General features: G+C 65.5%; 45 protein-coding genes (2 of these 45 cut by a window edge). 27 read left to right on the forward strand and 18 right to left on the reverse strand.

All coding sequences use genetic code 11. From position 1 onward, the window contains the following. From B9A11_RS08245 to B9A11_RS08270, 6 genes are all read left to right on the forward strand, one after another. Positions 1-94: the final stretch of an FAD-binding protein gene (locus B9A11_RS08245; RefSeq protein ID WP_058248209.1), read on the forward strand. Its footprint begins 995 nt before the window's first position; the window shows 94 of its 1,089 coding nt (coding positions 996-1,089); the start codon falls outside the window, past its left edge; its stop codon occupies positions 92-94. Further along, entirely contained in the window at positions 94-435 is a 342-nt protein-coding gene (locus tag B9A11_RS21110; RefSeq protein WP_058247926.1) for a hypothetical protein, read from the forward strand. The genes B9A11_RS08245 and B9A11_RS21110 overlap by 1 nt, the downstream gene beginning before the upstream one ends. A gap of 45 nt (positions 436-480) precedes the next feature. Continuing rightward, a complete protein-coding gene (gene glcF, locus B9A11_RS08255; RefSeq protein WP_058247927.1) occupies positions 481-1,770 on the forward strand; it encodes a glycolate oxidase subunit GlcF in 1,290 nt (429 codons plus the stop codon). Between the two features lie 81 nt (positions 1,771-1,851). Continuing rightward, positions 1,852-2,646 carry a trypsin-like serine peptidase gene (locus tag B9A11_RS08260; RefSeq protein WP_058247928.1) on the forward strand — a complete coding sequence of 265 codons (795 nt, stop codon included), beginning with the start codon at positions 1,852-1,854 and terminating at the stop codon, positions 2,644-2,646. Positions 2,647-2,780: 134 nt separating this feature from the next. Next, the gene (locus B9A11_RS08265; RefSeq protein ID WP_058247929.1) at positions 2,781-3,254 is read left to right on the forward strand and encodes an Hsp20 family protein; all 474 of its coding nucleotides are present in this window, start codon (positions 2,781-2,783) and stop codon (positions 3,252-3,254) included. A gap of 81 nt (positions 3,255-3,335) precedes the next feature. Next, positions 3,336-4,244, forward strand: coding sequence for a LysR family transcriptional regulator (locus B9A11_RS08270; RefSeq protein WP_058247930.1), 909 nt, complete (start codon positions 3,336-3,338; stop codon positions 4,242-4,244). Here the strand turns inward: B9A11_RS08270 and B9A11_RS08275 are convergent. From B9A11_RS08275 to B9A11_RS08290, 4 genes are all read right to left on the reverse strand, one after another. Further along, entirely contained in the window at positions 4,241-4,783 is a 543-nt protein-coding gene (locus tag B9A11_RS08275; protein ID WP_058247931.1) for a hypothetical protein, read from the reverse strand. The genes B9A11_RS08270 and B9A11_RS08275 overlap by 4 nt on opposite strands. A gap of 163 nt (positions 4,784-4,946) precedes the next feature. Further along, positions 4,947-6,809, reverse strand: coding sequence for a vWA domain-containing protein (locus B9A11_RS08280; protein WP_058247932.1), 1,863 nt, complete (start codon positions 6,807-6,809; stop codon positions 4,947-4,949). Beyond that, on the reverse strand, positions 6,806-7,339 hold the full coding sequence (locus B9A11_RS08285; protein ID WP_058247933.1) for an RNA polymerase sigma factor: 534 nt from the start codon (positions 7,337-7,339) through the stop codon (positions 6,806-6,808). Before B9A11_RS08285 ends, B9A11_RS08280 begins: the two co-directional genes overlap by 4 nt. Before the next feature lie 60 nt (positions 7,340-7,399). Further along, the gene (locus B9A11_RS08290; protein ID WP_058247934.1) at positions 7,400-8,194 is read right to left on the reverse strand and encodes an alpha/beta hydrolase; all 795 of its coding nucleotides are present in this window, start codon (positions 8,192-8,194) and stop codon (positions 7,400-7,402) included. 66 nt (positions 8,195-8,260) lie between these two features. On the opposite strand from B9A11_RS08290, the gene B9A11_RS08295 reads away from it, so the two are divergent. The 7 genes from B9A11_RS08295 (at position 8,261) to B9A11_RS08325 (ending at position 13,730) form a co-directional block, all read left to right on the forward strand. Continuing rightward, the gene (locus tag B9A11_RS08295) at positions 8,261-9,751 is read left to right on the forward strand and encodes an NAD-dependent succinate-semialdehyde dehydrogenase (protein ID WP_370736536.1); all 1,491 of its coding nucleotides are present in this window, start codon (positions 8,261-8,263) and stop codon (positions 9,749-9,751) included. Between the two features lie 4 nt (positions 9,752-9,755). Then, positions 9,756-10,121 (forward strand): hypothetical protein, encoded by a 366-nt coding sequence (locus tag B9A11_RS08300; protein ID WP_058247935.1) that lies wholly within the window; start codon positions 9,756-9,758, stop codon positions 10,119-10,121. Continuing rightward, the gene (locus B9A11_RS08305; RefSeq protein WP_058247936.1) at positions 10,118-11,011 is read left to right on the forward strand and encodes a hypothetical protein; all 894 of its coding nucleotides are present in this window, start codon (positions 10,118-10,120) and stop codon (positions 11,009-11,011) included. Before B9A11_RS08300 ends, B9A11_RS08305 begins: the two co-directional genes overlap by 4 nt. A 173-nt stretch (positions 11,012-11,184) precedes the next feature. Beyond that, entirely contained in the window at positions 11,185-12,387 is a 1,203-nt protein-coding gene (locus tag B9A11_RS08310; RefSeq protein WP_058247937.1) for an aminopeptidase P family protein, read from the forward strand. A 51-nt stretch (positions 12,388-12,438) separates the two neighbouring features. Beyond that, complete coding sequence (locus B9A11_RS08315) at positions 12,439-12,771, forward strand: hypothetical protein (RefSeq protein ID WP_058247938.1); 333 nt, start codon at positions 12,439-12,441, stop codon at positions 12,769-12,771. A gap of 69 nt (positions 12,772-12,840) precedes the next feature. Further along, positions 12,841-13,107 (forward strand): hypothetical protein, encoded by a 267-nt coding sequence (locus tag B9A11_RS08320; RefSeq protein WP_058247939.1) that lies wholly within the window; start codon positions 12,841-12,843, stop codon positions 13,105-13,107. A 14-nt stretch (positions 13,108-13,121) separates the two neighbouring features. Next, a complete protein-coding gene (locus B9A11_RS08325) occupies positions 13,122-13,730 on the forward strand; it encodes a DUF1523 family protein (protein WP_058247940.1) in 609 nt (202 codons plus the stop codon). A gap of 3 nt (positions 13,731-13,733) precedes the next feature. On the opposite strand, the gene B9A11_RS08330 is transcribed toward B9A11_RS08325, so the two are convergent. The 4 genes from B9A11_RS08330 to B9A11_RS08345 are packed head-to-tail and all read right to left on the reverse strand — an operon-like array spanning position 13,734 to position 19,299. Further along, complete coding sequence (locus B9A11_RS08330) at positions 13,734-14,603, reverse strand: dimethyl sulfoxide reductase anchor subunit family protein (protein WP_058247941.1); 870 nt, start codon at positions 14,601-14,603, stop codon at positions 13,734-13,736. Positions 14,604-14,615: 12 nt separating this feature from the next. Further along, on the reverse strand, positions 14,616-15,365 hold the full coding sequence (locus tag B9A11_RS08335) for a 4Fe-4S dicluster domain-containing protein (protein WP_058247942.1): 750 nt from the start codon (positions 15,363-15,365) through the stop codon (positions 14,616-14,618). Further along, entirely contained in the window at positions 15,362-18,157 is a 2,796-nt protein-coding gene (locus B9A11_RS08340; RefSeq protein WP_058247943.1) for a molybdopterin oxidoreductase family protein, read from the reverse strand. The genes B9A11_RS08335 and B9A11_RS08340 overlap by 4 nt, the downstream gene beginning before the upstream one ends. Then, positions 18,154-19,299: a citrate/2-methylcitrate synthase gene (locus tag B9A11_RS08345; protein ID WP_058247944.1), complete on the reverse strand. Its 1,146-nt coding sequence runs from the start codon at positions 19,297-19,299 to the stop codon at positions 18,154-18,156. The genes B9A11_RS08340 and B9A11_RS08345 overlap by 4 nt, the downstream gene beginning before the upstream one ends. Positions 19,300-19,329: 30 nt before the next feature. On the opposite strand from B9A11_RS08345, the gene B9A11_RS08350 reads away from it, so the two are divergent. Then, complete coding sequence (locus B9A11_RS08350; protein WP_058247945.1) at positions 19,330-20,202, forward strand: phosphate acyltransferase; 873 nt, start codon at positions 19,330-19,332, stop codon at positions 20,200-20,202. Positions 20,203-20,241: 39 nt separating this feature from the next. Here the strand turns inward: B9A11_RS08350 and xsc are convergent, their stop codons facing one another. Both xsc and B9A11_RS08360 read right to left on the reverse strand, forming a co-directional pair. Then, positions 20,242-22,017 carry a sulfoacetaldehyde acetyltransferase gene (gene xsc, locus B9A11_RS08355; protein ID WP_058247946.1) on the reverse strand — a complete coding sequence of 592 codons (1,776 nt, stop codon included), beginning with the start codon at positions 22,015-22,017 and terminating at the stop codon, positions 20,242-20,244. A gap of 128 nt (positions 22,018-22,145) precedes the next feature. After that, positions 22,146-23,261: a histidine kinase dimerization/phosphoacceptor domain -containing protein gene (locus B9A11_RS08360; RefSeq protein ID WP_058247947.1), complete on the reverse strand. Its 1,116-nt coding sequence runs from the start codon at positions 23,259-23,261 to the stop codon at positions 22,146-22,148. 181 nt (positions 23,262-23,442) lie between these two features. On the opposite strand from B9A11_RS08360, the gene B9A11_RS08365 reads away from it, so the two are divergent. Next, on the forward strand, positions 23,443-23,838 hold the full coding sequence (locus tag B9A11_RS08365; protein WP_143595837.1) for a hypothetical protein: 396 nt from the start codon (positions 23,443-23,445) through the stop codon (positions 23,836-23,838). 39 nt (positions 23,839-23,877) lie between these two features. Further along, positions 23,878-24,555 (forward strand): HTTM domain-containing protein, encoded by a 678-nt coding sequence (locus B9A11_RS08370; protein ID WP_058247949.1) that lies wholly within the window; start codon positions 23,878-23,880, stop codon positions 24,553-24,555. Here B9A11_RS08370 and B9A11_RS08375 read toward each other — a convergent pair. Continuing rightward, entirely contained in the window at positions 24,509-25,702 is a 1,194-nt protein-coding gene (locus B9A11_RS08375) for a glycosyltransferase family 4 protein (RefSeq protein WP_058247950.1), read from the reverse strand. The genes B9A11_RS08370 and B9A11_RS08375 overlap by 47 nt on opposite strands. A 210-nt stretch (positions 25,703-25,912) precedes the next feature. Between B9A11_RS08375 and B9A11_RS08380 the strand changes: the two genes are divergently transcribed. Both B9A11_RS08380 and B9A11_RS08385 read left to right on the forward strand, forming a co-directional pair. After that, positions 25,913-27,310, forward strand: coding sequence for a hypothetical protein (locus tag B9A11_RS08380; RefSeq protein WP_058247951.1), 1,398 nt, complete (start codon positions 25,913-25,915; stop codon positions 27,308-27,310). Between the two features lie 18 nt (positions 27,311-27,328). Beyond that, the gene (locus B9A11_RS08385; protein WP_058247952.1) at positions 27,329-28,603 is read left to right on the forward strand and encodes a glycosyltransferase family 4 protein; all 1,275 of its coding nucleotides are present in this window, start codon (positions 27,329-27,331) and stop codon (positions 28,601-28,603) included. Here the strand turns inward: B9A11_RS08385 and B9A11_RS08390 are convergent. Then, on the reverse strand, positions 28,600-29,091 hold the full coding sequence (locus B9A11_RS08390; RefSeq protein ID WP_143595838.1) for a serine O-acetyltransferase: 492 nt from the start codon (positions 29,089-29,091) through the stop codon (positions 28,600-28,602). The two genes, B9A11_RS08385 and B9A11_RS08390, sit on opposite strands and share 4 nt — an antisense overlap. Positions 29,092-29,307: 216 nt before the next feature. Between B9A11_RS08390 and B9A11_RS08395 the strand changes: the two genes are divergently transcribed. Genes B9A11_RS08395 through B9A11_RS08405 form a run of 3 tightly spaced genes read left to right on the forward strand, consistent with a single transcriptional unit; the run spans position 29,308 to position 33,649 of the window. Beyond that, positions 29,308-31,350, forward strand: a complete 2,043-nt coding sequence (locus B9A11_RS08395; RefSeq protein ID WP_058247953.1) for an acyltransferase family protein — start codon at positions 29,308-29,310, stop codon at positions 31,348-31,350. Beyond that, complete coding sequence (locus tag B9A11_RS08400) at positions 31,347-32,900, forward strand: GMC oxidoreductase (protein WP_058247954.1); 1,554 nt, start codon at positions 31,347-31,349, stop codon at positions 32,898-32,900. The genes B9A11_RS08395 and B9A11_RS08400 overlap by 4 nt, the downstream gene beginning before the upstream one ends. Next, the gene (locus tag B9A11_RS08405) at positions 32,897-33,649 is read left to right on the forward strand and encodes an SDR family oxidoreductase (protein ID WP_058247955.1); all 753 of its coding nucleotides are present in this window, start codon (positions 32,897-32,899) and stop codon (positions 33,647-33,649) included. The genes B9A11_RS08400 and B9A11_RS08405 overlap by 4 nt, the downstream gene beginning before the upstream one ends. On the opposite strand, the gene B9A11_RS08410 is transcribed toward B9A11_RS08405, so the two are convergent. Next, on the reverse strand, positions 33,646-34,401 hold the full coding sequence (locus tag B9A11_RS08410) for a WecB/TagA/CpsF family glycosyltransferase (protein ID WP_058247956.1): 756 nt from the start codon (positions 34,399-34,401) through the stop codon (positions 33,646-33,648). The two genes, B9A11_RS08405 and B9A11_RS08410, sit on opposite strands and share 4 nt — an antisense overlap. A gap of 244 nt (positions 34,402-34,645) precedes the next feature. Here B9A11_RS08410 and B9A11_RS08415 point away from each other — a divergent pair, with 244 nt between their 5' ends. From B9A11_RS08415 to B9A11_RS22085, 6 genes are all read left to right on the forward strand, one after another. Next, positions 34,646-35,770, forward strand: a complete 1,125-nt coding sequence (locus B9A11_RS08415) for a Gfo/Idh/MocA family protein (RefSeq protein WP_058247957.1) — start codon at positions 34,646-34,648, stop codon at positions 35,768-35,770. Next, a complete protein-coding gene (locus tag B9A11_RS08420; protein ID WP_234988773.1) occupies positions 35,767-36,744 on the forward strand; it encodes an NAD-dependent epimerase/dehydratase family protein in 978 nt (325 codons plus the stop codon). The genes B9A11_RS08415 and B9A11_RS08420 overlap by 4 nt, the downstream gene beginning before the upstream one ends. After that, positions 36,741-37,955, forward strand: coding sequence for a glycosyltransferase family 4 protein (locus tag B9A11_RS08425; protein WP_058247959.1), 1,215 nt, complete (start codon positions 36,741-36,743; stop codon positions 37,953-37,955). The genes B9A11_RS08420 and B9A11_RS08425 overlap by 4 nt, the downstream gene beginning before the upstream one ends. Continuing rightward, positions 37,952-38,908: a glycosyltransferase family 2 protein gene (locus tag B9A11_RS08430; protein ID WP_058247960.1), complete on the forward strand. Its 957-nt coding sequence runs from the start codon at positions 37,952-37,954 to the stop codon at positions 38,906-38,908. Before B9A11_RS08425 ends, B9A11_RS08430 begins: the two co-directional genes overlap by 4 nt. Positions 38,909-38,915: 7 nt before the next feature. After that, entirely contained in the window at positions 38,916-41,039 is a 2,124-nt protein-coding gene (locus B9A11_RS08435; RefSeq protein WP_234988775.1) for an NAD-dependent epimerase/dehydratase family protein, read from the forward strand. 224 nt (positions 41,040-41,263) lie between these two features. Further along, a complete protein-coding gene (locus tag B9A11_RS22085) occupies positions 41,264-43,096 on the forward strand; it encodes a CpsD/CapB family tyrosine-protein kinase (protein ID WP_234988790.1) in 1,833 nt (610 codons plus the stop codon). 79 nt (positions 43,097-43,175) lie between these two features. Here the strand turns inward: B9A11_RS22085 and B9A11_RS08445 are convergent, their stop codons facing one another. The 5 genes from B9A11_RS08445 to B9A11_RS08465 form a co-directional block, all read right to left on the reverse strand. Continuing rightward, positions 43,176-44,504, reverse strand: a complete 1,329-nt coding sequence (locus B9A11_RS08445) for a GumC family protein (protein ID WP_058247961.1) — start codon at positions 44,502-44,504, stop codon at positions 43,176-43,178. A 419-nt stretch (positions 44,505-44,923) separates the two neighbouring features. After that, positions 44,924-49,405, reverse strand: a complete 4,482-nt coding sequence (locus tag B9A11_RS08450) for a MupA/Atu3671 family FMN-dependent luciferase-like monooxygenase (protein WP_058247962.1) — start codon at positions 49,403-49,405, stop codon at positions 44,924-44,926. A gap of 5 nt (positions 49,406-49,410) precedes the next feature. Further along, positions 49,411-50,418, reverse strand: coding sequence for a glycosyltransferase family 2 protein (locus B9A11_RS08455; RefSeq protein WP_058247963.1), 1,008 nt, complete (start codon positions 50,416-50,418; stop codon positions 49,411-49,413). A 3-nt stretch (positions 50,419-50,421) separates the two neighbouring features. After that, positions 50,422-56,844: a type I polyketide synthase gene (locus B9A11_RS08460; protein ID WP_058247964.1), complete on the reverse strand. Its 6,423-nt coding sequence runs from the start codon at positions 56,842-56,844 to the stop codon at positions 50,422-50,424. Between the two features lie 180 nt (positions 56,845-57,024). After that, a protein-coding gene (locus B9A11_RS08465; RefSeq protein ID WP_058247965.1) for an oligosaccharide flippase family protein crosses the window boundary here: on the reverse strand, positions 57,025-57,671 show its 3' end. The gene runs 721 nt beyond the window's last position; 647 of the gene's 1,368 nt are visible here — the last part of the coding sequence; the start codon falls outside the window, past its right edge; it ends in the stop codon at positions 57,025-57,027.

Consider the following 57,671-nt stretch of genomic DNA (forward strand, 5'->3'; position numbering starts at 1 on the left):
CCAGCCGGAGCCCGCGCCCGTGGCAAGACTAACGCAAGGAATTCGTGCGAAATTTGACCCGAGAGGGATTCTCAACCTCGGGATCATGGGCTGATGAACACCACCGCGCTGATCGCTTTTGCCATCACCTTTGTCGCCGGACCGCTGGTCTGTGCGCTGGTGCTGCGGCTGCCGGCGCGCGTGCCTTTGCTGGCCGGGCTGGCGGCGAGCGTGGTGGTCGCCATGGGCGCGGCTGTGCGCCTGCAAACCAGCGATGTGACCATGTCACTGGCGGCCATGTGGCTGGCCTGGGTGCTGGCGGTGGCCATGGTGGCGCAGGCTTTGCGCCGCCGCGTGTATGGCCAGACCCGCCGCTGGGTGACCGTTCTGGCGCTGCTGGCGACGACTTTGCCGTGGTTCGGGCTGGCCACGGCGCGGATGATGACGGGCGCCTGACGCCCCCCGGAGGATGGGGCGACAAGACCCCTTGAGGACACCGATATGCAGACGAAATTTACCCCCGAGCAGCTGACCGATCCCGGCACGGCGCGCGCCAATGACATCCTGCGGGCCTGCGTGCATTGCGGCTTTTGCACCGCGACCTGCCCCACTTACCAGGTGCTGGGCGACGAGCTGGACAGCCCGCGCGGGCGCATCTACCTGATCAAGGACATGCTGGAAAATGAGCGAGTGCCCGACGCCAAGACGGTGCAGCACGTGGACCGCTGCCTGAGCTGTCTGGCCTGCATGACGACCTGTCCCTCTGGCGTGCACTACATGCACCTCGTCGACCACGCCCGCGCCTATATCGAGGACCGCTATCAGCGGCCTTGGACGGATCGCGCCTTGCGCTGGGTTCTGGCGCAGGTGCTGCCCTATCCGGGGCGCTTTCGGCTGGCCTTGCTGGCGGCCAAGATCGGGCGTCCGTTCAGTTTCCTGATGCCCGACGAACGCCTGCGCGCGATGTTGGAGATGGCCCCCAAGACCATCCCCCCGGTGTCGCGCAACGACGATCCGCAGAGCTTTGCGCCCGCCGCGCCGAGCCGCAAGCGTGTCGCCCTGATGACCGGCTGCGCGCAAAAGGCGCTGAACACCGATATCAACGACGCCACGATTCGTCTGCTGACCCGTCTGGGCTGCGAGGTTGTGGTGGCCGAGGGGGCGGGCTGTTGCGGCGCGCTGACCCATCACATGGGCAAAGAGACCGAGGCGCATTCCGCCGCCGAACGCAACATTCGCGCCTGGGCGCGCGAGATGGACGGCGCGGGGCTGGATGCCATCGTGATCAACACTTCGGGCTGCGGCACCACGGTCAAGGACTATGGGCATATGTTCCGCACCACGGATCTGGCGCAAGACGCCGCGCGCGTCGCCGGGATCGCCTGCGACATCTCCGAACTGCTGACCCAGCTGGAGGTCCCGCAGGGCGCCGCCAAGGGGATCAAGGTCGCCTACCACGCCGCCTGTTCGCTGCAACACGGGCAAAAGGTGAAAACCGCGCCCAAGGAGCTGCTGAAAAAGGTCGGTTTCGAGGTGGTCGAGCCCGCCGACAGCCACCTGTGCTGCGGCTCTGCCGGGACGTACAACCTGATGCAACCCGAGATTTCCAAGCAGCTCAAGGCGCGTAAGGTCCAGACGCTCGAGGCGAAGAACCCCGATGTGATCGCCGCCGGGAACATCGGCTGCATGATGCAGATCGGCTCTGGCACCGGGGTGCCCGTGGTGCATTCGGTCGAGCTGATCGACTGGGCGACCGGCGGGCCGAAACCGCCTGCGCTGGCGGGGGACTAAGGCTTTTTCACGGCGGGAATCCCTTTTGCCCTAATCATGCCTTAATGCTGTCTTAGCTACGATGCGCTGAGGGGGAATTGGATCGTGCGCTATCTATTTGCAGTGCTGTTGGCCGTGCTCTGCGCGCCCGCGTGGGCGCAGGGGCTGTTGTCTTTGAACACGCTCGAGGACGGTCGCAAGTGGGAGGCCGTCGGGCGGCTGGAAATCTCTGGCACCGCCTTTTGCACCGGCGCGCTGATCGCGCCCGACACGGTGCTGACCGCGGCGCATTGCCTGTTTGACCCGGCCACCGGCGCGCGCGTTCCCGTGACCGAGATTCAGTTCCTTGCCGGGTGGCGCAACGGGCGCGCGGCGGCCTATCGGCGCGTGCGCAAAGCGGTCTCGCACCCCGATTACGACTTTCAGGGCGAGATTGGCCCGGCCCGCGTGCGCAACGATCTGGCCCTGATCCAGCTGCAACACCCAATCCGCAACGGCACGATCCAGCCTTTTGCCACCCACGCGCGCCCGGAAACCGGCGACGAGGTGGGCGTCGTATCCTATGCGCACAACCGCTCCGAAGCGCCATCCTTGCAGGAACTCTGCGAGGTGCTCTCGCGCCAAGAGGGCATGTTGGTCCTATCCTGCGAGGTCGATTTCGGCGCGTCCGGCTCGCCCGTGTTTACCTTTGACCGCGATGGCGTGCCCAGCATCGTCTCTGTCGTCTCGGCCAAGGCGCAGGCCGGCGGCACCCCTGTCTCGCTCGCCACCGATCTCGAAGGGCCGCTGTCCGTCTTGCGTATCCTTCTGGGGCAAAAGGAAAATCCCGGCGCGGGTCTGTCCACCATGCCCGCCGGGGAACGCCGCGACACCGGCGCAAAATTCATCAAACCCTAAGCCCCTTGAAACCCCGATTTTGCGATCCCAAGTAATCTGTACCGGAATGCCTAACACTGGGTTCCGGCCCAACTCAGACGCCTGTCCCGGATGGGAAGGCGCCGCTTCACAGGATCGCTTTACGGAGGATTCCCATGCGACAGTTTGATTTTGCCCCGCTGTACCGTTCGACCGTCGGCTTTGACCAGATCGCCCAGATGCTGGACCGCGTGCTGACCACGGAAAACGCAACGGCAGGCTATCCCCCTTATAACATTGAGAAAACCGAAGACGACGCCTATCGCATTTCGATTGCCGTCGCCGGGTTTTCCGACACCGATCTGTCGGTCGAGGTCAAGGACGGTGCGCTGGTCGTCTCGGCCCGCAAAGCCGACGAGGACGAGACCCGCACCTATCTGCATCGCGGCATCGCCACCCGCGCGTTTGAGCGCCGCTTTCAGCTGGCCGACCACGTGCGTGTGACCGGCGCTGTCCACGAAGACGGGATGCTGCACATCGACCTGATGCGCGAAATCCCCGAAGCGCTGAAACCGCGTCGGATCGAAATCGCCAAGCCGAACGTGCAGGCCATCGAAAAGGACGTGGTCGACGCCGAGGCCATTAACTAACCTCTCTCCTCTCCAGACGGGGCCCCGGGCGTTTGCCTGGGGCCTTTTTCGTTTGGATGTTGACTTTGGCGGGGTTCACCCATGCAATACCGCATGGATTGGCGATCGGTGAATTTTGACTGGAACCGCGCGCGGGCCTTCTTGGTGACCGCCGAAGAGGGGTCTTTGTCCGCCGCCGCGCGTGCCTTGAACATGACGCAGCCGACCTTGGGGCGGCAGGTCTCGGCCCTCGAAGAGGAATTGGGCGTCACCCTGTTCGAACGGGTCGGGCGCGGGCTGGTCCTGACCCAAGCGGGCACGCAGCTGTTGACCCATATGCGCGCCATGGGCGAAGCCGCCGCCGCCGTGTCGCTGGTCGCCAGCGGCCAGCAGCAGGACATTGCGGGCCATGTGGCGGTCACCGCCTCCGAGATTTATGCGGGGTGGCTCTTGCCCCCGATCGCCGCGCGCCTCGCCCAGATCGCGCCGAAGGTCTCGCTAGAGGTCGTCGCCTCCAACGCCGTGCGCGATCTCAAACGGCGCGAAGCCGACATCGCCATTCGCCACGCCCGCCCCGAGCAGCCCGACCTGATCGGCAAACTGATTGCGCAGGACGCCGCCGCGCTCTTTGCCAGCCCGGAGTACCTCGCCCAGCTTGGCCCTGTCGAGACGCCCGCAGATCTGCGCAATGCGCGCTTCATCGGGCTAGAGGACACCGGTAACCTGCTGGACGCCCTGACCGGTGCGGGCTTTCCCATCACCATGCAGAACTTTCCCGTGCTCACGGATTCGCACAGCGTACATTGGGATATGGCGCGCGCTGGCCTTGGCCTTTGCATCGGGCCGAAACGAAAGGGCGCAACAGACCCCGCCCTGCGCCGCGTCCTGCCGGAGTTTGAGCTGCCCTACCCCGTCTGGCTCGTCGCCCACCGAGAGCTGCGCACCGCCCCGCGCATCCGCCTGCTTTGGGATTTGCTCGCCGACACGTTGCCCGGTTTGATCACCGGCTAGCCATCATCCCGAGGCAGCCAAGACCCCACCCAGGCGGGCCGCCACAACAGACGCTCACGGGGCAAGGCCGCACCGTATTCCAGCACGACCAAGGTCACCGCAAGGCGATCCATCTGCTGCCACGCCGCCCAGAACATCAATGCAAAGAAGACGCCCCCCACCAGCCCCGGCAGCAGCACTGCCCCAACCAGCGCGGCCCCGGTCAGCAGAACGGTGGAAATGCACTGCGCCTCTGCCTTGAGACGTGTGGCAAGCAGGCTGGGCGAGACATCGGCAGGGTCGCGATCCGATGCCACCCCAAACAACCGCCACGCCCAAATCTGCCGCCGCCGCATGGTGTTGATATAGGCGGTCGGCAAACGCTCGGACTCCAGCAAGTCATTGACAATATTGTCGTCCAGCCATGCCAACCGGATCAAGGCAACCAGCGCAAGCATCGCCAACAGCCCCAGCGACATTTCCAGCACGACCAAGGCTGCGCCCAGCATCGGCAGGCTGGCAGCCACGAAACATAATGACAGGTTCCAAGGGCGGATCATCGGCGACCTCCTACGCACCCAACCAGCCTACCTGCGCAAAAGTTGCCAGAACGTCACCGCACCGCCTCGCTTTCCCGCAAATTGTAGCGAAACGCCCTGCGGGACGGTGGGTGGGGCGATGCTCGTCAGAGCGAGCGTCCGGCCGTCAGGCCGGCCCCCCCACCTACCGCTGCAAACTCTCGGCCAAACGCATCAGGGTGATCGCCTCTTGCCGATAACCAAACGCATCCTCGCCGCGCGCCCTCTGCGCGAGGGCAATCGCCTCGGCCAAACCCCACTCACCAATCAGCTCGGACCCCTGCAAAACCTGCCCGAACCCGGCAATCGCCGTGGCCCAATCGGCCTCTGGCAAAGGCGCGTCCCCCGCCACGATAGGGCGCTCAATCAGCTGGCTTTCACTCTCGCCCGGCGTCTTGTACCGCAGCCGCAGAAAGCCCAACTCCTCAGATTCACCAAAACTTTCAGACCCATAGCGCAGCGGATCGGTCAGACGCGCGCCCGACCCCACCGGCGTAATCTCGTAGATCGCCGTCACCTGATGGCCCGCGCCAATCTCGCCCGCGTCCACCCGGTCGTTATTGAAATCCTCGCGCCGCAGCGCCCGCGTCTCATACCCGATCAAGCGGTACTCGGCGACCTGCGCAGGGTTCCACTCGACCTGGATCTTGACGTCATTGGCGATGGGCACCAAGGCCCCGGTCAGCTGATCCACAAGCACCTTCTGCGCCTCGGCCAGCGTGTCGATATAGGCGGCCATGCCGTTGCCGGTCTGGGCCAAGGCCTGCATCACCGCGTCGTCTAAATTCCCGCGCCCAAAGCCCAGAACCGACAGATACGTGCCGCTGTCGCGCTGTCCCGCGATGAAATCCTCCAATGCCTCCGGATCGCTGATCCCGACGTTGAAATCCCCGTCGGTGGCAAGGATCACACGGCTCACGGCCTCCTCCCGCGCCATCTCGGTCGCAGTGGCATAGGCCTGTTCCAAACCCTCTTGCCCCGCCGTGCTTCCGCCCGCTTCCAAACGCTCCAAAGCGCTCAGGATCACGTCCCGCTCGGACGCAGGGGTAGGGTCCAGCACACGTCCCGCGCTGCCCGCATAGGTCACGATGGACACCTGATCCTCGGCCCCCAGCTGCCCCAACATCAGCCGGAAACTCTGCACCAGCAGCGGCAGCTTGTTCGGGTCCGACATCGACCCCGAGGTGTCGATCAGGAACACCAAGTTCAGCGGAGGCCGCGTCGCAGGCATAGCGCCCTGCAAGCCGATGTGCACAAGCTTGGTGCCCGCGCGCCACGGGCTGTCCGACACGCCGACCGAGGTGGAAAACGCCTCGCCGTCCTCGGGCGCGGGGTAGTCGTAGTGGAAATAGTTCACCATTTCCTCGATCCGCACGGCCTCTTTGGGTGGCAACTGCCCCCAGTTCAGCGAATTGCGGATCACCGACCAAGACGCCGTGTCCACGTCGATGGAAAAGGTCGAGACGGGCTCTTCGGCGGTCACCTTGATGGGGTTCGGATCGGCATTGGCAAAGGCTTCGCTGTCCGGTTCAGGCGCCACCGCCGCATCCAAGGCCATCTTGGCGCGCGGCGCGCTGGCGGGGGGGGCGAACCCCAGGCTAGGCTCGACCAGAACCATCGGCTCGGCTTCCTCGACCATCACCGGCTCCATGATCTCGTCCGGCTCTTCCAGAACCACCACGGGGCCGACCTCGATCACATCGCGCCCGCTGGGCGGCGTCTGATCGCGCAGCACCGGCACCAAAGCCACCAAGGCCACCGCCGCCAGCGCCGTGCTGGCCGTCAAAATTCCGCGCGTCGAAAGCTTTGCAAACATCTGCCGTACTCCTTTGAACAGGCCCTTTTCCGGGCTTTCAGGAGTAGGACGCAGCTCAGACGCCGTTTCTTGGGCGCGGTCGAAATTTTTCATCGCCATCGCCACCGCCTCGGCCTTGCGCGCGGGATCGGCCTTGGGCGTCGCCTCGTCGAACAGGGCGCGCAGCTCTTGCAAGTCGTCGTCTTGGCTCATGCCTCTGCCCCTTGTGTCATCGCCTTCAACTGCCGTTTCGCCTCGGACACGCGCCACGCGACGGTGCCGGGGGGAATGTCCAGGATGCTGGCGGCCTCGGCCTGCGTCACCCCGTCCAGTACAAGCGCCAAGACCTCGCGCAATTCCGCCCCAAGCCCTTGCATCGCACAGCGCAGCCAGTCGGCGCGCTCGGCCTGTTCGGCGTCCTCGGCGCGGCGGGCGATTTCAACCTCGCCCCAACCTGCGGCGGCCCTCGCATAGGTCGCGGACCGCCGAAACCGATCCCGCGCGGCGTTCACCGTGATGCGGTAAAGCCACGTCGACACCCGCGCCTCGCCGCGATAGCTGCGCAGTTTCACCGGCAGAGCGGCGCAAATGTCTTGCGCCAGATCCTCGGCCTCGGCCCGGTTGCCGGTCACCCGATACGCATAGGCAAAGACCTTGTCGTACACGCGCCCCACCAGCAGGGCAAAGGCCTGCCGGTCACCGTTCGCCGCCGCAAGGGTAAGGGTTTCGTCGCTTTGATCCATGGTCATCTTGTGCCTTGGACGCGCGCCGGGGCGCAATTCTTGGAAACCCTACCCCGAATTTCAGCCGCGCTGCAAAAGCCGCTGGACCATGGCGCTATTTGGGTCCGCCAAAGCGTCGATCACGTCGAAATGGTGCCGCCCCTTGTCGATCACCACGGGGCTGCCCCACGCAGTGCCAAGCGCCTCGGCCTGCTCGATAAAGGCGGGGCGCTCGTCGCCGCCGACCCAGACCGTGACGGGCACATCGGGGGCGTCGGCCAGAACGGGGCTCTCGCGCAGGGCCTCCTCCTCGGTGATCTTGAGATCCGCATTCATCGAGGTCCGCATCATGGGGCGCAAATCCGCCACCGGCGAGATCGGCATCACATGCGCCAGCCGCGCGTGCACGTCTTCGGCCAAGACCCCCGCCATCGCCAGACGCGCCACCAGATGACCGCCCGCCGAATGCCCGGCCAGATAGATCGGCCCGTCGATGTCATGGGCAATCACCGTCACCGCTTGGGCCACTTGGCGGGTGATGTCGCTGATCCGCACCTTGGGGCACAGATCATAGGACGGTAGCGCCACCGCATAGCCCGCCGCCCGCATCCCTTCGGCCAGATGGCTCCAGCTGGAGCGGTCGAATTTCAGCCAATAGCCGCCGTGAACAAACACGAACAGCCCGCGCGGCGTGCCTTCGGGCAGGAACAGATCCAGCGTCTCGCGCGTTGCGTGGCCATACATCACCCCCAGCCGCGCCTTGCCGCCTAGGGACATCCGCTGGCGATAGCCTTCGGCCTGTTTGGCCCAGCGCGGCGGATACTCTTCGGCCTGCGGGATATACGCGGCGTTCGCATAGGCGTCATCTAGTTCCATGGAAAACCTCAATCTGGCTCTATACTTCTATGTCACCAGATGATCTGCCTAGCCACAAGACACCCAATGACGGAGACCCCCATGTCCACCAAGGCGACCAACCTTTCAAGCCTCCTGCGGGACCCTTCGCTGCTCGAAGAGCGCGCCTACGTGAACGGCGCATGGCTGAGCGGCATGAAGACCTTTGACGTGACCAACCCGGCGCGCGGCGACGTGATCGCCAAGGTCACCGACCTGTCGCGGGGCGAGGTGGCCAACGCCATCGACGCCGCCTATGTGGCGCAAAAGGACTGGGCGCAGTGGACCGGCAAGGAACGCGCCGCCGTCTTGCGCAAGTGGTTCGATCTGATGATGGCCAATCAGGACGATCTGGCGACGATCATGACCGCCGAACAGGGCAAACCTCTGGCCGAATCCAAGGGCGAGATCGCCTATGGCGCAGGCTACGTGGAATTCTTTGGCGAAGAGGCCAAGCGCATCTACGGCGAGACGATCCCCGGCCACCAGCGCGACAAGCGCATCATGGTGATGAAGCAGCCCATCGGCGTCGCGGCGTCCATTACGCCGTGGAACTTCCCCAACGCGATGATTGCGCGCAAGGCCGCGCCGGCGCTGGCCGCTGGCTGTGCCTTTGTGGCGCGCCCGGCCAAGGAAACCCCGCTGTCCGCCACCGCCATGGCCGTGCTGGCCGAGCGCGCAGGCATCCCGGCGGGGGTGTTCAACGTGGTCACCTCCTCCAGCTCGTCCGAGGTGGGCAAAGAGTTCTGCGAGAACCCCAAGGTGCGCAAGCTGACCTTTACCGGCTCCACCGAGGTGGGGCGTATCCTGCTCAAGCAAGCCGCCGATCAGGTGATGAAATGCTCGATGGAGCTGGGCGGCAACGCGCCCTTTATTGTCTTTGATGACGCCGATATCGACGCCGCTGTCGAAGGCGCGATTATGTGCAAGTTCCGCAACAACGGCCAGACCTGCGTCTGCGCCAACCGTATCTACGTGCAGGCCGGGGTCTATGACACCTTTGCCGAGAAACTCACCGCCCGCGTCCGCGAGCTGCGGATTGGTGACGGGCTGGAGGACGGCACCGACCTTGGCCCGCTCATCAACACCGACGCCATCGAAAAGGTGCAGGAACACGTGGCCGACGCGACGTCCAAGGGCGCAACGGTCGTGCTGGGCGGCGGTGAGCCGATCCAGGGGCCGGGCAACTTCCTGCCTCCGACCATCGTCACCGGCGTCACGCAGGACATGGCCGTCGCCACCGAGGAAACCTTTGGCCCGCTCGCGCCGCTGTTCAAGTTCGACACCGTCGACGACGTGATTGAAATGGCGAACGACACGATCTTTGGTCTGGCAAGCTACTTCTACGCCAAGGACCTGTCCCGCGTGTACAAGGTCGCCGAGGCGCTGGAATACGGAATCGTTGGCGTCAACACCGGTATCATCTCGACCGAAGTCGCCCCCTTCGGCGGTGTCAAGCAGTCGGGCCTTGGCCGCGAAGGCAGCCGCCACGGCATCGAGGATTACCTCGAGATGAAGTACGTCTGCCTCGCCGTCTGACCTGATGATCGACCTGCTCGCCCCGGATGACGCGCCCACCCCGGCCATGCTGCGCGCATGGTTCGAGGCGGCGCATACCGGGGCGGGGACGCCCTTTTTACCGCCCGATCACGCCGACGCCCTCGCCCGCTATGCCCTGTTGCGCGGTGAAGGGGTCAGCATGATGGAGGCCGTCGCCCCCGCCTTTCGCGACCCCCCGCGCGATGTGTCCTGGGAAATCCTTGGCGATGATGCGCCGGGGCAGAACTGGCACGACCACCGCGACCCCCAGCGCGCCTATGCGCTGTTCCGGCAGAAACTGGACTGGGCGCGGCGGGATCGCGCGCGCTTGGACTACAAGCTGTGGCTGCGGCCTGCGGGGGACGCATGAAGGCGCATCTCTACCTCTACCCCGACCTGCAACGGCGGGTGGCCGAGGGCCGTCACGGGTTCCTCTGCGCCCTTGTCGACGTCCTGAAGGACAACGGTTTCGACGTGCAGATGCACGGTGACACCCCCGAGGAACTGGACGCAGGCCGCGCCCGCGGCGGCTATAGCGTGGTGCGGATGATCGACCCACTCGGCCCCCAAGGCGTCACCTTTCGCAAGACCTACTACGAGCCGTTCTACCACCTCGAGACTACATCCGCGCGCTGGACCTGGCCCGTGGCGCAGACCCCATTCGACCCGAATCAGCCCGCGCACAAGGCTGCGCGCTTTGTCGCGAACATGCGGGCGCGGATCTTTGGCGACCGGGCCATAAGCCGCGACGGGTTCATCTTTGTCCCGCTCCAAGGCCGCCTTCTGGAAAAGCGGTCCTTCCAGACCATGACCCCGATCGAGATGCTCGAAACCCTGCTGGAGCACGACACCCGCAAGATCGTCGCCACGCTCCACCCGCGCGAGACCTATACCGCCCCCGAGCTCACCGCGCTGGAAAAGCTCGAAGTGCTGAACCACCGGTTTTTCGTCACCCGCGAACCCGCCGAAGACCTTCTGGCCAGCTGTGACTACGTGGCGACCATGAACTCTTCGGTGGCTTTGGCGGGGTATTTCATCGAGAAACCCGCCCTGCTGTTCGGCCAGGTGGATTTCCACCACATCGCCGCGCGCTACGCGGACCACGGCCCAGATGCCATCGCCAAAGCCCCCACGCTGACGCCCGACTACGCCGCCTACCTGTGGTGGTTCTTCCGCGTCATGGCGATCCGCGCTCGTGGCGAGGACGCCCATCAGGGCGTACGAGCGGCGCTCAAACGGGCAGGCTGGCCGATCCGCTAACCTCGCCCCCTCTTTGCACTTGCCAAAACCCGCGCGCCGCCCCTAAATCGACCCCGAGGTCGGGCGATGGCGTCGCCTTTTTCAAAGACCTGTTTCACCCATCCTGAACGCCGGGATCTTACTCTGTCCATGCCGGGGCGGATGAGACCCCCGGCTTTAGAGGAGGGTTCTAAATGGAACGTCCCCAGTTTTACCGCTTTCACCGAGGCGAGCGCGTCTTGCCCTTTGCCCCTGCCGAATACGACCAGCGTCTGGCGGGTCTGCGCGCGCTGATGCGCGAGGCGGGCGTCGACGCCTGCGTCTTCACCTCGATGCACAACATCGCCTATTATTCGGGGTTCCTGTATTGCGCCTTTGGGCGGCCCTACGGCCTTGTCGTGACCGACACCGAAAGCGTCACCATCAGCGCCGGGATCGACGCGGCGCAGCCTTGGCGGCGCTGTCACGGCGACAACATCACCTACACCGACTGGGAACGGAACAACTACTGGCGTGCCATTGCCAGCGTGACCGGCACGGGCAAGCGTCTGGGCTATGAGGCCGACCACATGACCCTGATGCAAAAGGGCCTGATGGACGAGTTTCTCAGCCCCTCCGCCAGCATCGACATGGCCCCCGCCACCATGCGCCAGCGGATGCACAAGTCCGAGGCAGAAATCGCCCTGATCCGCCACGGCGCGCAGGTGGCCGACGTGGGCGGCTATGCCATCCGCGACGCGATCAAGGCCGGCGCCCGCGAGATCGACATCGCCATGGCAGGCCGCGACGCGATGGAGCTGGAGATCGCCAAACGCTTTCCCGACGCCGAGTATCGCGACACTTGGGTCTGGTTCCAGTCGGGCATCAACACCGACGGCGCGCACAACCCCGTCACCGCACGGGAATTGCAGCGCGGCGATATCCTGTCGCTCAACACCTTCCCGATGATCTCGGGCTATTACACAGCCTTGGAACGCACCTTGTTCGTCGAAGAGGTCGACGCCGCCAGCCTCAAGATCTGGCAGGCCAACGTCGATGCCCATGAATACGGCATGAGCCTGCTGAAACCCGGGGCCTCCTGCGCCGAGGTCACCCAGCAGATCAACGCCTTCTTCGCCGAGCGCGACCTGCTGCAATACCGCACCTTTGGCTATGGGCATTCCTTCGGGGTGCTCTCGCATTACTACGGGCGCGAGGCGGGGCTGGAGCTGCGCGAGGACATCGACACCGTTCTGGAACCCGGCATGGTCATCAGCATGGAGCCGATGTTGACCATTGCCGAAGGCCAGCCCGGCGCGGGGGGCTATCGCGAACACGACATCCTCGTCATCACCGAAGATGGCAATGAGAACATCACCGGCTTCCCCTATGGGCCCGAGCATAACGTGATCGGCTAAGACCTTGGGGCGCGGCTTGAACCGCTGCGCCCCTTGCGCCATCTTGAAAGGATGCTGGTCAACCTCGCCCTGCCTTTCCTGATCCTGATCGCTTTGGCGATCCTCGTGCCGCGCGGGATCGAACGGTATACCCCCGAAAGCCTGCCCGGACTGGTCTTGCTGGCGACCCTGTCGGCGCTGGCGCTGTGGCTGCTGTCGGCCTTGCTGTTCGCCGGTCTCTACCTGCTGCGCGGTCCCGAAGTGGCGGCGATGCTCGAACTCGCCCCCGGCGCAGGGGCTGCGCATTTGGCCCACGTCGGCTGGCAAGCGGTGCTGATCTGGGGGCCAGTGCTGGCGCTTGTGGTTATGACGTCGCCAAGACGCTGGAAAAGCGCGGTGTGGTGACGCCGTTCCCGCTTTCCCCGTTGCTTTTCACCGCCAGCCGTATCAGGTGAACCGGTAAGAGGTGAGATAATGCTGCCATTCCTGCGCTTTTTCCTGATCGGAGCCATCGTTCTGGCCGTGATCTATGGCGTGCTCTGGCTGGTCTTGCGCGAACGCCGCCGCGACATCCTGGAGGACGACTGGGAAACCCAAGGCAAAGGCAGCCCCCGCGACACATGGGTGAACCGCCGCCTTGCGGTGTTCAACCAAAGACGCAGCCGCCTGCTGCCGATCGTCGTTTTCGGCTTGCCTGTTTGCCTCGTGCTCTGGATCATCTATATGACCAACTTCCGGTAGAAGGTTCGAACCCCATGAAATACGTCAAGTGGACCCTCATCACGCTGTTCTGGCTGTTGGTCGCGACTTTCCTGCACTACACGCTGCCGCAGCATGACATTGCGCGGGTGACCGACACCTACGAAAAGGTCGTCGACCCCGGCGAGAACAGCCTGTTCTGGGCGCAGGCCGATGTGGGCAACGATGCCACGGTGTCCAGGCGCGATGTGTTCTTTATCCAGACGCGGCAGGCGAACGGCGACGTCATGGTTTACCGCAACGAGGACACCGGCTGGGGCTGGCCACCGTATTTCAAGTTCGACACATCGAACCTGCAAGCCGAAGCCTCGGACGCGAAATCCACCGCCGAAGCGCCGCGCTGGTACGCGATCAAGCACTACGGCTGGCGCAACGAGTTCATTTCGATCTTTCCCAACGCCATTTCCCTGCGCGAGGTCGAAGGCCCGGACGTACGGATCATCCCTTGGCTCAACATCATCATCCTTGTGGCGCTGTTCGCCTTTGTCTGGGCGATCTACGTGCGCTGGGTGCGGTTCTGGCGCGGGCGCGTTGATCCGGCGCTGGAGCGGGCCGAGGACAAGCTGCACGAAGGCAGCGACCGCGTGAAGGGCATGTTCCGCTAAGGTCTAACGCTTGCCATAGTACAGGCCGACGACATGCTCGGCCTGTGCAAAGAACAGCCAGCGCGCGGTGGCGACGCCCGCGATATGGCTCAGCACCGCCAGCGCTGCCCAGACATGCCCGAAGGGCAACAGCAGCAGCGCGGTGGGCAAGGCCGACATCAGCGTAATGGCGATGACGCGCAGCTTGGCCGCGTGCTTGCGGCCCACCACGTAAACCATCTCGCGCAGCAGATAGTTATCTCCGGTGTGCGGCGGCTCAAAGGCGCGGATATCGCCGCCCGTCAGCCCCGTCGCCGTGGCCATGGTCGTGCCAGAGCGGGCAAAGCGCCGGTCCCCGTCCCACCAGACCAGCCCCTGCACCAGCCCCGACAGCATCAGCAGCGGGATCGCGACACTCACCCGCCCCGACAGCAGCGCCCCGCCGGTCAGCGCCAGCAGCAAAAACAGCGCAGGCGTGCTCCAGTGATGCCAGCGCGGCACCGTCCGCAGCTGGGTGTAGATCATCGCGGTGGTGAAAACCGCCCCCCCGCAGGCCAGCGCCCCGAGCCAGCCGAGCAGGCGCAGATCGACCTGCCACAGCACCAAAGCCGCGCCATAGACGCCCATCAGGGTCATCGCGGCGGCCGCGGCCCATGCCTCGCGCGAGAGCCAGCTGCTGCGCCACTGCGTGAACGCCTTGAGCGCGCGTTCGGGCCGCCCCAGATGCGCCGCCGACGCCAGCAAGCCCGCCCCCGCCAGCCCAAGCCCCAACGCAAAGAACACCAGCGCGACCCAGCCGGTGGGCGGCGTGCCATCCACCCCCAGCCAGAACAGCAGCCCGAACCCAAGGCCGGACAGCGTGGTAAAGGCGATGATCGACGGGGCGGGATACATGTTCGGCCTCGCTCAGAGCTTCTCAAGGGTGCGGTCGAGCCAGCCCAGAAAGCCCTTTGGCTCTTGGGCGACGGGTTCCAGAAAGGGCGCAAGGACGCTGGCATCGTCCTGCCATCGGTCCTTGGGGCGGGGCGGCAGGTATCTGTTGGCGGGGGCAGTGCCCTGTTCCGGCATCAGCTCAAAGCCGCCTCGTTCAGCCACGAGCTGGCTGACCTCGGACGCAGGATCAGACAGATCGCCAAAGTGCCGCGCCCCCGCCGGGCAGGTGCGCACGCAGGCCGGGGTGCGATCCTGAGGCGGCAGATTGTCGTTATAGATGCGGTCCACGCACAGGGTGCATTTCTTCATCACCCCCGCCGCCAGGTCCAGCTCTCGCGCGCCATAGGGGCAGGCCCAGGCGCACAGCCCGCAGCCAATGCAATCGCTTTCGTTGACCAGAACGATGCCGTCCTCTGTGCGCTTGTAGCTGGCCCCGGTGGGGCAGACGGTGACGCAGGGCGCATCCACGCAATGCAGGCAGCTTTTGGGAAAGTGGACCAGCTGCGCGGGGGCGTCCTCGGGGCGCAGCTCATAGCTGTGAACCCGGTTGAGGAACGTCCCCGACGGGTCCGCGCCATAGGGGTCTTGGTCGGACAGCGGCGCGCCGTAATGCTCGGTGTTCCAGCCCTTGCAGGACACCACGCAGGCGTGACAGCCGACGCAGGTATCAAGGTCGATCACAAGGCCCAGCTGGCGGTCGGTCTTGTCTGGCAGGCAGGTCATGGGCGGGCCTTTGGTGCGGGCGGGACGGGGCTGGATTGCGCGGGGGTTGCGGGCTGCGATTGCGTCTGCGGAGGGGCCTTTTCCAACCGCACACGCAGGTCAAACCACGCCGCCTGCCCGGTGATCGGGTCAGAGTTGGACCAACGCAGGCCATCGCCCTTGGGCGGCAGCAGCTCGTGGATCAGGTTGTTCAGAAGGAACCCCTTGGTCGCCTCTGGCGCATCCTCGGACAGCGCCCACGCGCCCTTGCGCTTGCCGATGGCGTTCCAAGTCCAGACGGTGTTGTCGTTCAGCGCCGCCATTTCCACCACGGGCACGGTGATCCGCCCATGGGCCGAGGTGACATGCGCCCAATCCCCATCCTGCAACCCGTGCGCGCGCATCAGCCGCGTCGGCACATACAGCGGGTTTTGCCCGTGAATTTGCCGCAGCCACGCGTTCTGACTGCCCCACGAATGGTACATCGCCATGGGCCGCTGAGTCAGCGCGTGAACGGGGTATTCGTCGGCTTGCCCTGTATCGTGTTCAGTATCGTACCACAACGGCAGCGGGTCGAATCGCTCGGCCACTTGGGCGCGCAGATGCTCGGGCGGTTGATGTGGGCCGTGGCCCTGCCCCGCAAGGCGAAACCGCTGGAGCGGCTCGGCGTACAGCTGGAACAGGTAGGGCTGCGGCGCGTCATAGAACCCCATCCCCACGGCATAGTCCTGATACGCGCGGTTCCACGGCTTGTAGAACTGCGCCTCGGGCGGGATCGGAAAGGTGGCAAAGCCCCCGTTCGCGATGTAGCGGTCCAGCTGCTGGGCGTTCGGGGCACCTCGGCCCGTGTCCTCACCCGAACCACGCCACCCGGCCAATGGCCCGATCCCCGGCTTGCGCTGATGCCGCGTGATGTACTCGGCGTAATCGGCATAGAGCGGCACGCCCCCCTCGACAAAACCCGGCAGCCCCAGCCGGTTCGCCAGATCGACCAGGACCGACTGAAAGCCGCGCACGTCCCGGTCCGGCGCAACCACCGGCCAGCGGATCGCATCGGCGGCGGCGTGCGGCTCGGAGATCGGGCGATCCAGCAGCGAGATACAGTCGTGCCGTTCCAGATAGGTGGTATCGGGCAGGATCAGATCGGCATAGGTCACCATCTCCGAGCTATAGGCATCCGAGTAGATGATCCGCGGGATCTTATACGCACCGTCCGCGTCGGTGTCGGTCAGCATCTCCATCACGGCGCGCGTGTTCATCGACGAATTCCACGCCATGTTCGCCATGTACAGCATCAGGGTGTCGATCTTGTACGGATCGCCCGCGTGCGCGTTGGAAATCACCATGTGCATCAGCCCATGCACCGACAGCGGGTTTTCCCAGCTAAAGGCCTTGTCGATGCGCAAAGGCTGGCCGTCCGCATCCAGCGCGAGATCGTCTGGCCCTTGGGGATAGCCCAGATGCGGGCCGTCCAGCGGCTGATCCGGCGCGGCCTTGGCGTGTGGCTTGGGGTGGGCGTCGGCGGGCTTGGGATAGGGCGGTTTGAACCGCATCCCGCCGGGGGTTTCCACCGCCCCCAGCAGGATTTGCAACAGGTGCAGCGCGCGGCAGGTCTGGAACCCGTTGGCATGGGCGCTGATCCCGCGCATGGCGTGAAAGGCCACGGGCCGCCCGGTCATGGTCGCGTGCCGCTCGCCGCGAAAGTCGGTCCACGGCTGGTCGATCTCGATGGCGTCCTCAAAGGCGGTCTTGGCCAGCAGGGCGGCGATGGCGCGGATGCGCGCGGCGGGAATGCCGCACCGCTCGGCCACCGCTTCGGGGGTGTAGGCGTCGGTCAGGTAGGTCTGGGCGATCTGGTGCATGACGCTGCGGTGGGTCACGCCGTCTTGGACCAGCTCTCCGCGCAGGTCGGGCAGGATGCCGGGCGCGTCCCACGCCGCCAGCTTGCCCGTGTGGCGGTCGATCACCTGCGGCTTGCCGTCCGCGTCGCGCAGGAACAGGCCAAAGTCAGCCGCCCCCGCCTGCCCGTTCACCAAGACCGGCGCATTGGTGTAGCGCGCAAGATAGTCTAGGTCGATCCGCCCCGCGCTCAGCAGGCAATGCACCAGCGACAGGATAAACAGCCCGTCCGTCCCCGGCGTGATCCCCACCCATTCGTCCGCCACCGCATTATAGCCGGTGCGGATCGGGTTGACGCCAATCACCTTGGCCCCGCGCGCCTTGAGCTGCCCCAGCCCCATCTTGATCGGGTTGCTGTCGTGATCCTCGGCCACGCCGAACAGCATGAACAGCTTGGTGTTGTCCCAATCGGGCGCGCCAAACTCCCAGAACGCGCCGCCCATGGTGTAGATCCCCGCCGCCGCCATATTGACGCTGCAAAACCCGCCGTGCGCCGCGTAGTTGGGCGTGCCAAAGCCCTGCGCCCAAAAGCTGGTAAAGCTTTGCGACTGATCGCGCCCGGTAAAGAAGGCCAGCTTTTCCGGCGCGCTTTCCCGCAGGGGTTTGAGCCAAGACACCGCCGTTTCCAGCGCCTCGTCCCAGCTGATTTCCTCGAACTCGCCCGATCCGCGCGGCCCCACCCGGCGCAAGGGCGCACGCAGACGCGACGGCGCGGTGTGCTGCATGATCCCGGCGCTGCCCTTGGCGCAGAGCACCCCTTTGTTCACCGGGTGGTGGCGGTTGCCTTCGATGTAGGACACGGTGCCGCCGCGCAGGTGCACGTTGATGCCACAGCGGCAGGCGCACATGTAGCAGGTGGTCTGGCGTACCTCGTCCGAGACCGGCGGGCTCAGGGGCAGGTCCGGCTGGCTCATGGCGCGCTCTTGCGGTCGCTGATCGGCACATAGGCGCGCGGGTCCGGGCCGTTGTACAACGTCAAAGGCCGGATCAGGATGTTGCTGCGCCGCTGTTCAAGGCATTGCACCAGCCACCCCGGCATCCGCCCGATGGCAAAGATCGGCACGTAAAGGTCCATAGGGATGCCGTGCAGCTGGTAGATCACCCCCGAGTAGAAATCGACGTTCACGTTCAGACCGTGGCGGGCGTAGGGCTTCATCGCCTCGACGACGGCCTGAAGGATTTCGTACCACTGCGGCGCGCCCATTTCCTCGCCCAGCTTGCGGACACCATCGCGCATGTGGCGCGCGCGCGGGTCTTCGGCGCGGTAGACGCGGTGGCCAAAGCCGGTGACGGGTTCGCGCGCGGCGCGCTTGGCCTTGACGTAGGCGGCGGCATTGTCCGGCCTGCCGATTTCGGCGACCATCTTCATGACGTCCTCGGCGGCGCCACCATGGGCCGGCCCGGCAAGGGTCGACAGGGCGGTGACCATGGCGCCGTGCAGGTTTGCCTCTGTCCCCACCGTCACGCGGGCGGCAAAGCTAGAGGCATTGGCGCCATGTTCCGCGTGCAGGATGAAATCGACATCCGCCAGACGCGCCGCCTCAAGGCTGGGCTTTTCGCCTTTGAGCATCCACAGCCAGTTCGCCGCGTGGCTCAGGTCCGGGTCTGCGGGCACCGGGTCGCGGCCGTTGCGGATCGCCTCATGCGCCGCGATGATCATCGGCACCTGCGCGGTCAGGCGGAGACCGTTGCGCAGGAACCCCTCCTCCGAGGCATCCTGACTGTCCGGCTCCAACGCAGCCAGAGCGCTGACGGCGGTGCGCAAGACGTCCATTGGGTGGCCGCCTTGGCAGGCCCGTATGATATCATAGATCGCCAGAGGCAACTGCCGCGCCGCCCTAAGCTGGTCGTCAAAGGCGCTCAGTTGCGCGGCGGTGGGCAGGTCGCCATGGATCAACAGGTAACAGACCTCTTCAAAGGTCGCATGTTCCGCCAAGTCGTGGATCGTGTAGCCCCGGTACAGCAGTTCGCCCTTGGCCCCGTCGATGTGCGACACCCCAGAGCGTTCAAAGTAGATGCCCTTGAGGCCGCGGTTGATCTTGACGTCTTGGGTCATCATTCTCTCCTGCGGATGAATGGAGGCGATATGGCGGTTCTGGAACAGGCGATAGAGGCAGCACGGGCGCGGGGCGCGCGGGTGGTCTTTCCCGAAATGGAGGATGCGCGGGTCACGGAGGCTTGCGCGCGTCTGAGCGCCGAGGGGCTGTGCACCCCCGTGCCTTTGGGAGACGTCAGCGAGGCGCAAATCGCAGCGCTGGTCGAAGGGCGGGGCGTCAAGGAAGGCGTTGCGCGCCGGATGCTCGCCCGCCCCTTGTACCGCGCGGCGGCGATGGTGGCGGCAGGCGAGGCCGACTGCATGGTCGCGGGCGCCGACAGCCCCACAAAACGCGTGATCGAGGCCGCCAGCATCGGGATCGGACTGGCCGACGGCGTCACGGTGCCGTCCAGCTTTTTCCTGATGGTCTTCCCGGGTGGGCGCGAGATGATCTGGGCCGATTGCGCGGTGAACGTCGCGCCGGACGCGGCGGCTTTGGCCAGCATCGCGCGGGCGTCAGAGGCCAGCGCCAAGGCCTTGCTGCGATCGACCAAGGTGGCGCTGCTGTCGTTTTCGACCGGCAAAAGCGGCGCAGGAGACAGCGTTGACGTGGTGCGCGCGGCAGCCGAGGCCACGGGCTTTCTTGGCCCCATCCAAGCCGACGCCGCGCTGAACGCGCGGATCGCAGGCAAGAAAGGCATGGGGGACGGGAACGCCAACGTGCTGGTCTTTCCTTCTTTGGATGCGGGCAACATTGCCTACAAACTGGCGCAGGAATTGGCGGGCGCGCAGGCGCTGGGGCCAATCCTGCAAGGGTTCCGCCGCCCCGTCTGTGACTTGTCCCGCGGGGCAACGGTCGAAGATATCGTGGCGGCGACGGCGGTGACCGTCGCGCTGAGCCAGGTGGGCCAAATCTTTTCCTGAAAAGATTTGCAAATTCCTTAGAAAGGAATTTAGTCCCACCTAGACATTCTGCGGTCGCATATCCGCAGGGTCGATCCCGGCCACCACGTTGGGCTTTTTCATCGCATCGCGGCGGAATGGCTCGCCCAGTTCCTGGTTGATAAGCGCCTCGATCAGCGTGGTTTTACCCGCCTTCTGGTCGGCAATCGCCTGCGTCAGCGCCTCGCGCAGCTCGTCCATGGTGCGGGCCACCACGCCTTGCAGACCGCAGGCCTTGGCGATCCCGGCATAGCTCACGTCATCGTCCAGCTCGGTGCCGACAAAGTTATCATCATACCACAGGGTCGAGTTCCGTTTCTCGGCCCCCCACTGGTAGTTGCGGAACACCACCTGCGTTATCGCGGGCCATTCGCTGCGGCCAATGGCGGTCAGCTCGGTCACCGAGATGCCAAAGGCCCCATCCCCGGCAAAGCCAACCACCGGCACATCCGGGCAGCCGATCTTGGCGCCGATAATGGCGGGTAGGCCATAGCCGCAGGGCCCGAACAGCCCCGGCGCGAGATACTTGCGCCCCTCGTCGAACGACGGATAAGCATTCCCGATGGCGCAGTTGTTCCCGATATCGGACGAGATGATCGCTTCTCTCGGCAGGGCGCTTTGGATCGCGCGCCACGCCATGCGCGGGCTCATCCAGTCGGGCTTGTCGGCGCGGGCGCGTTCGTTCCAGCTGGTGCCGGGATCGTCGTCCTCGTGGGTCATCTCGGTCAGCTGCTGCGCCCAGCGCGACTTGGTCTCGGCGATTTTGGCCTTGCGGGCGTCGCGGCCTGCGTCCCCGGCGGTCGGAGCCAGTTGGCGCAGGATGCCGCACGCCACCTTGGCCGCGTCGCCCACGATCCCCACCGACACCTTTTTCGTCAGGCCGATGCGGTCGGGGTTGATGTCGACCTGAATGATCTTGGCCCCGGTCGGCCAGTATTCCATGCCGTAGCCCGGCAGGGTCGAGAACGGGTTCAGCCGCGTACCAAGGCACAGCACCACGTCCGCCTCCTTGATCAGCTCCATCCCCGCCTTGGACCCGTTATAGCCCAAAGGCCCGGCAAACAGCGGATGCCCACCGGGGAAAGCGTCGTTGTGCTGGTAGCCGACGCAGACCGGCGCGTCCAAACGCTCGGCCAGGTCCATCGACGCGGCGATCCCGCCCTTGGACAAGACCACGCCAGCCCCGTTCAGGATCACCGGGTTCTTTGCCTCGGACAACAAGGCCGCCGCCTCGGAGACCGAATTCTCGCCACCCGAGGACCTCTCAAAAACAATCGGCTCGGGGATGTCGATGTCGATCACCTGCGTCCAGAAATCGCGCGGCATGTTGATCTGCGCCGGCGCGCTGGCCTGATGCGCCTTGGAGATCACGCGGGTCAGCACCTCTGCCACGCGAGACGGGTCACGCACCTCTTCCTGGTAGGCGACCATGTCCTTGAACAGGGCCATCTGCTCGACCTCTTGAAAGCCGCCCTGCCCGATGGTCTTGTTCGCCGCCTGCGGCGTCACCAGCAGCAAGGGCGTGTGGTTCCAATAGGCCGTTTTCACCGCCGTCACAAAGTTCGTGATCCCCGGACCGTTCTGCGCGATCATCATCGACATTTTGCCCGACGCGCGGGTGTAGCCATCGGCCATCATCCCGCCCGAGCCTTCGTGCGCGCAGTCCCAGAACTGGATGCCCGCCTTGGGGAACAGGTCGGAAATCGGCATAAAGGCCGAGCCGATGATCCCAAAGGCGTGTTCAATGCCGTGGCGCTGCAAAACCTTCACAAAGGCTTCTTCGGTGGTCATTTTCATGAATGATGCTCCTGAACGATGGCCGAGCGCACAAGGCCCGGTTTGTCGCCACCGTAGAGCCAGCGCGCAAGCGCGGATAGGGCCAGTTCGGAAACTGGGCTATAGCCAGTTAAGGCCAATCGCCCCGATCACACCCCCGACACATCCGCCACAAAGCGCGCCCCGCCCAGATCGCTGCGGCTGTGGCTGAGCCCACCGGACAGTTGCGCCACGTAAATCTTGCAGATTTTCATGCCAAGGCCCGTGGCCTCGGTCAGGGTAAAGCCCTCGGGCAAGCCCCGCCCATTATCCTCGACCGCCAGCAGATAGCGATCCGCCTTGTCCGGCACCGTTTCCAGCGCCACCCGCACGCGCGTATCGTCGGACTGGCTGTGTTTAAAGGCGTTGCTGAGCAGTTCGGTCAGGATCAACCCATAGGAAATCGCCACGTCGCTGGGCACCGTCACGTCGTCAAAGACCATCTCGACCTGCCCTTCGGACCCACCAACCGAAGAGCACACCCCCCGGCACAGATCCTGCAAGAAGCTGCGCACCGGGATGTGCTGCACGGACTCGTCGCGGTACAGATGTTCGTGCACGCGGGCGACGGCGGAAATCCGGTTGGCGGCGTCGTTGATCGCCTCGCGCGCCGCCTCTTCCGAGACGTTGCGCATTTGCAGCCGCAGCAAGCCGATGATCAGGGCAAAGCTGTTCTTGACCCGGTGATCGACCTCGCGGACCAGCACCTCTTTGGCGGCGAGCAATTCCTTTTTCTCGGCCAACTCGCGGCGCAACATCTGGGCGTAATCGTCCAGCTGGCGCTCGTGCTCCTGCATCCGCTTTTCACGCTCGACCCGCGCGGTGATGTCGCGCGAGGTGGACAGCAGACGTTCGACCCGCCCCGTCTTGCCCAGCACGGGCGACACGGTGACCTCCCACCAGCGCGGCTTGCCCTTGGCGGTGGGGCAAAAGGCTTCGAACCGCGAGGTGCCTCCTTCCGTCGCGGTGTCCATGGCGTCCTGCAACAGCTGCTGCGCCGATTCGGGCCAGAGCGAAGGCCACGGCTGCGCCTCAACCATGCAGAAATCGTCGACTTCCATGGCGCACATGCCATTATGGTTCATGAACGACAAAGACCCGTCCAGCTCGATCAACTTGATGCAATCGGGCGAGGAATTCAGAATCGAGATCGCGAAAGAGGTAGACAGCCCGCCGAGAAGCTCGACGATGTGGCCATCGCGGTTTTCGCTGATGTAATCGGTCATCAGAGGGTTTGCCTTTCCGGCAAGAGTGTCAGGCTTGTCAGGTCGACAAGAGCGGCAGCTCTCTGAACGTTAACAGAACATGACCGTATGGCCTATGTTTAAATGGTCGCATCACGCAGACGGCATACCTTCGCTTAACTTGACGGCGCTACGCTGCGCCCACACCAAGCAGGAGAAGGCGGTGTTCAGGACCATCGGGCTATTGCTACCGGCGTTGATCCCCTCGTGGCGGTTCTTCAAGACTGTCGCGCCCTCGCCGCGCATCCATTATCGGCTGGATGGGGGCGACTGGCAGCCGGTGCGCCCACGGCCCCAGTCGGTATCGTTTGCGCGCATGATGCGGCGGATGCTGTGGAACCCCCGCCGCAACGAAGAGCTGTTTCTCGTGACCCTGTCGGAACGGCTGGTCGAGGCGCCCAACGCCTTTTGCGTCAATGAAATCAACGCCCGCGTGGCGCGGATCGTGGGGGCGCCGCGGGGCGCGTCGCTGCAATTCCGCCTGACCTTCATCACCCGCGAAGAGGGGCAGATCGTGAACTACGACCTCTTTCAAAGCGAACCTTGGGTGCTGCCGTGATCACCGGCTGTTAACCGCCCCTGTGGCATGGATTGCGGCATGAGCTTTGATCTTGCCCTTCGCGCGACCGAAGTGCTGCTGGCCCTGGCCATCTTGCAGCACAGCGCCGAGCATCTGGTCGCCCCCATGGCCGAGCGCCGCCTGTTCATCCCGCGCATGGCGCTGGCGGTGCTGGTGCTGGCGGGGGTGGGCGCATGGGCCGTCTGGGCCTTGTGGCTTTGGGGCTTGGTGATTCTGCGGCGCTTTGACGGGCCGTACAACGGCGGGTCCGACAAGATGACGCTGCTGGTGCTGACCTGCGTCGCGCTGGTCTATCTCGCGCCGACGCCGCGCTGGCAGGAAATGGCACTGGCCTATCTGGCGGTGCAACTGACGCTGTCCTATTTCGTGTCCGGCTGGATCAAGGTCATCAACCCCACCTGGCGCAGCGGCGAGGCACTGTGCGACGTGTTCCGCTATTCCGCCTACCCGGTCAGCCGCAACTTGCGCGGGTTCGCGAACTGGCCGGGGCTGCTGTTCGTGGCGTCTTGGGCCGTCATGGGGCTGGAACTGGTCTTTCCCCTGACCTTGCTGCACCCGAATGCGCTGATCGTGGGCTTGGCGCTGTGTGCGCTTTTCCACATCTCGAACGCCTGCTTTTTTGGGCTAAACCGGTTTGTCTGGGCGTGGATCAGCGCGTTTCCGTCGCTGATCTGGTTTCAGGACCGGATTTTGTAGCGACCTGCGCGCGCAGGATCTGCGCCACGCGCCGCCCCCAAGCGTCCCAGTTCAGGCGCTGTTCGTATTCGGCGCGGGCACTGGCGCGCAAAGCCGCGTAGCCGTCGGGGTTGGCCAGTTGGCTTTCAATCACTTGGGCGAAATCCTCTGTCGTCGCGCCCACCGGCAAGGCAAAGCCGTTCACCCCATCGCGCACCGGCACCCCGCCGACCCGCAGGCAAAGCGACGGCAACCCATGCGCCGAGGCTTCGCAAAAGGCAAAGCCATAGCTTTCAAAGGACGGCTGGATCAGGAAATGCGCCTCTGCCAGCGCGGCGTTGAACTGCGCCAGATCGCCGGGGATCGCCTTGTTCAGCTGGGGATGCACCGTGACGAAGTCGTTGACGTGGAACTCTGGCGGCACGCAGCCGATCACCGTCAGGCGCGCGTCCACCCCGCGGGCGCGCAGCGCCATCATCGTCTCGAACGCGGTCGGGCCGCCCTTGGCCCACCAGTCGCGGCCAATCACCAACAGGCGCAGGGGCTTGTCCCGCGAAATCGCTAAAGGCGCGGGGGGCGGCACCGTGTCGATATTCGCGCCCCACGGCACCACGTGGCCTTGGCGCACCCCGTACCGCTTTTGAGTCGCCTGATGTAGCCAGTCCGACGGCCACAGCAGCACGTCCATCTGGCGCAAAACCTCGGCCTCCCGTCGCTCGACCCAGCCATCCAAGGCCTTGCCCAGCGCAAATTGCCTTGCAAAGCGCTGGCCGATCTCGGACTCGCGGTAAACGGTCTGCACCGCGTCCGAGCAAAAGGCCGAGACCATGCCCTTTGGCACCTTTACCCCCGCCATGGAATGCAGCGAATAGGCGCCAAAGACCACGTCAAAGCCGCCCTGCGCCAACCTCGCCTCGACCTGCCGCGCGATCACGGCGCGCAAGGCGTAATGCGCCCGCCACCGAAGCCGCAAATTCGCACTGTCAGGAAGCGACAGGATCAGGCGGCGCACAGGCTCTGCCAAGCCCCATGTCTGCGGCAAAATCTCCACCTCGCCCGCGTGGGTGCGCAGGGCGTCATACATCCGGGCATTGCCGCCCGAGTAAAGATTTCGATCCAGCGGAGACATATCGCACAGATACGCAATCCGCAGCCTGCGACTGCTCATGAGACCCCTTAAAACACCATTTCATCGGCGGGTATCCACCGACTTTGCGGCAAGATTACGACAATTCGCCCGAAATCCGCGCTAAACCGCAACAAACCGCCGCGCGTGGCATCTTGGTTTCCAATTCCTTTCTTTTGGCCCATTGCTGACGCGACTTTGCCCCGGCGCTTTGCTAGTTTGCCGCCAGTGTCGCGGTGAGTTTACAGGAATATGCCCAACCCGATTGCCTATCTTGCCTTGGCCCTTTGGCCCTTGGTTGTCGCGGTGCTGTTCGGGCGGATGCGGCCCGATCGGGCTTTGGTCTATGCGTTGATGCTGGGCTATCTGTTTCTGCCAGAGCCGCCGGCGGTCTTTGACCCGCCGCTCATGCCCCCGCTCAACAAGTACAACATGCCGGCCTTTGCGGCCTTTGTCATCTCGCTCTGGCGGTTTGGCGATCAGGGGTCTTGGCTGCCGCAATCGGGCGTGGGAAAAGCGCTGCTGTTCACCTTTGTCCTGTCCCCGGTGATGACCGTGCTGACCAACGAAGAGCCGGTGTTCTTTGGCCAGGTGGGCCTGCCCGGCCTGCGGGCCAAGGACGCGGTGGCGCTGGTCCTGCAACAGTTCCTGATGATCCTGCCGTTCCTGCTGGCGCGTAAACATCTGGCGACGGGCGGTTCCCTACGTGAGCTGGCCAAGGCCTTGATGGTCGGAGGCCTCGTCTATTCCGTCCTGATGCTGATCGAAATCCGCCTCTCGCCGCAGTTGAACCTCTGGGTTTACGGCTATTACCAGCACTATTTCGCGCAAAGCATCCGCTTTGGCGGCTATCGCCCGGTGGTGTTCCTGTATCACGGGCTGTGGGTGGCGTTCTTTACCATGACGGCGGTGGTCGCGGCCTTTGGCCTGTGGCGGTCCGAAAGCGGCCATGACCGGGCCAAGCTGCTGATGGCGGCGCTGTACCTGTTCGTGATCCTCGTGCTGGCGAAATCGCTGGGCTCGTTGATTTTTGCGCTGGTCGCGGTGCCTGCCGTGGTGCTGCTGCCGCTGCGCGGGCAGCTGCGGGTGGCGCTGGTGATCGGCGTTCTGGCCTTGGGTTATCCGCTGGCCAAGGGCGCGCATATCGTCCCCGAGGGCTACCTGATCGCGCAGGCCGCCGCCATTGATCAGGACCGCGCGGGCAGTATCGAGTTCCGGTTTGACAACGAAAACACCCTGCTGGAGCGCGCCTATCTCAAGCCAGTCTTTGGCTGGGGCAGTTGGGGGCGCAACCACATCCTTGACCCCATCTCTGGCCAGATCCTGACCGTGACCGACGGGCGCTGGATCGTGACCCTTGGCACTTATGGCTGGGTCGGGTTCCTGTCAGAGTTCGGCCTGCTGCTGTTGCCGCTGGTTCTGATCTCGCGCGAGGTCATGGCCCGCAAGGGCGAGAATGTCTCGCTGCTGGTGGGGCCTTTGGCGATCCTGCTGGCGATCAACGTCAGTGATATGATCCCCAACGGCACAATGACCCCGATCACCTGGCTTTTGGTCGGCGCGCTGACGGGCTATGCCGAAACCCTGCGGGCAGAGCGACTCAAGGTCGTACAACTCAACACCGGGCTGCGCTGGCGCTCGGTCATGTAATTGGTGAGGCTTATCCAGATGAAACCCAAGGTTCTGCTGCTCGCGGATGAGTGTAACCCCGAATGGCCCTCGCTGCCCATCGTCGGCTACAAATACGCCCAAGAGATTGCCCGGCTGTGCGACGTCACGCTGGCGACCCATGTGCGCAACCGCGAGAACATCGAAAAGCAGGCGCACGGGTTGGACATCCGCTATATCGACACCGAGTGGCTGGCGGGGCCGATGTTCCGCCTCGCCCGCTGGCTGCGCGGCGGTGAAGAGGTGGCTTGGTCGACCTCGATGATCATGAATTACCTGCCTTATCTGGCGTTCGAACACGGGGTGTATCGCGCGCTGCGAGGGGAATTTGCGCAGTTCGACATCGTTCACCGGATCACGCCCATGTCCCCGACCTTGCCGTCTTGGATTGCGCATAAGTGCCGCCAGCCCTTTGTCATTGGGCCGTTGAACGGCAACCTCGACTGGCCCGCCGCCTTTGCCGCCGAGCAGGCGCGCGAAAAGGAAAAGCTGCGCAAGCTGCGGGATTTGTACAAATATCTGCCCTACGCGCGGTCGACCTATGACGATGCGGAGGCGGTGCTGTCGGCGTTCTCGCACACGCGCGCCGACCTGACCCGCGTGCCCGATGCGCGGATCGTGTCGATGCCCGAGATCGGCTTTGACCCGGCGATCTTCCACGCGCAGGGCGCTTTGCCCGCGGGCCAGCGCGGCGGCGAAAAGGTGCAGTTCCTCTACGCCGGGCGGCTCGTGCCGTACAAGCTGCCAGAGCTGCCATTGCGCGCTTTTGCGGCCTCTGACGTGCTGCGCCAGCACCACCTGCATGTGGTCGGCGACGGGCCGGAACTGGCGCGGATGCAAGAGGTGATCGCCAGCGAAGGCTTGCAAGAGTGCGTCACCTTGCATGGCCGCAAGACCCAAGCCGAGGTCGCCCAGATGATGCGCCAGACCGACGCCTTTGTCTTTCCTTCGATCCGGGAACTGGGGGCCGGTGTGGTGATCGAGGCCATGGCCTGCGGGCAATACGCGCTGGTCGCCAACTACGGCGCGCCGGGGGACTTGGCCGCAGAGGGGCGCGGCGCGCGGGTGGACATGGCGACGTTTGACGTGATGACCGCAGGCTTCGTGCGCGAGATGGAAGGCTGCGTCGCAAACCGCGCAGGGATGGCCCAGACGGCAGCCAAGGGCCAATCCTACGCCGAGGCCAATTACCCTTGGTCGGTCAAAGGCGCGAAAACCCTGGACGTCTACAAGGCGCTTCTGAACAAAGCCCCCCTGCCCGACTGCGGCTACTAAGCCTGCGCGATCACCCGCGCGGGCACTCCTGCCACGGTCGCCCCGGCGGGCACGTCACGCGTCACCACGGCGTTGGCTCCGATCACCGCGTGATCCCCCACGGTCAAAGGCCCGATCAGCTTGGCCCCCGCGCCCACGTCCACGTGACCGCCCAAGACCACCGGCCCCGCCAAGGTCACCTGATGAAAGATCATGCAGTTCGGACCGATCCGCGCCTGCGGATGAATGATGATCCCCGTCGGATGGGTCAGCCGCAGCCCCCCGCCAATCTCCGTCGTCAGGTGCAATTCCGACTGGCACATGAGCGACCAGAACCAATGGTTCAGCACCCAGTATTTCGACACCACCCGGCCCAAAGCCCCGCGCCCGCGCCACGCTTGATAGCGACGCACCGCCCGGATCATCTTTTTCCCCGGCTCCCAAAAGCGCTCGATCCGCTCGCGCGTCCAGTCGGGCTTGGTCGCCGAAATGCCTGTGCCGTGATCCACCGCGCGCCTCTTCGTTCGGATTTGCCATAAATTGGCCAAGAAATGCGGTATCCTTGACCCTATGGCAACACTTGCACGCTTGCCTGCCGCGCGAAAGACTATGCGCGCTTGACCAACACCCCGGTGCGCCTCATTGACCTTGCGTCAAGGGGCCATTTGCCGTGAGCCCGGAGAAACCGGAAGGACCGCGATGACAACGCCCCAAGGACAGCCCGCATGAGCGCCGCGCCCCATGCCCCCCTGCCCTATCGGCGTGACATCGACGGGCTGCGCGCCATCGCCGTGCTGTCGGTGGTGCTGTACCACTTTGGCTTTCCGCTGCGGGGCGGGTTTGTCGGCGTCGACATCTTTTTCGTCATCTCGGGGTTCCTGATCGGCGGCATCCTGTGGCGCGAGTATGATGCGACCGGGACCATCTGGCTCAAACACTTCTACATCCGCCGGTTCAAGCGCCTCGCCCCGGCGTTCTTTACCATGGTGGCGGTGACGGCGGCGGTCGGCTGGCTGATCCTGCTGCCATTTGAATACCGCGAGTTCGGCAAATCCGTCATCGCCGCGACGGTGTACCTGTCGAACGTGCTGTTCTTTCGCGAGGCGGGGTATTTCGACAGCGCCTCCGAGGAAAAGCCGCTGCTGCACACGTGGTCGCTGGCCGTCGAAGAGCAGTTTTACGTCTTTCTGCCGCTGTTCATCCTGCTTCTGGCACGCTGGCGCTGGGGGCTGGTGGGGGCGTTGGTGGCGGTCTGGGCGGGATCGCTCGCGGCCTGCATCTGGCTGACGCCGATCTCGCCCACGTCGACGTTCTACCTGTTCCCCTTCCGCGCGTGGGAAATGCTGTCCGGCGTCTTGCTGGCCATCTGGGGGGTCTACGCGAACAGCCAATGGCGCGGGCATTCGGTGCTGAGCTACCTTGGGTTGGCGCTGATCGCCATCTCGCTGGCGTTCATCCCGGCGGGGCCGCTTTTCCCCGGCGTCTTGGCAGTCTTCCCGGTGCTCGGGACGGTGCTGCTGCTGTCCTCGGGCGCGGGCGACAACTACGTCAACCGGCTGCTGACCCACCGCGCGGCGGTGTTTTTCGGCCTGATTTCCTATTCCCTGTACCTGTGGCACTGGCCGGTGGTGACCCTGTCCAGCTACCTGCGCGGCGGCTATGCCAACTTTGGCGAAGCGCTGATCTGGATGGCCCTGTCCATCGGCCTTGGCTGGCTGTCGTGGCGCGTGGTGGAAACCCCGGTGCGCCACGCCCGCCGCCTGCCCGGTGGCGCTGTCCTGGCCGGAACCGCCGTGCTGTCGCTGGGCGCTTTGGCGGTGGGGGCGGTGCTGTTCAAAGGGGACGGCTTGCCATCGCGGTTCGGGCCTGAGACGCGCGTGCATGTGGACGCCTCGGGCGACTTCCTGCAGGATTTCAGCCGCTGCTACATCGCCGATACGCTGCCCTTGGACGGGCTAGAGGTCTGCCCCATCGGGCCGGACGGCCCGCCGCGCGTGCTGGTCTGGGGCGACAGCCACGTGCGCGCCTTCAAAGAGGGGCTGGATCTGGCCGCGCATGAGGCGAACACGCCCGGCATCATCCTGTGGCGTGCGGGCTGCCCGCCGCTGTTCGACATCCGCAAGGTCGAAAGCGCCGCCACCCCAGCCCAGGACACCGCTTGCACACAGGCCAACCTGCAAATCAAGCAAGCGCTGCCAAGGCTGGATACGCTGGACACCGTCCTGTTGATCGGCCGCTGGGCCTATTACGCCAATGGCAAGGGCGTGGGCCGCGACGTGCACAACACCATCGCCCTGCATCCCACCACCGGCCCCACCAAGAGCAACGCCAAGCCGTCGCGGCTGATGGCGGATGCCGCCGTCACAACCGTGGTGGAACTGCGCAACTGGGTGGATAACGTGGTGGTCCTGCGCCAGCCGCCCGAGCTGCCCGAGTACGACAGCCGAAGCGCCGCGCGCGAGGCCGCCTTTGCCGGCTGGCCCTTGGCCCCCGCACCAACCGTGCAAGACAGCGTCGCGCAGGATTCGCTGATCATGCGGTCGATCGTCGGCGACGCGCCGTGGCGCATCTGGGCAGACCGCGGCGCGATCACCTTTATCGACACATGGCCCAAGTTCTGCGCGGACGGCACCTGCCACGCCATCGTGGACGGGGTCGGGCAGTATTTCGACAACAACCACCTGACCAACGCGGCGTCGCTCCGGGTGCGCGACCTGTTCGCGCCGGTCTTTGGCGGCACGGCGATCCGCACGGGCACCAGCGAATGAGCCTGTTCGACACCCATTGGGACGCCATCGTCATCGGCACCGGGATGGGTGGCGGCACCATTGGGCGCGCCTTGGCCGAGGCGGGGCAAAAGGTGCTGTTCGTGGAACAAGGCCCAAGCGGCTACCGCGCCGAGGAAAACGGCCTGTCCGAGACCTTTGTCCCCGAGGCGCGCGTCGCCCGTGGCCTGTGGCCGACGCCCTTGCACGTAACCTTGGACGGGGTCGAAACCGCGTTCTATGCCGCCTTGGGCGCGGGGGTCGGCGGGTCGTCGGTGTTCTATGCCGCGACGCTGGAACGCCCCGAACGGCACGATCTGGACGAGCTACCGGACCGTGCGCACCCCACCGGCGGCTGGCCCGTGGGATTTGATCAGATGGCCCCTTGGTACGCTGCCGCCGCCCAAACCTATCGCGTCTACGGAACCCCCGATCCGCTGGGGCCAGAGCCGATCCCGCTGCGCGATCCGCCGCCTTTGTCCGACGTGGAAAGCGCCCTGATGCGCAGCCTCACCGCCGCCGGGCTGCACCCCTACCACGCGCATACGGGTATCGAACGCCTGCCGGATTGCGCCAACTGCCTTGGTCGCAAGTGTCCGCGCGCCTGCAAGATGGATGGCCGCTCGGCGGGAGTTGAACCCGCGCTGGCCGCCGGGGCGGCGCTGCTGGACAACGCGCAGGTTACGCGGCTTGCCAGCAACGGGGACAGCATCGCTCATGTCGAGGTCCGCCACGACGGCCAGACCCGCCGCCTAACCGCCACGCGCTATATCCTCGCCGGGGGCGCCTTGGGCTCGCCGCGTCTGCTGCTGGCCTCGGCGAATGAGAACTGGCCAAACGGGCTGGCCAATCGCAGCGGCCTTGTGGGGCGCAACCTGATGTTCCACGTGAACGAAATGTTCGCCCTCTGGCCGCCGCGCGGCACCAAGGGGCTAGCTGCGACCAAGGCGATTTCCCTGCGCGATTTCTATCACGCGGGCGGGCAGCGGCTGGGCACCGTGCAGGCCATGGGCATCCGCGCCAGCTATGGCGAGATCGTGCATTACATGAACCTGATGCTGGCGCGGTCGCGCTTTGGCCGCGTCAAAGGCCTGTCGCAGCTGACCCGCATCCCGGCAGCGCTGGCGCATCGGCTGTTCGGTTCGGCGCAGATTTTCGTCGGCCTGATGGAAGATATGCCCTACCCCGAGAACCGCGTCACCTATGACCCCGCGCAGCCGGACCGCCTGTCCGTGGACTACACGATCCACGACGAGCTGCGCGACCGTCGCGCGGCGTTCCGACGGGCCATCCGCAAGGGCTTTCGCGGGCATCGGCGGGTGTTCCTTGGGCTCTCGCCAGAGCTGAACTATGGCCACCCCTGCGGGACGTTGCGCTTTGGCAGCGATCCGCGCGCCAGCGTGCTGCGCCCCGATTGCCGGGCGCATGACGTCGATAACCTGTGGGTGGCGGATGCTTCCTTTATGCCCACGTCCATGGGCGTGAACCCCAGCCTGACCATCGCTGCCAACGCCCTGCGCGTGGCCGACAGCATCGTGAAAGGGGCGTCATGAGCGTGGTAAAGCCTCAGGACGGCGTGGCCGTGGTAACCGGCGCGGGATCGGGCCTTGGGCGGGCCTTGGCGGTGGAACTTTGCGCGCGCGGCTTTACCGTCGTCGGTTTGGGTCGGCGGGCAGAGGCTTTGACCGAAACCGCAGGGCTTTGCGGCGAGCGGTTCCAAGCGCGCACGGTCGATGTGGCCGACGCGCAGGCGGTGGCCGAGGCGTTCGCCCCGCTCCAAATCGCCCTGCTGATCAACAACGCCGCTGTCTACCCGCGCCGGGATTTCCTGACCGAAACCCCTGAAACCTTTGCCGAAACCGTGGCAGTCAACCTCGGCGGGGTGGTCAACTGCACCCACGCCGCCCTGCGCGACATGGCGCAAAGGGGCCAAGGCCGCATCCTCAACGTGGCGACCTTCGCCGACCATGACCCGCTGCCTGCCTCCAGCGCTTATTCGGTGTCCAAGGGGGCCGCGCGCATCCTGACGCGGGCGGTGATTGCCGATGTGGCGGACCGATTTCCGGGGATCGTGATCTCGGACTGGATGCCGGGAATGTTGCAGACGTCCATGGGCATTCCGGGTGGCGTCCCGCCCGAGGTGTCGGCGAAATGGGGTGTGGCCTTGGCGCTGCAACGCGACCCAAGCTTGACCGGAACGACATTCGAAATGGACCGGGAAATCCTCCCGCCGAGGGGTCTCAAGGGCCGGATCAAGGACACGCTGCTGATGCGCAAACGCAGCCCTCGGACGCTCGCCTAGGACCGCAGCCGCAAAAGCCCCGCGCGCAGCATCTGCCCCGGCAGAATCGCGATACATTTCAGGTACCTAGGCCCCAGCCGCCGCGGGCTGGACAGCGCCCGCCACAGCCATTCCATCGCGTATTTCCGAGCCCATTCCGGCGCGCGCTTTTGCGTCCCGGCAAAGAAATCCAGCCCAGCGCCAATGGACACGAACCCCACGCTCGGCGCGATCTGACGCCCCAAGGCGGCAAAGATTTCCTGACGCGGCGCGCCCATGGCGACAAAGCACATCCGCGCGCCGGACGCCTGCACATCTCGCAGGATGTCTTCGGCGGCCTTGCCCCCCGCGTCGAACCCCATGGGCGGCGAGATGCAGCAGGCCACGCGCAGGTCGCGCACTTCGGTTTCCAAGTAATCGGTGGCGGCGGTCAGCACCTCTTCGGTGGAGCCAACCAAAGCCACGGGCACGCCCTGCGCCGCCGCGATCCGCGCCAAGGGCAAAATCGCCTCGGAGCCGGGGATCAGTTCCACCGGACGCCCCGCAAGGCGCGACATCCACACGATCGGATTGCCATCGGCGACGACGAAATCCTGCGCCAGATAGGCGTCCAGAAACGCGTCATCCGTCCGCAATTTCACCAAGTGATCAAGGTTCACCGTCGCCAGAGCAAAGCCCTTGCGCTGCGCCAACCGCTCACGCACCCGCGCTTCTAGCGTGGCCCAGGTCGGCACGTTGACCTTGAGGATTTGATCCTTGATCCGAAACTGCATCCCATTCCCCTTTGCGCCTGACATACCCTGCCTACGCCGCAAAGTACGTGCTCTTTTCGCAACATTCCCTGCAAAAAACGTGGCGGTGATGCCGCGCTGCCGCATAATCGCGAGGCAAGGGGGCGGATGCCGAATTCTGGCCATGTTTCTTTGGTTAAAACGTGGACGTTGAAAGGTGGGGACTGTGACAGGTGACGGTTTGTAAACAAACCAGATGCGCCGCATCGCGCCAGAAAGGTGACGGATGAGCGGACAGGTTGTGCTTTTGGGCTGCGGATTCGTGGCCGATCTTTACATGCGCTCGTGCCGGGCGATGGACGGGATCGAGGTCGCCGGGGTCTTTGACATCGACGCGGCGCGGCTGGCGCAGTTCTGCGACTTCTGGAATGTCCCGGCGAAGGCGTCATTTGAGGCGCTGCTTGCCGACGCGCCGGACGCCTTGGTGTTGAACCTCACGAACCCGTCGGCGCATTTTGAAACGACGCGCGCCTGCCTGCTGGCCGGTCGCCACGTCTATTCGGAAAAGCCCCTCGCGACCACCGTGGACGACGCCAAAGCCCTGCACGCGCTGGCCGCTGAGCAAGGCGTGATGCTGGCCTCGGCGCCCTGTTCCGCCTTGGGCGAGGCGGCGCAGACCCTCGGCCACGCCCTGCGCACCGACGTGGCGGGCACCCCGCGCGCCATCTATGCCGAGCTGGACGACGGCTTTGTCCCGCAGGCCGCCTACCACAAGTGGATCAGCGAATCCGGCCAGCCTTGGCCCTTCGAAGACGAATTCCGCGTCGGTTGTACGCTGGAGCACGCCGGGTACTACCTGACGTGGCTGATGTCTTGGTTCGGCTCGGTCCGCACCGTGGTCGCCGCCAGCGCCGAGACCATTCCGGGTAAGGAAGGCACCGGCCCCTTTGCCCCCGATCTGTCCGTCGCGGTGCTGTTCTTTGAGAACGGGCCAGTGACGCGGCTGACCTGTTCCATCACCGCGCCGCACGACCACCAGATCCGCATCATCGGTGACAAGGGCGTGCTGTCCTGCAACGCCGCTTGGGACAACGCCGCCAAGGTGCGCTTTGCCAAGCGGATGACGATCCGCCGTCGCCTGATGGAATCGCCTCTGAAGCGCCGGATCAAGCTGCCGCAGCCCACCCACCCCAAGGTCGAGCGTTGGGGCGCGGCGGCGATGAACTTTATGCTCGGTCCCGCCGAGCTGCTCGACGCGCTGGCCCAAGGCCGCCCGCCGCGCATGTCCAACGACATGGCGCTGCATCTGACCGAGGTAACCTTGGCGATCCAGAACGCGGGTGAGCACGGCGGCGCACAGGCCATGACCACCCGCTGCGAGGCGATGGACCCGATGGAGTGGGCGCGATGACTGTAGCAATCACCGGCGCAAATGGCTTTGTCGGCGCGGCTTGCGTGGCCGAGGCGCGGGCGCAAGGGCTGGCTGTGCTGGCCGTCTATCGCCGTACGCCCCTCCCCGAGTGGGCCGATGACCCCGGCGTGACGCCGATGCAGCTGGACCTTGGCGCACCCGGTGCCGCCGCCCAGTTGATGCAAACCCTGCCCGAGCATAGCGCGCTGATCCACGCCGCCGCCCACTTGGGCGACGACCCAAAGGCGCTGCGCCGCGACACCGTTGACGCCACCCGCCAGCTGATCGCAGCGCGCGGGCAGCGCGATATCCGGCTGGTGCTGGTCTCCTCGATCTCGGTCTATGACACGGACCGCGTGCAACCCCACGAGACGATCCGCGAGAGCAGCCCTTTATTGCCCGTCACCGACCTCGGCGCCGCCCGCGATCCCTATGCCGGGGCGAAACGCGCACAGGAACACCTGCTGCACGACGCCGACACCGAAGACGCGTGGATCCTGCGCCCCGGCGCGATCTGGGGGCCGACCCGCAGCTGGCACGCGTTGCAGGGGTTCTGGGCGTCCAAGCTGTTTGTGACCATCGGCTCGGACGGCGAGTTGCCCCTGACCCACGTCGACCACATGGCCCGCGCTGCCGTCGCCGCCGCGCGCACCCCCACGGCGGGGGTTTCGGTGGTGAACGTGCTGGACGACGACCGCCCCACCCGCGCGCGGTTCCTGCGGGCGCATCGGCGCTGCTACGGCTGGCCGAGGCTGAACGTAACGGTGCCCTATGGCGCTTGGTTGGCTCTGGCACGGCTGCTGCGGCCCGTGGCAGGCAAGCTGCCGGGGCTGTTCCGCGAACCCGTCTTGCGCGCGCGGATGATGCCTTTGCGCTGGTCCAATGACCGCCAGCGCGGGGCCTTTGGGCTGGAGGATATCGACACGTTCGAGGGGATGATGGCGCGAACCCGCGATGGGGAGGCGTCTCAGTGAAACTGGCCTATCTCACCGGCGAATACCCCCGCGCCTCTGACACCTTTATCCAACGCGAAGTCGCCGCCCTGCGCGATCTGGGCCACGACGTCTTGACCTGTTCGATCCGCACCACCGGGGCCGAGCATCTCGTCGGCCCGGAACAGCGCGAGGAACACGCCCGCACTTTCAAGGTGCTAGACGCCTGCAAAAGACCCCTGCGGCTGGCCTGCGCGCACCTGCGCTGGATGGCGCGGCCGGGGCGTTACCTCAAGGCGCTCAAACTCGCGTGGGACACCGCGCCCAAGGGTCTCAAAGGGCGCCTCTACAACCTGATCTACTTCGCCGAGGCCGGGGTCTTGGCCGATGAGTTGACCCGCCAAGGCGTTCAGCACCTGCACAACCACATCGCCAAGGCGTCCTGCACCGTGGCCATGCTGGCCTCTGAGCTGTCGGGCATCCCCTATAGCTTCACGATCCACGGCCCGGATATTTTCTTTGAACCGCACCACTGGCGGATCGACGCCAAGGCCGCCCGCGCCAGTTTTGTCGCCTGTATCAGCGACTTTTGCCGCTCGCAGCTGATGTGTTTCGCGGACCAGAGCCACTGGGATCGCTTCCATATCGTCCATTGCGGCGTCGATCCCGATCGCTACACCGCCTCCGCACACGAGGGCCAAGAGCTGCTGTTTGTCGGTCGCCTCGCGGCGGTCAAAGGCGTCCCGGTGCTGCTGGAGGCTTTGAAAGACCTGCCCACAGGCTGGCACCTGACGGTGATCGGCGACGGCCCAGACCGCGCCGCGCTGGAAACACAAGCCAAAGGGCTCAACGTCGATTTCCTTGGCTACCGGTCGCAGGCCGAGGTGGCTGAAGCCTTGGCGCAAACGGATGTCTTTGTCCTGCCCAGCTTCGCCGAAGGCGTCCCCGTCGTCCTGATGGAGGCGATGGCCAGCGGCGTCCCGGTCGTCACCACGCAGATCGCCGGCGTGCCAGAGCTGGTGCGCCCCGAGGCGGGTCGTTTGGTGCCTCCGGGCGACGTGGATGCCCTGCGCGCCGCCATCCATGGCACCCTGTCCGACGAGGGGCGGCGTGAGACGGGGGCAAAGGGCGCTGAAATCGTCCGCACCGAGTACAACATCACGCGAGAGGCCGCTTGGCTGTCTACGCTGTTCGAAGGCTATGCCAAAGGCACCCCGCCCAAGGGAAAGCGACCCAAGGAAACCCAAACATGACCGTCGACGTCGTCCTCATCGGCCGCAACGAAGGGACGCGCCTGATTACCGCCCTCGACGCCGTGCAAGGCCAAGCGCGGCAGGTGGTCTATGTCGACTCCGGCTCCACCGACGACAGCATCGCGCAGGCGCAGGCGCGCGGGGCCAAGGTGGTGAACCTCGATATGTCGGTGCCCTTCACCGCCGCCCGCGCGCGCAACGCGGGCTTTGACGCGCTCGACGCCCCCGAGATCGTGCAATTCATCGACGGCGACTGCGCGCTGGTGCCGGGCTGGCTGGAGACGGGCCAAGCCTTCCTGAACGCCAACCCCGACGTCGGCATGGTCACCGGCTGGCGCAGCGAAATCCGCCCCGAGGACAGCCTGTACAATCGTCTGTGCGACTGGGAATGGCACCGGCCCGCCGGTGATATCCTTGCCTGCGGGGGTGACATGATGGTGCGGGCGTCCCTCTGGCGCGACGTCGGCGGCATGAACCCCACCGTCATCGCCGCCGAAGACGACGAGGTCTGCTGCCGCTTTCGCAAGGCGGGCTGGCGGCTGCACCGTCTGCCGCAGGCGATGACCCGCCACGACGCCGCCATGCTGACCTTTGGCCAATGGTGGGCGCGGGCCGAACGCACGGGCCACGGCTTTGCGCAGGTCCACCACCTGCACCCCGACTACTTCCGAACCGAGGTCAAACGCGTGCTGGTCTACGGCCTGATCCTGCCGCTTGTGGCGCTGGCTTTTGCCTTGACCGTGCCGCTGCTGATCCTGCCCATTCTGGCGCTCTACGCGCTTAGCCTGTTCAAAGGTCAAAAGGCCCTGCTGCGCGATGGCATCCCGCCCTGTGACGCCCGCAAGATGGCACTCCTGCTGACCCTGTCGAAATTCCCCAACATGATCGGTCTGGCGCGGTTCCACCTGCGCCGCCTGACCGGGCGCGAGATGCGCATCATCGAGTATAAGTGAGGCTCCCATGTCTGAAACCATGTCCGAAACTGGTTCTGAAATCCGCGTTGGCCTGATCGGGGCCGGATACATCGCCACGTGGCACGCAGACGCCCTAAGCGCGACCCCCGGCGTGCGAATCACCGCCATCGTCGACCCCAACGAATCGGCGGCCCAAGGCATGGCTCACGCCTATGGCGCAAGGGCGTTTACATCTGTTGAGGAAATGTTCGCCGCCAACTGTTGCGATTGTGTCCATATCCTCACCCCACCGCATTTACATGAGGAAATCGCAGTAAATTGCCTGAACGCAGGCCTGCATGTGCTTGTGGAAAAGCCTGTGTCCGAATCCGCCGACGCCACCCGCAATATCCAGTCCGCAGCCGATTCGGCGGGCAAGCGATTCCACGCGGGCCACAACTTTTTGGGCCTGCCGTCCTACACCCGGATGAAGGCCGCGATGCAGTCCGGGGATTATGGCCGTATCTCGGGCTGTGAGGTGACTTGGGCGCTGCCCTTGGCCCCCTTGCGCTCGGGGCCGTATAACCTGTGGCTGCTGCGCGAGCCGAAAAACCTGCTGCTGGAACTGGGGCCGCATCTGGTCGCCTTTGCGCAGGACCTCTTTGGCGACATTCAGATGATGCGCGCCGAGGCGTCCAAGCCCGCGCTGCTGCCCGGCGACGACCCGCGTCCGCAGTACATCCGCCTTTTGGCACAGGCCGGGGGAGTCGAGGTCACCTTTACCATCTCCATGGTCGAGACGGTTGACGACCGCTCCGTCACGCTGCGCGGGTCTTCGGCGCGGGCGCGGCTGGACTTTGCCCAGGACGTGCTGATCGTCGAGCGCGAGAACCCCAGCGACCTGATCGTGAACCCCTTGCGCAAGCAGCTGGACCTGTCGCGCCAACACCTGTGGCAAGGGGCCAAGAACGCCGCCGTGCAGCTGAAATCGCTGAACACACAGAACCCCTATGGCCGCAGTTTCCGCGGCATGGATGCGGCGATCTACGGCGATCTGTCCGCGAACAAACCCCAAGACGCGCGCTTTAGCGGCGCCTCTGCCGTCAAGGTCATGCAGGCCATCGACGACGCCATCGCCCTTCTGCCCGCCGAGGTGCTGACCGTCAAAGCCCCCGCCGTCCAGACCCGCCAGCCGAAACCGACCGCCATGGTCATCGGCGGCACCGGCTTTATCGGGCGGGCGCTGACGCGGCGGCTGGTGGCCGATGGGCGCGACGTGCGGGTGCTGTCGCGCGGCCGCTCTGGCCCCTTCCCCGACCTGCCGGACAATATCGAAACGGTGCAGGCGTCCCTGCACGATCTGGACGCGCTGACCGAGGCGATGAAGGGCATCGACGTGGTGTTCAACCTCGCCAAGGCCTTGGAAACCACATGGGCCGACGCGCTGAAAAACGACGTGGGCGTGGCGACGCGCATCGGAATGGCCTGCGAGAAAGCAGGCGTCAAACGGCTGGTCTACACCGGCACGATCGCCAGCTACGACATGTCCGATCCGGGCCAACAGATCACCGAGGACACCGGCTTTCCCGAGGATATGACCGACCGCAACCTCTATGCCCGGTCCAAGGCGGAATGCGAAAAGCAGCTGCTGAAGCTCCACCGCGAACGCGGGTTGCCCGTGGTCATCGCCCGCCCCGGCATCGTTGTGGGCGCGGGTGGTCCCTTGCAGCATTGGGGCATCGGGCGCTGGCACGGCGCGGGGGCTGTGCGCATCTGGGGCCACGGGCGCAACATCCTGCCGTTTGTGCTGAACGAAGACATCGCCGACGGGCTGGTGCGGATGATCGACGCCCCGGTCGAGGGCCAGAGCTTTAACCTTATTGGCGAGCCGATGCTCTCCGCCCGCGATTATTTCGACGCCATCCATGCCGAACTGGGCGCGCGCATCCGCTTCGCTCCGGGCAATCTATACGCGTTCTACGCCGGGGATGCGCTGAAATATGCGCTCAAGAAATACGCCCTGCGGCGCAAAGGCGTGATCCGCCCCAGCCTGGCCGACTGGAAAAGCCGCGCGCATTTCTCGCCCTTCGTGAACACCAAACCCAAGGAGATGCTGGGCTGGCAGCCGGAAACCGACCGCGCGACCTTTGTGCAAAAGGCGATCACGCAGGCCAATTTGATGGGGTTCTAAGGGGGTTTTGGCCGGGTTTCGGGGGTTTTCGTGAACAATCCCCTCAAATCCGACTTATTCTAGCCAGATTCCTTTGATGTAACCCAAGGGGAATGAGTGCGCCCAAAGCAGGGGCGATTTTAAGCGATTTTGTTCGAGGACGAGCCGTCGATGACTTTGCATCACCACAATGGGCCGCTGGACGGCGCTGCGACGGCTATGGGCGCAGGGGGCGCAGCGTGATCATGACAGAGCGCCGTAAATTCCGCCGCAAGAACCGCTCCGCTGACGCGGTCGAGGACGAGATGCCCCCCATCGCCCCGCTGGAATCGCGTGAAGAACGACTGGCTCGCCGCCGCGCCGAGCAAGAGGCCGAGCAAGCCCGCCTTGCCGCCGAAGAGGCCGCCCGCGTCGAGGCTGAGCGCCTTGAACAAGCGCGCTTGGAGGAGCAGGCCCGGCAAGAGGCGCTGGCCCGCAAGGCAGAGGCAGACGCCCGCGCCAAAGCCGAAGCCGAGGCCCGCGCCGCCGCCGAAGAGCGCGCCCGCATCGAGGCCGAAGCCGAACAACGCCGCGAACGGGCCCGCCGCGCCCGCGAAGCCCTGGCCCGTCAAGCGGCGGAAAAGCAGCGCCTCGCCGAGGAGCAAGCCAAGGCAGAAGCCGAAGAAAAGGCGCGCCTTGCCGCCGAAGCCGAAGCCCAAGCAGAAGCCGCCCGGCTGGCCAAGCTCGCCGAGGAGCGCGCGGCAGAGGCCAAGCGCAAGCAGGCAGAGCTGGCCGCCCAGCGCAAGGCAGAAGCAGAGGCCGCAGAGCGCGCCGAAAAACAGCGCAAACAGGCCGAGGCCGATCGCCGCGCGCAGGAAAAAGCCAAGGAAGCCCAACGCCAAGCCGAACGGGCCGCAGCCCAACGCCAAGCCGAAGAAGCCGCCCGCCACAAGGCCAAGGCCGCCGCAGAGCAACAGGCTCGCATGCAGGCCGAGGCGGCCCAACGGGCCGAAGAGGCGCGCCGCGCGGCGCATCAAGCGGACATTGACCTCGCCCGCGAGAGCGAACGCGTGCGCCGGGAAAAGGCAGAGCGCCTCGCCGCCAAGCAAGTAGCGCAAGCCGAAGCAGACCGCCTCGCCGCCGAGCAAGCAGCGCAAGCCGAAGCAGACCGCCTCGCCGCCGAGCAAGCAGCGCAAGCCAAAGCAGAGCAGGCCAAAGCCGACCGCGCCCGCAAAACCGAAACAGAGCGCCGCGCCCAAGAGGCCCGCGCCCGCGCCGCCCTGCGCCACGACCTCACGCCAGAGCCCGAGGCCGACCCAGAGAGCGCAGAGGCAGAGCCAGAGACCGCGCCGGAAACCCTGCCCGCGCCGTTTGATGACCCGTGGGCGCAGCTCCAGACCTTTACCGTCGACCCCGCGCATCTCTCGCAAAACCGCATCATCACCGCGCAGCGCGACGACCCCGCGCACGCGGCCTTTGACGTGCTGCGCACCCGCCTGCTACAAGCGCTGCACGACAACGGCTGGAAACGCGTGGCGATCACCTCGCCCGGCAAGGATTGCGGCAAGACCTTTACCGCCGCGAACCTCGCCATCAGCCTGTCGCGTCAGGAAAACTGCCGCACGCTGCTGATGGATTGCGACATGCGGCGCCCGTCGCTGCACAAGATCATGGGGATCGACACCCCCGGCGCCATGGGCGAACTGCTGCGCGGCAATATCGACCCCGCCGATCACCTCGTGCGCATGGGATCGAACCAGATCCACGCCGGGAAAAACATCGCCTTTGGCTTCAACGATCTGGCCGAACCCTACGCGTCCGAGCTGCTTCAGGACCCGCGCACCGCGCAAACCCTTGACCGCATCGAAGAGCTGTATCAGCCCGACGTCATGCTGTTCGACCTGCCGCCCGCGCTGTTCTACGACGACGTGATCGCCGCGCGGCCCCTGATCGACGGCGTCCTGCTGGTGATCGGCGGCGGGCTGACCACCGAAAAAGAGGTCAAAGAGGTTGAGCGCCGCCTTGGCGAGCAGACCCCGCTGCTGGGCATGGTCCTGAACAAGGCCGAAGGCACCGAGATCGACCGCTACCGCTACTGACCGCAAAACGAAACCCCGGACGGCGACCAGCCACCCGAGGTTTCGCGCTGCATATTCTTTAGAAACTTAGACCGGGAACTCAGGTCTCAATCGCGCGCGGCGCGACCTTGCCGAACAGCTCGCCGACCCACGGGATGTACTCTGCCGCGATGCGCAGCGCCGCCAGCAGCGCAAGGAACGCCATCCCCAGCTTGCCCAGCACCGACAGGCCCTTGCGGCGGCGGTCGCTGGCGGTCTGCACCATCGGGATCGCGACCACCGGCTGAATGCCCAGCATACGCTCCATCTGGCTGGCGTTGCGGATCGCCGGGTTCATCAGTTCAATGATAAAGGCCGCGGCCAGACCGGCGAGGATCGAGGCAAACCCACCCATGATCGCCGTCTTCTTGCGCGAGCGGGACACCGGGAATTCCGGCACCAGCGCGGTTTCCAGCACCTCAAAGCGGTCGGACGCCTGACGATCCTCAAGGAACTGGCCCATCTCGGCCTCGGCCTTGCGGCGGGTCACCACGGTGTATTGCTCTTGCAGGCGGGTCAGCTCGCGCTCCATCGCGCTCAGCTCACGCTCGACCTGCGGAGCGCTGGCGATCAAGGCTTCGATCTGGGCCATACGCTCGGTGATCAGCAGCTTTTGCTCCTGAAGCAGGCCGATCTGACGGTCCAGCACCTCTTCGCGCTGGCGGCTGGCGGTGGTTTCCAGCGTCAGGATCTGCTGGTCGATGTCCAGGTCCGCGTCGCGCAGGTTCGCCAGCTGGGTGCGCAGATCGGCGACACCTTCGGGCAGCTGACGGGCGTTTTCGCTTTTATACAAAGCGATGCGCTCTTCCAAAGCGTCGATCTCGGCCACAACGCGCGCCTCTTCGGCGGTGAACAGCTCCAGCGTTTCGCGGGCGCGGCCGGTGTTGCGGTCACGGGACTGTTCGATCACGTAGGTCATCAGCTCGTTGGCGACCTCGGCGGCCTTTTCCGCGTCGGTCAGACGCACCGAAATCAGCAGGCCAGAGGGCGCGTTGCCGCCGGGGGCAAAGGCCTGCGCCTGATCGCGGATTTCCTGAATGCTGGCCGCTTCGCGCATGTAACCCACACGCTCCAAGGGCGTAACGGTCGGGTCTTCGGCAAAGAGGTTATGCTTTTCGACAACGCTGAACAGGTTGTCGCGGGACATCAGCCGCTGTTCGATCAGCTTGACGCCGCGCCCGGCGGTGTCGGTCTGGGCAGAGGCGCCAGCCAGCTGGTCCGGCACGGCGGCTTCTTCGATCTGGACGACGGCGGTGGCTTCGTAAACCTTGGTTTGCGACAGCGCATAGTTGAGAGACAGCACGCAGCCCACAAAGGTGATCGCAAGGATCACCCAGATGCGGCGTTTGATCGCCGAAACGACTTCGTCAAAGGACTGAAACTGGTTCATCTCACGTTGCTCCCGCGTTTGGCCCCCACCAAGTGCGGAAGAGGCGGGCCGGGGAATCGCCCCAAGCGCGCCATCTTCATGCCCCAATCTAGGCAAGTTGCCTTAATTTCGCCACGACTTTACTTGGTTAACCCTTGGAACACAGCGTTTCCGGATCGGGGATCAGCGCCATATTTATGACGCAATTCCAGAAAGTTAAGCGTTTTCAGGGGTGAATGTGGCGATTTTGACAAAATTCGAAGTTGGTTAATCGCGCGGCAGCGGGCGCGAGTTCTGTCGAATTTGCTAAAAATGCCAGTGGCTCGGACAGAATCGGGCGAAATGTGGCGATGCGCGCCACATTTGGGCGGTGACGCAGGCGCATAAAAAAATGCCCCGGCGGGGAACCGGGGCATGTCTGTCTTACAGGAAAAGAGGCGTCAGGCGCGGCGGCGCGCCCGCATTTCCCGGCGTCTCGCCATGGCGTCCGACCGCGATTGCGCCCGGTCTGACGATGGCGCGGCAGGCGGAGTTGTGGGCGCAGGCGCAGGGCCGCTGTCGACCATGGTCGCCACGCGCGCGGCCAAGTCCCCAAGCACCGGAAAGCGGAAGATGTCGGTGATCGACAGCTTGGTCGCGCCCAGTTCTTCGCGGATCGCCCGGTGGGCCTGGACCGCGAGCAACGAGTGGCCGCCAAGGTCAAAGAAGTTGTCGCGCCCCGAGATGTCATGCACCCCAAGCACCTGCGTCCAGATCGCGGCGATGCCCCGTTCCACACTGGCGCTGTCGCCCGTCGCCACAGGCGCGGTGACCACCGGCGCGGCGGGCTTGGCCACCACGGCCACCGGCGCGGGCAAGGCGCCCCGGTCGACCTTCTTGTTCGGTGTCAGCGGGAAAGCCTCCAGCCGCACGAACCGACCCGGCACCATGAAGCTGGGCAAATCCCGCGCCATGGCAACCTTCAAGGCCGCTTCGGGCAGCTCCGCCCCGGTGTAATAGCCGACCAGACGCAGATCGCCCGGCACGTCTTCGCGCGCCAGAACGACGGCCTGCGAGACGCCAGTCTGCGCCTCGAGAACGCCTTCGATCTCGCCCAGTTCAATGCGGAAACCGCGCAGCTTGACCTGATGGTCGACGCGCCCGACAAAGTCGATCTTGCCATCCATCCGCCGCCGCACCAGATCGCCGGTGCGGTACATCCGGCCCGCATGGAACGGGTTTGGCACAAAGCGTTCGGCGGTCAGCTCCGGGCGGTTACAATAGCCGCGCGTCACACCTTCGCCGCCGATCCACAGCTCGCCCTCTTGGCCGATGCCCACGGGCTGCTGCGCCTCGTCCAGCACGTACAGCTGCTGGTTCGCCAAGGGCAGACCGATGTTGACCACGCCTTCGCCGCCCTGGACGCGTTCGACCGAGGACCAGATCGTCGTCTCGGTGGGCCCGTACATATTGGTGATGGTCGCGCCGGTGATCTGGCGGAAATCCTCCACCAAAGCGCCCGGCAACGGCTCGCCCCCCATAAACAGATGCTGCACCCCGCGCAGGGCAAAGCGCGCCTCGTCGTTCATCGCGATCATCCGCGCCATGGACGGCGTGCATTGCAGATGCGTCACGCCATGGCGGACAATCTGCGCCGCGATGCTAAAGTCATCCTCGGCCAGTTGCGGCGTCACATTGGCGGCTTTCACCACCTCCGCCAGCGGCCTGAGCCCTTCCAGCACCGTCTCGCGGTCGATGCCATAGTCGATCAGGCAGGCGATTTCGTCGACGCCGATGCGCTTGAGTTCCTCGGTCCTCTTGAGGGCATCCTCGACCGTGCCGAACAGCCCGCTGTCGTTGAAGTAGCGTTCAAACGCGAAATCGAGGATCGCGTCCAGCTCTTCGGGTTCCAGCCCGTCCAGTTGCAGGTCAAAGGCGTTGTCCACGCCCTTGGGCCGCTTGAACGCCGGGAAGGCCCAGGCGTATTGCTTGATCAGCCCCGCCGCCGAGGTCAGGTAGTCCTTCATCGGCTGGCGGGCAATCTCGCGCGCGTGCTCGCGGCTGTCGCTGACAAAAGTGTGCAGCATCAGCGAAACGGTAAAGTCCTGCGGGTCGTGCCCCGCCTCGCGCAGCGCCTCGTGGTAGATCTTGATCTTGCCCGCAACCTCTTCGATCGACTGGCCCAAGAGGTGCGTCAGCACGTTGCAGCCCAGCCGCCCCGCCTCGCGCCAGGTGTCGGGGTTGCCCGCCGTGGTGACCCAGATCGGCAGTTCCTTGGACACCGGACGCGGCTGCGTGACCACCTCGTGCAGGGTGCCGTCCTTGCGCGGAAAGCCCACGGCCTCGCCCCGCCACAGCTTGCGTATCTGGTCGATGTTCTCGATCATCGCGGGCTTGTTGTTCGGCGGCGTGTTTTCAGGGCGCAAGACAAAGTCGTCGGGCTGCCAGCCGCTGGCAATCGCAAGGCCCGCGCGGCCGTTGGTCAGGTTGTCGATGACCGACCATTCCTCGGCGATGCGCGCGGGGTGGTGCAGGGGCGCAACCACAGACCCGGAGCGCACGCCGATATTGCGGGTGATCGCCGCGACCGCCGCGCCGGTGACGGACGGGTTCGGGTACGGCCCGCCAAAGGCGTGAAAGTGCCGCTCGGGCGTCCAGACGGCGACAAAGCCGTTTTCGTCGGCGAATTGCGCGCCCTCCAGCAGCAACTTGTACTTGTCGCGGCCCACGCCATCGTCGTTGCCCCAATAGTAGATGCTGAACTGCATCGAGGCGTCGGACATGGGCATCGGCCCCTTGGAGATCAGGCCTCGGTCTTCGTCGCCGGTCAGCACAACGGTCAAGCCGCGCGCCGTGGTCCAGAACAGCTCCAGCACCGAGATGTCAAAGGACAGCGAGGTCACCGCCAGCCACGTGCCACCATCATGCGGGATATGCGCGTCCATCCCGGTGTAAAAGTTCAGCACGTTGCGGTGTTCGATCATCACGCCCTTGGGCTTGCCGGTCGAGCCGCTGGTGTAGATCAGATAGGCCAGATCCTGCGGCGTGGCGGTGTCTGGCAGGTTGGTGTCGGGCGCGGTGGTCAGGCGCGGCTCGGCGTCCAGGACCAGCAGATCGGCGGTGTGCGGCGGCAAGCTGGGCTCGACAGCGGCTTGGGTGACGATGACCTTGGCCTGACTGTCCTCGACGAAATGTGCAAGGCGATCAGCGGGATAGCTGGGGTCCATGGGCAAGTAAGCCCCCCCGGCCTTGAGGATCGCCAAGGCGCCCACCAGCAGATCGACAGACCGCCGGGTGCACAGGCCCACGACCTGCCCCGGCACCACGCCCATCTCGCGCAGGACATGCGCGGCGCGGTTGGCGCGGGCGTTGAGCTCGGCGTAGGACAGGCGGTGGTTTTCAAAGATCAGCGCGATGGCGTCCGGCGTTTTGGTCACCTGCGCCTCAAACGCGCGGTGCATGGTCAGGGCGCGGTCGTGGTCGGTGTCCGTCGCGTTCCACTGGTCCAGAACCATGGCGCGCTCGGTCTCGGGCAGGATTTGCTCGGGCGCAGAGGCCAGCAGCTCCAGCCGCGCGGCCAGCAGTTCGGCGGTGGCGGGGGCGATCTTGCCCGCGTCGTAAGAGAGGGTCGCGGTATCGCCAAGGATCACGGTCAGCACGGTGCCGGGGACGTGGCCAGCGGTCGACAGGCCGATATGCGGGGTCTGCGGCCAAGACAGCTCGGGCGCGCGGGCGGGCAGGTCGGTGGCAAAGGGGCGGGCCTTGTCCATCGGAGCGCCTGCACGCAGCGGCGTCCACGGCGAGATCAGGTCGGTTGCCGCATCGACGCCAAGGGCCAGATCGACGGTTTCGCGCCCGGTCAGGCGCTGCACCCATTGGCCGACAAGGGCCGCGCCTTCGGCCCCAGTGGGCAGGCTGAGGGGGCGTTGCTCTAGTGCAACAGGGCCGTCGCAAATGTCTGACAATTGAGCGGGGGACAGATCATCCAGCTTTCGACGCAGCGCGCCGTCGGACTTGGCGATGTCTCGCATCGCGGCGTCGATCTGCGCGATCTCGTCGCCCGTGGGCAGCGGCAGCACGTCGCCGACCTTGGCGATCTGGGCGGCGTCCACCGGCATCCCGCAGATGCGCGTCAGCCCGGACAGGGCCACCGCGTGACCGCCGCAAGCGATGGTCAGCGTATCCCCCTCGGCGCCCAGAACGGTCCCCGGCGCGGCGTGGCTTTCGGTGACGCGGGCGCTGCCCGCCAGCCAGACCAGACCACCGGCGCGGAATTTCGGCGCACACAGCGGGTTCCAATAGGTCCCGTGATCCAAGGCGCGCACCAGACGGGCGACCTCGGTCGCGGGTTCGGCAAAGTTCAGCAGGCCATAGCCCGCGGGCCGATCCGCAAGCGCGTGATAGCTGCGTTGAGACAGATCCTGCTCAGCGCGCTGCAAGACGCCGCTTTCGAGCTGGCCGAGCAAGGCGGGGAAAGAGGCCATCGCCGCCTCGTAGGCCTTGGTGTTCAGGGTCAGGGCGGTGTCGACTTCGGTGATGTCAAAGGCGCGGGTCACGAGGATGTCGCCCTCATCCACGCCGCCTTGGATCAGGTGCCACGAAATGCCGTGCTGCGCCTCGCCCTCGAGCAGCGCCCAAACCGGGGCGTTCAGGCCCGCGTGGCGGGGCAAGGGGCCGTCGTGAAAGTTCACCGCGCCCTTGGTCGGCAGCGCCAGCACCGTGTCCGGGATGATGTCGAGGTTGGCGATCGACAGCAGCCAGTCGAAGCCGCCGGTGAGCTCGTCCAGCGGGCAGACCCGCAGGCCTCGCCCCTCGGCCCATGCCTGCACATCCGCGTTGCGCGTTACCACCGCCTGAATGGTGTTGCCCCGGTCCAGGGCCATCTCGGCGCAGTGCACCAAGAGCGATTCATTGCCAACCACAACACAGGAAAACCCTGCCATATCCTTCACTCCACGCTTGCCTCAAGGGCGGTCCGAGGGCGCATCCCCCGCACCGCCTGCCGCTTTCCCGGCAAGGGGCGCATCACCGCCTTGAAGTCATGAACCAGCAGATCGCGCAGAAAATGCGGAGGGTCCGCCGGAGTTTTACGCTGCACCACCATGCGCAGCCGCCACAGAGCGCCGCCCAAACCATGGGCCAAGGTGGCCATGGCGGCATAGGCGCGCCCGTAATTCTTGGAAAAATAGTGCCACCGGCTGTCCAGCCAGAAGGCGGGAATGCGGGTCCAGCGCTTCATCCCCGTGGACACCGACCCGATATGCGCCACGTGGCTTTCGCGCACGTAATGGGTTTCAAACCCCGCGCGGGCGGCGCGCAGACACAGGTCGGTTTCCTCGAAATAGAGGAAGAACGTCTCGTCAAAGAGGCCGATCTGATCCAGCACATCCATGCGCATCATCAGCGACGCCCCGGCCAGCCAGTCGACCTTTTGCGTCTGCTCCGGCACGCCAAGCGGGACAACCCATTCGCCCAGCGCGCGCGAGATCGGGCCAAAGCGCGCCGAGCCTTCGAGTTCGGACCAGACCGACGGAAAGCGGAAGGCGGTCACGTGCGGCTCACCTTCAGGGCCATGGATATAGCTGCCGACAAAGCCCGCCTCTGGGTGGGTGTCCAGATGGTCCGCCAGCAGGCGGATCGCATCCGGCGCGGGAAAGGCATCGGAGTTCAGGATATAGACGTAGTCGGGGCGCGCGCCATCGGCCATCCCGGCCTGAATGCCCACGTTGTTGCCCGCGCCGAAGCCGCCGTTATGGCCCGATTGGATCACCCGCACGGGCAGGCCTTCGTCGGCGACCACCTGCGAGATCTGCTCAAAGGAGCCATCGCCGGAGTCGTTGTCGACCACCACCAGATCGGCGTCCATGCCTTGCAGAGCCGTCAGCGCGGCGCGGACGGATTTCAACGTCATCTCGGGGGTCTTGTAGTTCAGCGATACGACAAGCAGCTTGGGCATGGTTTACTCCGCCGCTTGGGTCGGGAAGTCCACGACCTGACTGCCAAGGCTGGCGCTCTCGGCCCCTTGGATCGCGTCGCGCATCAGGCTGGCGAGCACGCGCACGTTGGGCTCCAGAACCATCGAATCGTGGTCTCCCGGCACTTCGTGGACCTCAACTTGCGGGGCATAAAGGCTCCAGTCATTGTCATGGGTCACGTAGGTGCGTTCGCTGTTCACCAGATTGCCGCCGGACACCCGCCATTTGCCCACCAAGGGCGGGCGGTACAGCACCAGACGGCCATCCCACGGGCGGACCTGATAGCTGCCGATGGCGCGGTAAAAGGCCGCCTCGATTTCGGCGTTGTGAAAGGCGGTTTGCGTGTCGGTTTCACCCGTCTCGCGGCGTTTCGCCAGCTCCCACGCGATGCGGTTGCGCGCCCAGATGAACGGATACAGCGGGCCTTTTTCGCGGGCCTGATGCCATTGGATGATGGCGCGGTCCTTGCCCGACAGCGGGCGACGCGTGGGCAAAGGCGTGTCGAGCATGACCACAAGCGAGACCTCCTCGCCCATCGTCTCTAGCTGGTGCGCGATCTCATAGGCGGTGATTCCGCCCCCCGAGAACCCGCCCAGCATGTAGGGGCCATGGGGCTGCACCTGACGCATCTCGGCGATGTAGTCGCGGGCGGCGTCCTGGATCGTGTCGTGCGGGGCTTCGCCGCCATAGAGGCCACGGGCCTGCAAGCCGTAGAAGGGCCGGTCCGCGCCCAGCAGATGCGCCAGATGCCGCAGGTTCAACACGTTGCCGAACATCCCCGCCACGAGGAAGAAGGGCGTCTTCGGCCCGCCTTCGCCGTCGTGCATGGGGACGAGGTGTTTGAACCGACGCTCGGGGGCTTTGGGGGCCTCGGCGCCGTCCTCGACGTGGCCGGTCTGCTCGGCGATGAGGGCGGCGATCTTGCGGATCGTCGGGGCCTCAAACAGCACCGAGATCGGGAAATCCACGCGGAACGCCTTCTTGATGGTCGAGAACAGGCGCACGGCGATCAGGCTGTGCCCGCCAAGGTCAAAGAAACTGTCCTCGGCCCCGACGTTCTGCACGCCGAGCAGGTCTTGCCACATGCCCGCCAGCGCGGTTTCGATCGCGCCCTCGGGAGGGGTGTAATCGCTGTCCAGCTGCGGGCGGTCAAAGGTCTGGGACGGGCCAGCTTCGGCGGTGCTCGCGGCGGTCTGCCGGGTCAGCGCGTCAAGGTCCATCGAAGAGACAACCACCTGCGGCACACCCAAGGCCAGCGCGCGAGCAAAGGCGTCGACCCCTTCGGCGGGGCGGATGCCTTGGGACAGGTTGTGCGCAAGGCGTTCCTCGGCGGGGGACAGCGGCTGGGCGCTGCTGGGCGTGTCGTCGAATTCGATCTCGGCGGCGGTCAGGCGCGGGGTGGCCCCCAGCACATCCAACGAGGGCAGCTTGCGGATGGTAAAGCCCGTCACCTCGACCAGGACCGTGCCATCCGGCGCGCAGATCGTCACGTCAAAGCTGGCGGTTTCGCCGCTGGCGCGGTTGTCGGCGGCGTTGCGCACCCAAGACACGACGCGGGTAGGCAGCGCGCCATGCACCCGCACGCGGGCATAGCGCACCGGCACCCACAGGTGGGTCGGCTGATAGCCGTCAATCAGCTCCATCGCCCAGCCGGTGGCAATATCCATCAAGGCCGGGTGCAGCAGGCAGCCGTCGCCCTGCGCCTCGGATGGCAAGGACAGGTCCGCGATGCCTTCGCCCTGCCCCAGCGCGCGGGTGTCGAGCACCTTCCAGCGCGGGCCGAAATCGAGCAAGACCTCTTGGGCGGCGGTCAGCTTGCCCGCGCCGCCAACCGGCGCACCGCAGCGGGCGCGGATGGCGCTTAGGTCCAGCGCCTCGGGCCGGTGCAAGGGCATCAGCGACAGCGCGCCCTGGGCGGTCAGGGCATGGCCCTTGCGCCCGTTCAGCGTGGCGTCAGCCAGCACGTCAAAGCCGTAGCCGTCCGCCGTACGCGCCAGCCGGACCCGCACATCGCGCGCCGCGCCTTGGGTCACGCGCAGGGGCCGCAGGAAGGTCAGGTCGCGCAGTTCAAACGCGCCCTCTTCGTGGTGGGCGCGCAGGGCGTGGGCGGCCAGCGTCAGATACCCGGTGCCGGGCAACAAGGCATCGCCCGCGCGGGTGCGGTGTTCGTCGATGAACCAGTCGTCGGTGCTGTAGCGCGCGTGGAACACACGGGTGCCTTGCCCGTCAAAGCTCGCTTCGTCCAGCAAGGGCAGATCCACCGGCACCACAGGCGCGTCGGGCAGATCGCCGGTGCGGGCAGCGACGGCCTCGGCGGCCATGCCGACCTCGGACCAGATGCCCCAGTTGATGGCGACCACCTGCGTCTGACCGCTGCGGGCGCGGGCAAAGGCGTTGAGGAACTCGTTGGCGGCGACGTAATCCACCTGCCCCGCAGGCGCGGTGACCGTGGACGAGGAACTGAACAGCGCAATCCAGTCCACCGAGCCATCGGGGAAGACGTCGCCCAGCACCTCGGTGCCGTGGATTTTCGGGGTAAAGACGTCCTCGACCGTGGCGGGGGTTTTCGTCAGCAAGGGCGCGTCGGCGATGACACCCGCGCCGTGAATGACGCCCGTGATCGGGCCGAACTGGGCCTCAACCGCGGCGCGCGCGGCCAACATCTGGGTCTTATTGCAGACATCGGCGGCAATGACGCGCACCTCAGCCCCGAGGGATTCCAGCTCTTGCACGGCACGGATCCGGCGCGCCATGCGGTCCTGCGGGGCGTGACGGGTGAGATACACATCCCACGTCTCACGCTCCGGCAGGGCGTGGCGCGACAGCAGCGCCAGCTTGGCGCCGTGGGTGGCGAAATCCCGCGCGAGGCTTAGGCCGATGCCGCCGAAACCCCCGGTAATCAGGTAGGTGCCCGCGCCGGGGCGAACTTGCGGTTCCGGCAGGGCCACAGGCTTCATCGCGCATTCAAAGCGGCGATCCCCGCGCAGGGCGGCCACCAGATTGGCAGGCTCGGCCATGAGGTCTTCGAGGATGCGCGCGGTCAGAGCGTCCATCGCGGCCTGATGCGCGGCCTCGGCACGCCCACGCCCCCAGAAGGGCGCGTCAGGCGCTTCGGGCAGTTGCACGTCCAGCGTCGACACCGTCACCCCCGGCAATTCGCGCGGGATCACGCGGGCGGGGCCAGCGATGGTCGCCTTGGCGGGATAGGGAAGCGCTTCGTCGCGCAGCTTGGCCGCGCCGTTGGTCAGCACCGTAAGATGCGGCTTGGCGGTGCCGTCCTCGGCCAAAGCTTGGGCAAGGAACAGCAGCGAATAGAACCCCTGTTCCTGCACGCGGTGAAAGAACGAAGAGCCGGGACGGTGCGTTTCGTCCCGCGTCACCATCCAGAAATGCGCGATGCGTTCTGGGATGATGCCTTGGGCCGCCAGATCACCCAGCAGCAGGTCGTAGCCTTCGCGGCCCCGTTCCGGCGCAAGCACGTAAGACAGCTCAGAGGTGCGGGCAAAGGTGTCGCCGCTGCGGACCTCGATCACCGTATGGCCTGCGGCGGTCAGACGCTGGGACGCAGCACGCGCCAGCCCCGCGTCGTCCATGAACATCAGCCAGGTCTGCGGCACAGCATCATGCAGGTTGGCCACGTCCACCTCGGTCAGCGCCGAGCGTGGCCGCCAGACGGGTTTGTACCCCCAAGCGCCCACGTCATCGGTGCGCATCAAGAACTGCGGCGCGCTGTCGTTGCTCGCTTTGCCCGGCTCGATGAAATACGGCGCGCGCTGGAAGGCGTAGGTGGGCAGAGGCACCCGCACGCGGCGCGCCTCACCCCAGATCTGGTCCCAGTCGATCTGGGCGCCCAAGGCCCAGAGGCGACCCAGCACTTCGAACATGTGCTTGTCGTCGGGGATGGCGTCATCGGGGTGGCGCAGGGACGACAGGACTTGGTTCGCCTCGACCTGCGCGTGCTGGCGGGCGAGCGAGGACAGCGCCTTGCCCGGACCGACCTCAAGGAAAATCCGGCTCGGCGCGGCGAGGGCCCCAACGCAATTGGCAAAGAACACCGTGCCGCGCAGATGCTCGACCCAGTAATCGGGGCTGGTGGCCTGTTCGGCGGTCATCAGCGCGCCGGTGCGGTTCGAGGTCAGCGGCAGCGTCGGGGCGCTGAGCTTGATCGCCGCCAGATAGGCGCGGAACTTGTCAAGGATCGGGTCCAGCATCCGGCTATGCGCGGCAATGTCGATGGCGATGCGCTGACAGTCGATGTCATCGGCGCGCAGACGGCGTTCCAGATCGTCCAAGGCGGCCTGAGGCCCAGAGGCAACCGACAGCTCGGGCGCGTTTTCCGCGCCAAGGTCCAGCGTATCGCCAAGGTAGGGGCGCAGCTTGTCAGCAGGCAGCGACACCGACAGCATCCCGCCCGCCGGGACTGTGTCGAACAGCGTGCCGCGCAGGTGGACAAGGCCGATGCACGCCTCAAAGGACATGACGCCCGCGAGGCAAGCGGCGGTGTTTTCGCCCATGGAATGCCCGGTCAGCGCGGTCGGCTGAATGCCCCAGCTCATCCACAGCTGCGCCAGCGCGTATTCGGTGATCATGATCAGCGGCAGCTGAAGGCTGGGCTGTTTGAGCGCCTCATCGGCGGCAGAGGTGTCGCCTTCGGGCAGCCAGAGCGCACGCATGTCCACCGTGGACATGGTCGCAAGGTGGTCGAGGCCCCGATCCATCCACTCGGCAAAGACCGGCTCTGTCTCGTACAGGTCGCGGGCCATCCCGGCGTATTGCGCGCCGCCGCCGGGGAACATGAACACCACCTCGGGGCGGTCCAGAGCCGTATGCGTGTGGACCCGGCGGGGGTTGTCCTCGGTCAGCAGGCGGGCGGCCTCGGCGTGGGTTTCGGCCACCACAACGCGGCGCTTTTCAAAGGCGCGGCGGCCTTCCTTGAGCGTCCAGGCCACGTCGGCCAAGTCCTGCTCGGGGTGGGCCTGCAAGTGCTGCGCCAGCCGCGCGGCGTTGTCGTCAAGCGCGGCCTTGGACCGGGCAGAGACCGTCAGGATCTGGAACGGAAAATCGCTGGCGTCAGAGGCGGCGCGCTCTGGCGCTTCTTCCAGCACCACATGCGCGTTGGTGCCGCCGACGCCGAGCGAGTTCACCCCGGCGCGGCGCGGATGCCCAGCGCGCGGCCAGTCGGTCAGCCGGTCGTTCACCCGGAAGGGCGAGCTGTCGAAATCAATGGCGGGGTTCGGGGCTTCGAACCCAAGGCTCGGCGGCATCTGCTTTTCATGCAGGGCCATGGTCGCCTTGATGAGCGAAGCCACCCCCGCAGCGGTGTCCAGATGCCCGATGTTGGTCTTGACCGAGCCGATGCGGCAATGGCCCACGGCGTCCGACGTCTCGCGGAAGGCTTGGGTCAGCGCGGCCACCTCGATCGGGTCGCCCAGATAGGTGCCGGTGCCGTGGCATTCCACGTAATCCACCGTGTCGCTGGTCACGCCCGCGATGGCTTGGGCTTCGGCGATGGCGATGGCTTGGCCCTCGACCGACGGAGCCAGATACCCGGCCTTTTGCGCGCCGTCGTTGTTGACCGCGCTGCCCTTGATGATCGCCCAGATGTGGTCGCCGTCCTCGGCAGCGTCCTGCGCGCGGCGCAACACCACGGCCCCCGCGCCAGAGCCGAACACCGTCCCCTGCGCGCGGTGGTCAAAGGCGTGGCAAGCGCCGTCGGGCGAGAGGATCTCGTTCTCTTTGTAGAGATAGCCGCGATTGTGCGGCAGCTCGATGGTGACGCCGCCCGCGATGGCCATGTCACACTCGCCGTTCAACAGCGCCTGCACCGCGTAATGCGTCGCCACCAGCGACGTGGAACAGGCGGTTTGCAGGTTGATCGACGGCCCCTTGAGGTCCAGCACATGGGACAGGCGCGTGGTCATGAAATCCTTGTCGTTGCCCGTGTGGCGCAACAGGAACATGCCGGTGTTTTCCACCAGATCGGGGTTCGAGCAGACGTTGAAATAGAAATAGCTGCCCATGCCGCAGCCCGCGAAGACACCCACCTGACCGGGGAAATTCTCGGGCACATGGCCTGCCGTTTCCAAAGCTTCCCAAGCGGTTTCAAGAAACTGGCGGTGCTGCGGGTCCATGATGGCCGCTTCCTTGGGGGAAAACCCAAAGAACTCGGCGTCGAACAGCTCAAAATCGTCCAGGGGCGCGGCGAAGGGCACATAATCGCGGTGGCGCATCAGGCCGGGGTCTTCGCCAGCGGCGCGCAGCTCTTCTTCGGTCAGGCGGCGGATCGAGGACACCCCATCGCGCAGGTTGCGCCAATAGGTGCCGATGTCACCCGCCCCCGGCAGATGCGCAGCCATCCCGACAATGGCGATGTCATTTTCGCCAAAGTTCTGTGCGTCGTTACTCATGATCCAATACCCCGCCACATGTGACGTGTCCGACCCTAAGTAGGGAATCGGGACAAAATACGGCGATTTTTAGGTTTTCACCCTCGAAATTGCCGTTTTCAAAAGGGGTTTTGGCGGTCATCTTTTGGTATCTATGCACAATCGCAGTGAATACCAGAATTATGCCGATTCTGGAAACAGTTACAGGCCGCCGCCCGCCCCGGCCAACGCCACAATTGCCAAAGAGTTCATCCAAAGGGCAATCGCGGCCAGCCCCGCGCCGATCAGCGCGAAAACCGCGTCGTGCAGCGGATCCCAAGCGCCCATGCGCCGCGCCAGCCAGACCACCACGGGATAGGCAAGCGCAAAGGCCGCCCCCTGCCCGATCAACGCACCCATCAAGCCGCCGCTCATCCAACCGATGTAAATGCAGGCAAACATCAGCACCGCACGCACCAGCGCCAGCACAAAGAACCGGCGCGAATCGCCTGCGGCCAGCGCCGCCTGGTCGTAGGTCATGACGATCAGCATGGGCATCTGCGCGCAGGCCAGCACCACCGCCACCGCCCCCGCCATGGCATAGCGGTCGTCGTACAGCGCGCCCACCAGCCACACGCCGAGCAAGGCAAAAGCCCCCACGAACCCCATCAGCAAAGCCGTCACCGCAAAGCGCATCTTGCGCAGTTTGGCGAAGTTCTCGGGGCTCTGGGTGGGGGGCGTTTCGCGGTAGATCGGGATCAGGATTTTCTGCGTCACCATGCTGCCCAGCATCATCGGGAAGGACGCCCAGAAAAAGCCGATGTTGTAGACCCCGAACAGGTCCAGAGGGGCGAATTTGCCGATCAGGA

It is taken from the genome of Tropicibacter naphthalenivorans, from assembly GCF_900176475.1.
Lineage (GTDB): Bacteria > Pseudomonadota > Alphaproteobacteria > Rhodobacterales > Rhodobacteraceae > Tropicibacter > Tropicibacter naphthalenivorans.

Excerpts from the sequence above, each read along its gene's own strand:
- B9A11_RS21110 (WP_058247926.1), top strand. The coding sequence starts at position 94 with ATGAACACCACCGCGCTGATCGCTTTTGCCATCACCTTTGTCGCCGGA.
- glcF (WP_058247927.1), top strand. The coding sequence starts at position 481 with ATGCAGACGAAATTTACCCCCGAGCAGCTGACCGATCCCGGCACGGCG.
- B9A11_RS08265 (WP_058247929.1), top strand. The coding sequence starts at position 2,781 with ATGCGACAGTTTGATTTTGCCCCGCTGTACCGTTCGACCGTCGGCTTT.
- B9A11_RS08270 (WP_058247930.1), top strand. The coding sequence starts at position 3,336 with ATGCAATACCGCATGGATTGGCGATCGGTGAATTTTGACTGGAACCGC.
- B9A11_RS08275 (WP_058247931.1), bottom strand. The coding sequence starts at position 4,783 with ATGATCCGCCCTTGGAACCTGTCATTATGTTTCGTGGCTGCCAGCCTG.
- B9A11_RS08280 (WP_058247932.1), bottom strand. The coding sequence starts at position 6,809 with ATGAGCCAAGACGACGACTTGCAAGAGCTGCGCGCCCTGTTCGACGAG.
- B9A11_RS08285 (WP_058247933.1), bottom strand. The coding sequence starts at position 7,339 with ATGGATCAAAGCGACGAAACCCTTACCCTTGCGGCGGCGAACGGTGAC.
- B9A11_RS08290 (WP_058247934.1), bottom strand. The coding sequence starts at position 8,194 with ATGGAACTAGATGACGCCTATGCGAACGCCGCGTATATCCCGCAGGCC.
- B9A11_RS08295 (WP_370736536.1), top strand. The coding sequence starts at position 8,261 with ATGACGGAGACCCCCATGTCCACCAAGGCGACCAACCTTTCAAGCCTC.
- B9A11_RS08300 (WP_058247935.1), top strand. The coding sequence starts at position 9,756 with ATGATCGACCTGCTCGCCCCGGATGACGCGCCCACCCCGGCCATGCTG.
- B9A11_RS08305 (WP_058247936.1), top strand. The coding sequence starts at position 10,118 with ATGAAGGCGCATCTCTACCTCTACCCCGACCTGCAACGGCGGGTGGCC.
- B9A11_RS08310 (WP_058247937.1), top strand. The coding sequence starts at position 11,185 with ATGGAACGTCCCCAGTTTTACCGCTTTCACCGAGGCGAGCGCGTCTTG.
- B9A11_RS08315 (WP_058247938.1), top strand. The coding sequence starts at position 12,439 with ATGCTGGTCAACCTCGCCCTGCCTTTCCTGATCCTGATCGCTTTGGCG.
- B9A11_RS08320 (WP_058247939.1), top strand. The coding sequence starts at position 12,841 with ATGCTGCCATTCCTGCGCTTTTTCCTGATCGGAGCCATCGTTCTGGCC.
- B9A11_RS08325 (WP_058247940.1), top strand. The coding sequence starts at position 13,122 with ATGAAATACGTCAAGTGGACCCTCATCACGCTGTTCTGGCTGTTGGTC.
- B9A11_RS08330 (WP_058247941.1), bottom strand. The coding sequence starts at position 14,603 with ATGTATCCCGCCCCGTCGATCATCGCCTTTACCACGCTGTCCGGCCTT.
- B9A11_RS08335 (WP_058247942.1), bottom strand. The coding sequence starts at position 15,365 with ATGACCTGCCTGCCAGACAAGACCGACCGCCAGCTGGGCCTTGTGATC.
- B9A11_RS08340 (WP_058247943.1), bottom strand. The coding sequence starts at position 18,157 with ATGAGCCAGCCGGACCTGCCCCTGAGCCCGCCGGTCTCGGACGAGGTA.
- B9A11_RS08345 (WP_058247944.1), bottom strand. The coding sequence starts at position 19,299 with ATGACCCAAGACGTCAAGATCAACCGCGGCCTCAAGGGCATCTACTTT.
- B9A11_RS08350 (WP_058247945.1), top strand. The coding sequence starts at position 19,330 with ATGGCGGTTCTGGAACAGGCGATAGAGGCAGCACGGGCGCGGGGCGCG.
- xsc (WP_058247946.1), bottom strand. The coding sequence starts at position 22,017 with ATGAAAATGACCACCGAAGAAGCCTTTGTGAAGGTTTTGCAGCGCCAC.
- B9A11_RS08360 (WP_058247947.1), bottom strand. The coding sequence starts at position 23,261 with ATGACCGATTACATCAGCGAAAACCGCGATGGCCACATCGTCGAGCTT.
- B9A11_RS08370 (WP_058247949.1), top strand. The coding sequence starts at position 23,878 with ATGAGCTTTGATCTTGCCCTTCGCGCGACCGAAGTGCTGCTGGCCCTG.
- B9A11_RS08375 (WP_058247950.1), bottom strand. The coding sequence starts at position 25,702 with ATGAGCAGTCGCAGGCTGCGGATTGCGTATCTGTGCGATATGTCTCCG.
- B9A11_RS08380 (WP_058247951.1), top strand. The coding sequence starts at position 25,913 with ATGCCCAACCCGATTGCCTATCTTGCCTTGGCCCTTTGGCCCTTGGTT.
- B9A11_RS08385 (WP_058247952.1), top strand. The coding sequence starts at position 27,329 with ATGAAACCCAAGGTTCTGCTGCTCGCGGATGAGTGTAACCCCGAATGG.
- B9A11_RS08395 (WP_058247953.1), top strand. The coding sequence starts at position 29,308 with ATGAGCGCCGCGCCCCATGCCCCCCTGCCCTATCGGCGTGACATCGAC.
- B9A11_RS08400 (WP_058247954.1), top strand. The coding sequence starts at position 31,347 with ATGAGCCTGTTCGACACCCATTGGGACGCCATCGTCATCGGCACCGGG.
- B9A11_RS08405 (WP_058247955.1), top strand. The coding sequence starts at position 32,897 with ATGAGCGTGGTAAAGCCTCAGGACGGCGTGGCCGTGGTAACCGGCGCG.
- B9A11_RS08410 (WP_058247956.1), bottom strand. The coding sequence starts at position 34,401 with ATGCAGTTTCGGATCAAGGATCAAATCCTCAAGGTCAACGTGCCGACC.
- B9A11_RS08415 (WP_058247957.1), top strand. The coding sequence starts at position 34,646 with ATGAGCGGACAGGTTGTGCTTTTGGGCTGCGGATTCGTGGCCGATCTT.
- B9A11_RS08420 (WP_234988773.1), top strand. The coding sequence starts at position 35,767 with ATGACTGTAGCAATCACCGGCGCAAATGGCTTTGTCGGCGCGGCTTGC.
- B9A11_RS08430 (WP_058247960.1), top strand. The coding sequence starts at position 37,952 with ATGACCGTCGACGTCGTCCTCATCGGCCGCAACGAAGGGACGCGCCTG.
- B9A11_RS08435 (WP_234988775.1), top strand. The coding sequence starts at position 38,916 with ATGTCTGAAACCATGTCCGAAACTGGTTCTGAAATCCGCGTTGGCCTG.
- B9A11_RS22085 (WP_234988790.1), top strand. The coding sequence starts at position 41,264 with ATGACAGAGCGCCGTAAATTCCGCCGCAAGAACCGCTCCGCTGACGCG.
- B9A11_RS08445 (WP_058247961.1), bottom strand. The coding sequence starts at position 44,504 with ATGAACCAGTTTCAGTCCTTTGACGAAGTCGTTTCGGCGATCAAACGC.
- B9A11_RS08450 (WP_058247962.1), bottom strand. The coding sequence starts at position 49,405 with ATGGCAGGGTTTTCCTGTGTTGTGGTTGGCAATGAATCGCTCTTGGTG.
- B9A11_RS08455 (WP_058247963.1), bottom strand. The coding sequence starts at position 50,418 with ATGCCCAAGCTGCTTGTCGTATCGCTGAACTACAAGACCCCCGAGATG.
- B9A11_RS08460 (WP_058247964.1), bottom strand. The coding sequence starts at position 56,844 with ATGAGTAACGACGCACAGAACTTTGGCGAAAATGACATCGCCATTGTC.